Genomic DNA, 57,671 nt, shown 5'->3' on the forward strand with positions numbered 1-57,671 from the left:
GGGTGACCGCGTTCATCCTCCTGGTTTCGCTGACCCAGCGGCGCGCCAGGGTGGTTGCCCAGACGGCCTGATGTTTCTGCTTTAATGTGGGGGCGTTGCGCGCCCCCCATATCAATAAGCACAGGAAGCGTATGAACGACCACCCCCTTTCCCTCCAGGCCCTCGCCGCACCCGACGGCACTTGCTACGGCTGCGGTTGCTCCCACCCCAGCGGCCTGCACCTGCAAAGCCACTGGGACACCGACGGCATCCACCTAGTGTGCCGGCACGCGCCTGACAGCACCTTCATCGGCTGGCCCGGCCTGGTCTACGGTGGGCTGCTGGCGATGCTGGTCGACTGTCACTCCAACTGGACGGCAATGGCTTACCACTACCGCAACGAAGGTCGCGAAGCGGGCAGCCTGCCGCGCATCGACTGTGTCACTGGCAGCCTTGGCCTGAACTACCTCAAGCCCACGCCCATGGGCGTCGAATTGTTGCTCAAGGCGCGTGTGGAAGGTGAGGTAGGGCGCAAGACCCGGGTGCTCTGCGAAGTTTGGGCCGACGATGTGCTGACAGTGACTGCCGACTCGGTGTTCGTTCGCGTCGATACCGAAAAGCTCAAGCTCAAGGCCCACGGCCAGGCCTGAGCCGCCGGTGCTGATGAGTGGTCGGTGATGGTCAGCGGCCGGGGATGTCTCTAAAGTGAGAGGTTCATTCCCCAGGCAAGGTTGATCATGACCGATCTCAGTGCTTTCCCCATTACCCGCAAGTGGCCCGCCAGACACCCCGAGCGCCTGCAGCTGTATTCGCTGCCGACGCCCAACGGCGTCAAGGTGTCGATCATGCTTGAAGAGATCGGCCTGGCCTATGAGCCGCACAAGGTCAGCTTCGACAACGATGACCAGCTGAGCCCCGAGTTCATCTCGCTCAGCGCCAACAACAAGATCCCCGCCATCCTCGACCCCAATGGCCCGGGCGGCCAGCCGCTGCCGCTGTTCGAGTCGGGAGCGATCCTGCAGTACCTGGCGGAGAAGAGCGGCCAGTTGCTCAGCCACGACCCGGCCCAGCGTTACCAGACCTTGCAGTGGCTGATGTTCCAGATGGGTGGCATCGGGCCGATGTTCGGCCAGGTCGGGTTCTTCCATTTCTTTGCTGGCAAGGAATACGAGGACAAGCGCCCGCGGGACCGTTATGTCAACGAGTCCAAGCGCCTGCTCGGTGTTCTGGACCGCCATCTGAAAGGCCGGGAATGGATGGTCGACGAGTACAGCATTGCCGATATCGCGATCTTCCCGTGGGTGCGTAACCTGGTTGAGCGTTACAACGCCCGAGATTTGGTTGGCTTCGATCAGTTCAAGGAAGTGCAGCGGGTGCTGGCGGCGTTCCTCGAGCGGCCGGCCGTGCAGCGGGGCCTGAAAATCCCAGGCTGATCAGGCAACACTGGCCTTATGTGCATGCACCGGCCATTGTAGGAGCGGCCTTGTGTCGCGAAAGGGCCGCAAGGCGGCCCCGGGATTTCAGCACTGATGCATAAATCGCTGGGGCTGCCTTGCAGCCCTTTCGCGACACAAGGCCGCTCCTACAAGGGGCGTATTCCAGCTTTTCAGAAAATGTGGTGCAGCAGCCAGTACAGGCTGCCGGCCAACAGCATCGCTGCCGGCAAGGTCAGCACCCAGGCCATCAGCAGGTTGACCAGCGTGCGCTTCTGTATCCCCGACCCGTTGGCCACCATGGTCCCGGCCACCCCGGAACTCAGCACGTGGGTGGTCGACACCGGCAGCCCGAACATGTCCGCCGCACCAATGGTGCACATTGCCACCACTTCGGCCGAAGCCCCTTGGGCATAGCTGAGGTGGGTCTTGCCGATCTTCTCGCCTACCGTCACCACGATGCGCCGCCAGCCGACCATGGTACCGAGCCCCAGTGCGATGGCCACGGCCACTTTCACCCACAGCGGGATGTAGCGGGTGGCATCGTCCAGCTGGGTCTTGAACAGCAGCACCTGGCTGCGGGTGCCTGCATCGAACACCACCAGCTGGTTCTTCTCGATCAGGCGGATGGCTTCGCTGGTCAGGTACATGTCGTTGCGCACGTTGGCCATGGCTTCGGCCGGTACCCGCTTGAGCGAGCCATAACCTTTGACCTCTTCGCCGATCATGCCGGCCAGTGCCGCCAGCGCCGGTATCAGTTGCGGGTTGGCCCTGGGCTCGGCAATGAACGTGGTCAGCACCTGGCGTGGGTCGGCCGGTGCTGCTTGCGGGGCGCCGCGCACCAGTGCCTGGCGGGTAACCTCGGCGACCGCGGAAAACTGCATGGCCTGCTCATTGGGCATGGTCTTGTTCAATGCGTAAGCCATCGGCAGGGTACCAACCAGAATCAGCATGATCAGGCCCATGCCTTTCTGGCCGTCGTTGGAGCCGTGGGCAAAGGACACCCCGGTGCAGGTCAGGATCAGTACGCCGCGAATCCACCACGGTGGTGGTGTCTGGCCTTCCGGTGCCTGGTACAGCGCCTTGCGCTTGACCAGCGCGCGCAGGGCCAGCAGCAACAGGGCGGCACAGGCAAAGCCGATCAGTGGCGAGAACAGCAGGGCATAACCGACCTTGCTGGCCTGGGCCCAGTCCACGCCGCTGGTACCGTCGCGCCCGTGCATCAGCGCATTGGCCACGCCCACGCCGATGATCGAACCGATCAGGGTGTGCGAGGATGAGGCCGGCAGGCCCAGCCACCAGGTGCCAAGGTTCCAGATGATCGCCGCCAGCAGCAGGGCGAAGACCATGGCGAAGCCGGCCGAGGAGCCGACCTGCAGAATCAGCTCCACCGGCAGCAGGGCGATGATGCCGAACGCCACCGCGCCGCTGGAAAGCAGCACGCCGAGGAAGTTGCACAGCCCGGACCAAACCACGGCGACGGGGGCCGGCAACGAGTGGGTGTAGATGACGGTGGCCACTGCGTTGGCGGTGTCATGGAAGCCATTGACGAACTCGAAGCCCAGGGCAATCAGCAACGCCAGGCCCAGCAGCAGGAATGGTGTGACCGTGGTGATTACCGTGCCGCTGGCCGTCACATCCTGCTTCAGGCTCCAGGCGGTGTAGGCGATGCCGGCCAGCAGCAGGCCGAAGAACAACACCAGGGTGGCACGCCCGGGCTTGTGGGCAAGTTGCGGGCGGGCATCGCGTTGGGCCAGTTGCGGCAGGCTGGCCAGTGAAGGGGTTGCCATGGCGGCTCCGGTTGGCGTGAGGCAAAGGTGCCGAAGGCCTTGAGCATAGAAACAATTCGTAACCCGGCCGTGACCTCGATCAATGATTTATCTAGGCTCAAGACGGACGGTAGTGGCAGGAGAAACCCATGATTCGCTGCAAGCGTGTCTACGATGCGGTTGAGCAAGACGACGGCCAGCGCGTGCTGGTCGATCGCCTTTGGCCGCGTAACAAGCGCAAGGAAGACCTGCACGGGCAGTGGTTGCGCGAAGTTGCACCCTCGGATGAGTTGCGCAAGGCGTTTCACCAGGGTGAAGTGGATTTCGCCGGCTTCAGCAAGCGTTACCAGCAAGAGCTGGCGGCCCACCCCGAGCACTGGTACCCGCTGCTGGACCTGGCCGGAAAGGGCACGCTGACATTGCTTTATGCGGGCAAGGATACCGAGCACAACAATGCCCGGGTGTTGGCTGAATGGCTGGAGGACGAACTGGATCGCCGTGGGCCCGGCAGTTCGCCCGTGTGCTACGCCCAATGAGCGATAATGATTTATCGGGACTGTGCTGACCCCTGTAGGAGCGGCCTTGTGTCGCGACAGGGCCGCAGAGCGGCCCCGGCAATAATGGCTCCATGCCGAAATCCCGGGGCTGCTGTGCAGCCCTGTCGCGACACAAGGCCGCTCCTACAAACGACAGTGCAAGAGCTGCCAGACCAGAGAACCCATGCCTCTAAAACTGACCCCCGCCAACGACTCCCACCGCACCTTCGCCCGCGACCTCACGCGCCGCGCCATGCTGCCGTACTACCGCGAATACGACCTGCTGTGGCTAGAGGAAGCCTTCGACGAAGCCTGGGGCTGGCGCGAGCAGTGGCTGGTGACCGAAGGCGACGCGGTGCTCGGCTTCTGCAGCCTCAGCCAGGACCGCCAGGCGTTGTTCATTCGCGAGTTGCACCTGCTACCCGAGCACCGTGGGCGTGGGGTCGGCAGCTGGGTGCTGGAGCAGTTGGCACTGTGGGCCCGCCAGCGGCACTTGCCGCTGCTGCGGCTGATGGTGTTTCGCAGCAACCCGGCGCGTGTGCTCTACCAGCGCCACGGCTTCGTCGAAATGGGTGAGGACGAATGCTTTGTGCGCATGCAGCGCACGATCGACTAATAGCTCAATGATGGCTTGTCGCGACTGGTGAGCATCGGCATAGTGACCTCAGGCGTTCACGGCCGCCTGCAGGTGGGTAGGCCGTACATGAGTGTGATCAGGGATAAGGAGCCCCCCATGAATGGAATCGGTCCGCGGCTGCGGGAAGAGCGTGAGCGTCTGGGGATGACCCAGCGCGTGTTTGGCGATATCGGCGGGGTCGAACCCAATGCCCAGGGCAAATACGAGAGTGGTGAACGCTCGCCGCGGGTCGATTACCTGGCGGCATTGGCAACCCGGGGCGTGGATGCACTCTATGTGCTCAGCGGTATCCGCACCCCGGCACCGCTCGAAGGGCTGAGCGCCGATGAGTCCGGTTTGCTGGGGGCTTTCCGGCAGTTGTCGTGCGACGATCAGGCGGCACTCTGGCACTTGTTGCGGCGTTTGACCAACAACGACAAATCCCGGCAGACAGTGAGGCCGCTCACGGTTGAACGTCAGGTGTTTCTGACAGAAGGAATGCGTTAGGTCCGCCGTGAAAAATTTTGTTAAGGTGGCGGGATCCAATCGCCCTGCTGACGAGGTGTGTGCTTGATTAGGGTCTTAGTGGTCGACGATCACGATCTGGTACGAACCGGTATTACACGCATGCTGGCCGACATCGATGGCCTGCAGGTGGTGGGTGAGGGCGATTCGGGCGAGTCGGCGCTCAGGCTGGCCCGTGAACTGAAGCCGGATGTGGTGCTGATGGACGTGAAAATGCCCGGCATCGGCGGCCTGGAGGCCACCCGCAAGCTGCTGCGCAGCCACCCGGACATCAAGGTGGTTGCCGTGACCGTGTGCGAGGAAGACCCGTTCCCCACGCGCCTGCTGCAGGCCGGCGCTGCTGGCTACCTGACCAAGGGCGCCGGCCTTGACGAAATGGTCCAGGCCATCCGCCTGGCCTTCGCCGGCCAGCGCTACATCAGCCCCCAGATTGCCCAGCAGATGGCGCTGAAGCCATTCCAGCCACAGGGCTCGCCGTTCGATGCCTTGTCGGAACGGGAAATCCAGATTGCCCTGATGATCGTCGGCTGCCAGAAAGTGCAGATCATCTCCGACAAGTTGTGCCTCTCGCCCAAGACCGTCAATACTTACCGTTATCGGATCTTTGAAAAACTCTCGGTCACCAGCGACGTCGAACTGACCTTGCTGGCCGTTCGCCACGGTATGGTCGACGCAAGCCTGTAAAACCTCATGTCCCAAGTTTTCGATGCCAGCGCATTCCTGGCTACCTGCAGTGGTCGCCCGGGCGTCTACCGGATGTTCGACGGCGAAGCCCGGCTGCTTTACGTGGGCAAGGCCAAGAACCTCAAGAAGCGCCTGGCCAGCTATTTCCGCAAGACCGGCCTGGCGCCCAAGACCGCCGCGCTGGTGGCCCGCATCGCCCAGGTCGAAACCACCATCACCGCCAACGAAACCGAGGCGCTGCTGCTGGAGCAGAACCTGATCAAGGAGTGGCGGCCGCCGTACAACATCCTGCTGCGCGATGACAAATCCTACCCCTACGTGTTCCTTTCCGACGGCGAGTTCCCGCGGCTGGGCATTCACCGTGGGGCGAAGAAGGCCAAGGGCCGCTACTTTGGCCCGTACCCCAGCGCCGGCGCCATTCGCGAAAGCCTCAGCCTGCTGCAAAAGGCCTTTTCGGTGCGCCAGTGCGAAGACAGCTACTACGCCAACCGCACCCGGCCATGCCTGCAGTACCAGATCAAACGCTGCAAAGGGCCCTGCACGGGCCTGGTGACCGCCGAGGAATATGCCGAGGACGTGCGCCACTCGGTGATGTTCCTCGAAGGGCGTAGCCAGCAACTGGGCAACGAGCTCAATGCCGAGATGGAGAAGGCCGCCATGGCCCTCAATTTCGAGAAGGCTGCCGAGTTGCGCGACCAGATCGCCTTGCTGCGCCGCGTCCAGGACCAGCAGTACATCGAAGGCGGCAGCGGCGACGTCGACGTTATCGCCGCCTTCGTCAACCCCGGTGGCGCCTGCGTGCACCTGATCAGCGTGCGCGGCGGGCGGGTGCTGGGCAGCAAGAATTTCTTCCCGCAGGTGGGCATCGAGGAGGAGGTGGCCGAAGTGATGGCCGCGTTCCTTTCCCAGTACTACCTGGGCAATGCCGAGCGTGAATTGCCGGGCGAACTGATCGTCAACGTGGTGCACGAAGACTTCGCAGCCATCAGCGAAGCCCTGCAGACCCTGCGCGGCCGCGAGTTGACCATCAGCCACCGGGTACGCGGTACCCGCGCCCGCTGGCAGCAGCTGGCGGTGACCAACGCCGAGCAGGCGCTCAATGCCCGCCTGGCCAACCGCCAGCACATGGCCGCACGTTTCGAGGCCCTGGCCGAGGTGCTGGGCCTGGACGAGGTGCCGCAGCGCCTGGAGTGCTACGACATCAGCCATTCCAGCGGCGAAGCCACCGTGGCCAGCTGCGTGGTGTTCGGCCCCGAAGGCCCGCTCAAGTCCGACTACCGCCGCTTCAACATCGAAGGCGTCACCGCTGGTGACGACTACGCCGCCATGCACCAGGCCCTGACCCGCCGATACGGGCGCATCAAGGATGGCGAGGGCAAGCTGCCCGACGTGCTGCTGGTGGACGGCGGCAAAGGCCAGCTGAACATGGCCCGTGACGTGATGCAGGAGCTTGGCTTCAGCGACCTGACCCTGCTTGGCGTGGCCAAGGGCGTGACGCGCAAGGCCGGTTTCGAAACCCTGTACCTGAACGACGTGCACCATGAGTTCACCCTCAAGGGCGACTCACCGGCCTTGCACCTGATTCAGCAGATCCGCGACGAGGCCCACCGTTTCGCCATCACCGGCCACCGCGCCCGCCGCGGCAAGGCCCGCCGGGTGTCCAGCCTGGAGGATGTGGCCGGGGTAGGGCCCAAGCGCCGGCGCGACCTGCTGAAACATTTCGGCGGCCTGCAGGAGCTCAACCGCGCCAGTGTCGATGAAATCGCCAAAGCACCCGGCATCAGTAAAAAGCTTGCCGAGTCGATTTATGCCAGCCTGCATAGCGAGTAGAATGCGGGCTCAACTTGCGGCCAGTCGTACCGATGAATATTCCAAACCTGCTCACCGTTCTACGCGTCCTGCTCATCCCGATTTTCATCCTGCTGTTCTATATGCCCTACCACTGGAGCTACATGGCCGCCAGCAGCGTGTTCGCCGTTGCCGCCGCCACCGACTGGCTGGACGGCTACCTGGCGCGCCGCCTGCAGCAGAGCACGCCGTTCGGTGCCTTCCTCGACCCTGTGGCCGACAAGCTGATGGTGGCGGTGGCCCTGGTGCTGCTGGTGCAGACCCACGCCAACTTCTGGCTGACCCTGCCGGCCGCGGTGATCATCGGCCGCGAGATCGTGGTTTCGGCGCTGCGCGAGTGGATGGCCGAACTGGGCGCGCGGGCGCATGTGGCGGTGTCCAACCTTGGCAAGTGGAAAACCGCGGCACAGATGCTGGCGCTGGTGATCCTGCTGGGCAACCCGCCGGCGGTGACCTTCTGGGTAATCCTCGGTTACGCGCTGCTGCTTGTGGCGGCGGGGCTGACCCTGTGGTCGATGGTGCACTACCTGCTGGCCGCCTGGCCGCACCTGCGCGAAGGCTCGGAGCAGAAATAAAAGTTTTTTTGAATCAAGGGGTTGACGCTGTTTTAGAAATCGCTAGAATGGCACCCATCACGACGCGGGAATAGCTCAGTTGGTAGAGCACGACCTTGCCAAGGTCGGGGTCGCGAGTTCGAGTCTCGTTTCCCGCTCCAAATATAGATTTACAGGGTTTCATGAAAGTCTGTAGATCATTGAAAAAAGACGCTTCGGCGTCTTTTTTCGTTTCAGTCAGATCCATCAGGATCCATGGGCATTCGGGCCTTTCCAGGCTTTGTACGAAATCCCAAGTAACCCAATCACCGCCCCTCGAACGCTGAAACTGCAGAGTCCGCCCGCATCGACGGAAAGGCATTCTGTGATGGCAAAGCGTTACGAACTCTAGGATGAGGCTTGGACTGTGGTCGCCGATCTCATCACTGAAAGCCATGGCCGCGGGCAGCCCGCCTGAGCGACCGCCTGATGCTCGCTGGCGTGCTCTGGATACTCTGTTCGGGCGCAGCGTGGCGACATATGCCGGAACGCTTGCACCTGAGATTGAATGAGCGAGGCTTGATCGATTTGCAAACCTGGATGATCGGCTCACCTGCTGTACGAGCAACCCGAGCCTCTTCTGGCGCCGGGAAGAAAGGGGGGCTGACGAGCCTGCCGATCACGCTCTAGGCCGCAGTCGCGGTGGCCTGACAACCGAACACATGCTCTGCGATGCCAATGGGATACCGTTGCGCTTCCTTCTCTCTGGCGGTCAGGCCAGTGACATCAGCTACACACAACCACTGCTGGACGAAGTCAGCATTCCATCAAGCCAACGTGGCCTCACCCGGCTTCAGGCAGGGGGAGGGTGTCCTGATAGCGCCAATGCTCACCGCCAAGGGCTTCAAAGAGTACTTCGAGCCACGTAGCCAGCGGTTTGCAGAGATGGCGATGATCGACCAGTGGGCACTGGGCGAGCGCGACCAGCTCGATTACTCGGATGCCGACCGGGAGGCGCTGGGCGAGCGGCTACGTAACCTGTACAGCGCCGATTTCATTGACAGTTGGCGGCGTGCCTTGAACGCCTTCTCGGTGGCCGACTTCCGCGACCTGGATCATGGTGTCGCAATCCTGCAGCAGTTGACCGGGTCAGCAGCGCCCCTGCATCGGTTGCTGGACACAGTGAGGGACAACACTTCGCTTTCATCAGCCGTTGTCGCTGAGGCAGCCGGGGAGGTCGAAGCGTTGCAGCCGACAAGTGGCAGGCCTGATCAACAACAGGCCTGGGCCATTCAGCGGGCCTTTGCCGGGCTGAGTGCCATGCTGCAGGCAACCGGTGAGAAACCCAGCTACTACGACGAGACTCTTGCTGCCATCGCGGCCGTGCACGACTACGCCAAGGCGGTGCAGGACAGCCCCGACCGAGGCAAGGCCGCGCTGCAGGCCGTGCATCAGCGATTCTCGATGACAGGGCAAGACCCCATCGGCACCCTGCAGCGGGTGGCCACCGGCTTACCGGAACCGATCAACCACCAGGTCAGAAAAATGGCCGATCAAACAGCACAAGTGCTGAATGTCGAAGCCCTGCGCGAATTGGAGCGACGCTGGGACGCCGAGGTGTACAGCTTCTTCCAGCAGCGCCTGGCAGGGCGCTACCCCTTCGTCGTGAAAGCTCCCGACGCTTCGCTGGACGACTTTGAAGCCTTCTTCGGGCCGAAGGGGCGGCTGCAGCAGTTCCATGATCAATACCTGAAGGTCTTCCTGAGGGATAACCTCGAAGCCCTGCAGGCCGGCCAGCAGGGGCAGTCGCTGATCCGCAGTGATGTGCTCGAACAGCTGGAGCGGGCAGATCGTATCCGTGAGACCTTCTTCGATCAGCGCGGCAACCTCAGTGTGCAGTTCAGCATCGAGCCGTTGGGCCTGAGTGCCAACCAGCGTACAAGCTTGCTGGACCTGGACGGTCAATTGATTCCCTACACCCATGGCCCGAGCCAGATCACCGGTATCGTCTGGCCCAATACCTTGGGGCAGCAGGTGCGCAGTAACCTGACCTTGCTCCGGCAGAACGGGAACAGCAGCAGCCTTGAGTACCGTGGCCCCTGGTCGATGTTCCGCTTGCTCAGCCGTGGCTCGCTCAATGGGCGCACGGCGACCAGCGTGGACCTGAGCTTCAGGGCCGGCGATGGTGTGATGCGCTACAGGCTTAACGCGCAGAAAGCCTTCAACCCTATCACGCAAGAGCCTTTCAAAGGTTTCCAGTTGCCACGAGGGTTGCTGCAGAAGTCGCCCAAGCTGGGGCCGACCACGCAGGCCGGCTTGTGAGGTTGGCGTCTCGTTTTCTGCTCTGAAGAAGCAGCGCAGTAGTTTACCCCCGTGCTCCAGGCATGACGCCTATCAGAACTGCCAGTTGTTGCGTAAGCAAATTCTCGGCGTAATAGGCTTTACCGTTTTGAGAACACCAACGGAGAAGAACATGGATTATTCAACCTCCGAACTCCTCGCATGGCTGGGCAAGGAAACACGCTTGCTGGGATGGGATATGCTCTGCTTTATTGATGGAGACAAGATCAACCTTGTCTTGAAGGAAGAATCCATCAGGCGCTCCAGAACGGCGGAAAAATGGCCGTCCATTTCCGGTTATATCCGCAATGGGGCGGCCCATCGCTTTGCCTTGTCCAAGTGTAGCCTGAATTTGCCAAGATTGGTGTTTGATGCCGACCTTGCCCAGAACAAGGCTCACCTGCAAATGGCAATTGCAGAAGCGAATGCGTACTCAATGGTGAACAAAGGCGGTCAATGGCGTTTGCTCCAACTGAATGTGATAGCGCCTGTGCAAGCTGCTGTACTGAACCTGGATATTGCTTTGGCGGCGTCAGGCGGTACGGTGGACTCCGATTGCATGATAAAACTTGACCTCAGCAACAGTGAAGAATTTTCCATGCCGTACTATAACGGTGAAAGTCGACTGTTGACCGAGTTTTTCAGGCAGAAGTTTTCTGCATGGGGTGATGCTCAACGTCAGCTTCCTCTCGGCAAGTTGGCAGGAAGTGCGATCGAGCTGCACCGCCCGGCCTCGTTTGCCCTGCGTACTCGGGCCAGGGCAAGGTCGTCGTCCGATGCGGCAGGTGGAGTTATGGTTCTTGTCGACATGCAGGATGGGGCAGGCGGGAATTACCCCGGTGCGGATTACAGGTATGCGATACCCAATGACGGTGATTATTCCGCTAGCATATTGTTTGATACAGAACGCCTGATGCTGGCCCAAGTGGCAGAGCAACTGAAGAAAGTGATCGAAGGGGCTGAGTTCACAATGCGTCAAGCCCTTGATCAACGGCAATTCCTTTCCTGTACGGCGGGACATATCCATTTGCCGACACAGCGGGTGAAAGAGACGTTCGATATTACAACGCCTTCCAGGGTTTGGAAGGTCAACGCGGAACTTGAACTGAAAGAAGCCAGTCTGGACATGCGCGGTGAGGTGGTTATCTCCAAGACCGCTGACAAGGTTACGCTTAGTCTGTCTCCGCATGGCTCCGTGTTCGCCGAGATCCTGGCCTTCGATGATACCACTGGCGACCTCCAGCGGATGTTGGATGAGTTCAAGTTTGATCAAAGTGATTTTCTGAAACCTGCCGAAGGCAGATTTCATTATCATATGCTGTTCGAATATCATCTGGATGGTCGTGCCGAGATGCGCCTGGTACATGATTCCTATGCATTTAGCGAATCGATCGCTTATCAGCCTGCTTTCGCTAAAATCAAGCCGCCTGCAGGTTGGGGGGTAGACCCTATAACAAACTTGCTGTTGTGGCCTATTATCAGTCAGTTGACAAGCGGACTCAGAGACCTTTTCAAAGGGCTTGCTTCTCCGAAGTTGACCAGTATTCAGGACATCCTGTTAGCGAAGTTGAAACACGACATGTCTGTGTTACCTACCACACAGGCACTGGCAAACGACATTGTGCGGCTCAATTTTGATAACGCCATCAAGGGCACAAACCTGCAGACACCAAGCGACACAGTCTATTTCGGCCAGGTTAACCCTGCAGCAGCCAGTTTCACTATCAGCCCGATGGAGAAAACCCTGCTTGCAACTGCTAGGCAGTCATTCGTGACCGAGCCTGCCTCAAGCAATGTGGAGTGGTCCGCCGAAGCAGTGTCTGGTTTGGCGGATAATGTGCGGATTTCCATTGACCCCAAGGGTGTTCTGACCGCACCAGCGGCCAGCGACATGACAAAGTCGTTTGCCCAGGTGCTGGTGACGGCGACCGACAAGGCGAACCGCGCCATTCAACGTTGCGCCTTGATAACGGTGGTGAGCCAGACACTGCACGCCAACCCTTCGATCGTGGTTGCACCGCCCAACAGCAAAGTGGACTTCAATGCCTGGGTGCTCGGTGACCCCCTTGCATTGCAATGGCAATATCAAGGCAAGCCCCTGGGCAAGGGGCAGGCCATGTCGGTCACCAGCCCTGCGGACACTGGCACAGCTGCCTTTGTCGTTGAAGAGGTCCAGGTGCAGGACCCCGTGAGCAAACAAATTTGCGAATGTGTGCTGGTCACCGAAATGGGGAGTAAAACCCCGATAGTGATCAGTGCCAAAGTTGACCCGACGGGCCGGGAGGCGGTCCTGGAGGCAAGGATCAATGGCAACCTCCAGGAGCCGAATCAAATCGATTGGCAATTGCGCTACGGCCCCGGTAGCGCCGAGGCGGGCGTCTACACCCCAGGCAGTGACCAGAAGGCGCGCTTCGCCTTGATCAGCGCTACCTACGACAGCGGTGCTTACGGTGTTTTCGAAGGGTACATCGTGCTGGCCCTGCCACTCGCAGAACACAGGGATTTGACCCTCAACTGACCAGTCTCGGAGTCCAGCCCCTCCCAGCCAGCAACGTCCAGCTGGGAGTGGCTGCCATCATTGCGCTTGCGCCCCCAAAGCTGCGCCGACAGCAGTTGAAGGCGTTCGGCCAGCTTGGCGACGTGGGCGGCAGTGGTGCGACTCTGGTTGCTGGCAAGCACGCTTTTCTGGGTGGTTTGACTGATACCGGCCAGGTTGCACTGGATGCTGTCACCCACCGCGCTCTGCTCCTCTACGGCGGCAGCGATCTGCACACTCATGCCGCTTATCTCATCGACACGCTGGGTGATCCCGTCCAGCGCCCGGGCGGCCAGCAGTGCCTGCTCGACGCTGACGCCGGCCTTGCTGTGGCTGCGCTGCATCGCAAGTACGGCATCCCCGGTGGAGCGTCGCAAGGTATCGATGGTGCCCTGGATGTGCGCGGTAGATTGCTGGGTCCGCGAAGCCAGCCCGCGCACCTCGTCGGCGACCACTGCAAAACCGCGGCCGGCCTCGCCGGCGCGGGCAGCCTCGATGGCGGCATTGAGGGCAAGCAGGTTGGTCTGTTCGGCGATGCTTTGAATCACCTCGAGTACGCGGTCAATTTCATTGCCATGCTGTTCCAGTTGATGAATCACCATGCTGGTCTGTTGTACCTCGCTGGCGAGGCTATCAATGTGCTGGCGGGTCTGCTCGACCAGTTGGTGGCCGCGGTCGGATTCCTGGTTGGCCAGGTTCGCGGCGCTGGCGGTGAGCTGAGCGTTGCGCGCCACTTCCTGCACACTGCTGGCCATCTGGGTTATTGCGCTGGCTACCTGGGCAGTTTCCCCCTGCTGGCGGAGGGTCGCGCAATTGTTGTTGTCCACTGCAGACACGAGCTCTTCGGCTTCCTTGCTCAACTGGCGGGACGAATCGGCAATGCGTCCGACTATTGCCCGGGTCTCGGCTTCGAGCATCTGCAGAGTGAAATCGATCTGGCCAAATTGGTCGCGGCGGCCACTGTAAAGTATCTGGCTCAGAGGGTTGTCGGCGATATTCCTGGCTTTTCGGGCAAGGGCGTCGAGGGGGCGCAGGCTGAAGCGTAACAGGCCGCCGAGCAGCAAGCTCGATAGCAGCATGGAGAGGGCGGCATGGCTCCAGGACAACGCGCCCAGTAATCCCAAGGCCGCAAAGAACAGCAAGTTCACGCCAGTGCTGACAAGTGCCAGGCGCATGCCGACGGACAGCCGTGACATACGCAGGCAGTTGGTCTTTCTACCACTACGCAACTGTGCATAGAGATGTTCAGCAGCATCCACCAGCGCTTTGGCCGGTAGCGTGCGAACCGATTGGTATTCCACTGTTTCGCCATTGCGCTGCATCGGCGTGACGTAGGCGCTGACCCAGTAGTGGTCACCGTTCTTGCAGCGATTCTTTACCAGCCCCATCCACGAGCGCCCATCCTTGAGTGTCTGCCACATATGCGCAAAAGCTTCTGGCGGCATGTCCGGGTGGCGCACGATGTTGTGATTGACGCCGAGCAATTCGGCTTCACTGAACCCGCTGATGTTGATGAAGTCGGGATTGACGTAGGTGATGGCGCCCTTGGGGTTGGTTGTTGAAAGAATGTTCGCGTTTGCGCTGAATTCGACGGCACGACCACTGACCGGAAGATTGGTTTTCATTGTTTTTCTCCTGAACTGATGGGTACCCGCCGGGTAACTGCGCTCCCCTCGAAACGGTCTTCTGTGCTGAGCAGATGTTGTATCTGGGCGGCAGGTTGTGGCCGACTGAACCAGTAGCCTTGGGCGTAATGGCAGCCTTCACCCACCACGAATTCGAGTTGTGCCGAACTCTCGATGCCTTCGGCCACTACTTCCAGACCAAGGCTACGGCCGAGAACGATGATCGCCTGGCTGATCGCGCTCTGTTTGTTCTCGTAAGGAACGCCGGTGATGAAGCTCTTGTCGAGCTTGAGGATGTGCAGCGGAAAGCGTGTGAGGTAACCAAGCGAGGAGTAACCCGTGCCGAAGTCGTCAAGCGCCAGCAGAACACCAAGGCTGGTCAACTCATGCAGGCAGGCCAATGTGTCCATGTCGTCATGCATCAGTTGGCTTTCGGTGATCTCCAGGATCAGGCTGGCGGGAGGCAGGCCGCTTTCTTGCAGGATATCGATCAGCCGGAGGGTGAAGTCGGCTTGTTGCAATTGGGTGCTGGAAATGTTCACCGAACAGCGCAGGCGCTCATGCCCGGCCAGTTGCCAGGCTCGGGTCTGCTGGCAAGCCTGGCGCAGTACCCATTCGCCGACGCGGATGATCTCTCCCGACTCCTCCAGCGCAGGGATGAACTCCAGTGGCGAGATCAAGCGTTCGCCATGGCGCCACCGCAGCAGCGCTTCGACCCCGGTCACCAGCGGTGTCCCTTGGTCCAGGCGATAGATCGGTTGGTAGTACAGTTCGAATTCATTCTGTTGCAGTGCCTGGCCTAGCGCGGACTCCAGTTCCAGATGCTGCTGTGCGGTGTCCTGCAATGTTTCGTCGTAGTGGGCGAAGCGCGCCTTGCCGGCAGACTTGGCTCGGTAGAGGGCAAGGTCGGCAGCCTGCAGCACATCCAGGGCTTTGCCATTGTCGTGCAATGGCGCGATACCGATGCTGGCGCTGACCACCAGGGTACGACCGTCCATGTGCAGCGGTTGGTGCAGGTTGTCGAGGATGCGCTGGGATATCTGCTCGGCGTCGCGGTCGCAGGTGAGGTCGTGAAGCAGGACGATGAATTCGTCGCCGCCGAAGCGGAACAGTTGGTCAGTGGGGCGCAGGGATTCTTTCAAGCGCACAGCCACTTCCACCAGCACGCGATCACCGACGTTGTGGCCGAGGCTATCGTTGATCAGCTTGAAGCGGTCCAGATCGATGAACAGCAACGCCTCGTAGTCACCGCCCTTGCGCTGCTTCCTGAAGGTCTTCTGCATCTGCTCGTCAAGCCGGATGCGGTTGGCCAGGCCGGTCAACGGGTCGTGCTGGGCGGTATGTTGGAGGCGCTGCTCGGCATCCTTGCGTGCACTGATATCGGACTGCGAGCCAGCCATGCGTAGCTCGCCAGGGGTGGTCATTTCGGCGACCCCTCGCACGAGGACCCAGATGTAGTCACCGTTGTGCTTGCGGATACGGTACTCATGGTGAACGGACGATGTCTGCCCTTGTAGATGGGCATCGATGGCATGGCGAAAATCCGGCAGGTCATCCGGGTGCACGCGGCCGAACCAACTGGAACTGCTCTCGCCGATGCTATCGCGGCTGAGGCCGAGCATGCTGGCCCAGCGCTCCGAGACGTAAAGCCGATCCTGGTCGACGTGCCAGTCCCATAGCCCGTCGTTGGCACCGCGTAGCGCGCGGGCGAAGCGAGCCTCGCTATCTTCCAGCGCCTTGTGCTGGGCCGCACTGTAGGTATCGATGGCCAGCGTCATGTCGAAGAACACCGCCTTCAACAGGCTTGAATAGAGCGTGGCATCCGGGCTGTTGCCAAACACGCTTTCCAGCATGTCGTCGAGGTACAGCCGATAGCTGCCGAGGTACCACTTCAGTTCCAGGCCGATCTGCTGGTGGATCACGCCGATACGCAGGCGGCCGTTGACGTAGGTTTCATCGTAGGGGCCGCCCCACAGGCACTGGTAGTACTCGGCCTGGCTCTGCTTCAAACGGGCGGTGACCTCCGGTGTGCGAAGCAATGCAGAGGGCGTGGAGAATTCCGCCAGGTGACGGTACAGATGGTCGACGAAAGCCTGCTGGGACGGGGCCATGTACTGAGCTGCCGCACCTAGGCGCCTGGCGTCTTCGGCGCTCCAGTCGAGAAAGCGAAAGCGTTCGGCAATCTCTGCGTGATCGAGACGGATACGCTTGAGCAATTCCTCGAGGTCTTTTGTCACCTTCATTCGCATCCCCTGGTGTTGGTGAAGATTCCTTTCCGCTGAACCAAAAAAAAGCGCCGTGGCAACAAGTTCTGTTCAAGAACTTGTTGCCACGGCGCTTCGTCTTTCAGGCCTATTATCCTGCTCGGCAAAGCCGGTTCCCGCAGGGCGGAACCTGGTGATGGCACATTCACATCACTGGGGATCTTCCGACAATTTATCCAGCAATGCAACCAAGCGTCGCCGCAGTAGCCCCAGTTCGCGGGATTTGAAGGCGTGTCGGGTCTGTTCGAGAACCTCGGTGGCATCCAGCAAAGCGGCCTGTACCTGCCCAGCCGAGCCCAACTTTGCTTCCCCGAGCCAGCGGCAAAGTGGTACGGCGCTGCAATTGCCAGGCGTACTCAGCACTTCGCAATCGGGTGCTATGGGCGCCAACAGCTGGCGCAATTGATCGGCCAGTTCAAGATTGTTGCAGATAATTCTGGTTGCCGGGTTGGACTCGCTCATCAAACTGCATTCCCATATGTTTGGTGTGCTGTTTACAACACCGCCTATGGCGTTTGATTGATTCAGGTCAATGCTGAAACCTTCCACTTGCACCGTGAAGCCCTTCGGTGCGAATAGCGCTCCTGGAAACCGAGCGCCGTGGGGCGGCGCTCGATTTCGAATGCGTAATGGACGCGCTATCAACCACGTTGCTGCGTGGTCAGTACCTGAACTCGACCCCCACGTACGCGCCAATCCCATCCCCGGGCCAGAACGACGCAGTATCCTGCCCGCGCGCGTTGTACACCGGCGTCACCGCCGTCACGTACGCCTTGTTTGCCAGGTTCTTCAGGTCCAGCGACACCTTCCAGTTGCCCTTCGGTGCCTCATACCCCAGGTTCGCCCCCCAGATGGTGTACGACGGCGCATACAGGGTATTGGCATAGTCCACTGCCGTGCGCGAGGCCGACTGCACGTTGATTCCGGTGTACCAGCCGCTGTGGTCCTGATACTGCAGCTCGCCCTGGTAGATGTGCTTGGGCACGCCCGGCAACTGGTTGTCGCCGAAGGTGTCGTCATGCCGGTAGTAGAAGTCGTTGTAGGTGTACACCTGGCGCCAGCGTACCAGGTCGCCCTGCGGGTTTTCCCAGAGACGGGTGTTGAGGCCGGCCTCGACACCCTGGTGGATGGTCGGTGAGGCGTTGAAGGCACCGGTGACCGCTGCCGACGATGATGTGGCGGGGATGATCTGCACATTCAGCAGCTCGTCGTGGATCCACGAGCGGTACAGTGCCAGGCTGCCATCGAAGATGCCGTGCGAGCCCTTGATACCGACCTCGAAGGTGTTGGCCTTCTGCTCCACCAGCGGGCGGATGTAAGGCAGGGTCGGCCCGGAGCCCGAATATTCCCAGGAAGCAGGCGGGTCGATGCTGCGGCTGAAGTTGGTGAATACCTGCAGGTTCGGGCTGAACTCGTAGCGCAGGCCGATGCGCGGGGCGACGCTCCAGTTGTCGTAGTCCACATGCTGCGGGAAGTTGGTGGTGTTGGGGTTCACCGCGTGGTCGATGTTGATCTTGCGCCGCACGTTGATGAACGACACGCCGCTGGTGAGCCAGAGGTTGTCGACCAGGTTGATATCGTTGCCCAGGGCGATCACCCGGTCGAACGAATCCTTGTAGTTGACCTGCTTGAGCGACAGCTTGTCGTCGTTGGCCGAGTTCACCCCGCCACGCAGGTGCTGGGTGGAGGTGAAGGCGATGCTGCTGCGGCTTTCGTGGCCGAACAGGTAGTCGACCCGGTCGTAGCCCAGCAGCAGGCCGAGGTCGTGCCAGTCCCAGTAACTGGGATTGCTCGGGCTGCGCGGGCTGTTGGTGTGGCGATAGTCGTGATACGACAGGCCGAAGGTCAGCCGTGCATCGTCGTCAAAGGTATAAGTGGTCTTGCTGCCCACCCAGATGCTGCCCGGGCGGCGTGCACCGGCACCGCTGGTCTCGGCGGTGGCGCTGGCGCGGCGCGGGTGGTGCAGCGCGGCGTCGAGGGTGGTGGCGCTGGGGTCGTTGTGGGTTTCGTCGCGGTAGCGCAGCAGCAGGCGGGTTTCCAGCTTGGGGCTGAAGCGGTAGCCGGCATTGGCGACGATGCCCGAGCTCTTCGACAGGCTGTAGTCGCGGAAACCCTCGTTGCGGTAGTTGTCGGCCTGCAGGTAGTAGTCCAGGTCGCCCTCGACCCCACCGTAGCTGATGCTCTGCTTCTGGTAGTGGTAGCTGCCGGCTTCGGCGCGCACGCGCAGGCCGGGGGCGCTGTAGCCGCTGTGGTTGACGAAGTTGACCGCGCCGCCGAGGGTCAGCGCGCCATATTGAAAGGCGTTGGCGCCGCGCAGGATTTCGGTGTAGTTCACGCCGCTGGCGTTGAGGAATTCATAGGGTGTGCCGCCAGGGCCGGTCAGCGGCAGGCCGTCGAACAGGAACTTGATGCCCTCACGGAAATAGCCGGGCGAGGTATTGGCACCGGAGCCGCGGATCGAGATCTTCGCCGCGTCGTTGCCGCCGGTGGACTGCACGAATACCCCGGGCTGGTAGCCGAGGGTGTCCTGCAGTGTGGCAGTGCGGCCTTTGGCGACCTCTTCGCTGTCGACCACGCTGGTGCCGCCGGGCACCTCGGCCAGGGCGCTGGCGGCCTGTTGTACTTCGGATTGCTTGGCGGCCTGCACGGTCACCGTGCCCAGGGTTTGCTCAGCGGCCAGTACCGTGATCGGGGCCAGCAGGGCCGTGGCCGCGGTGGCCAGGGCGGCGTGGCGGATGGCCAGGCGCAGTGGTTGGGGTTGAATCGCACGCATCGTTCAATTCCTTGCAAGTCATCGTAGGTCCTCGGCGTTCTATGGGAATAGTCAGGCCTGTCGAAATGTGTAAGAGCAGTTTCTGTGCCAGCTGGCGAAAGGCCGGAAGTTTGGGGGTGTGGCCAAAGTTTTAGTGTGAAGTGCTGAATAAAACAGCAAATTTTGTTGCGCTCCTGTTGTTTGCGGAACAGTGCAGGTTATATCCAAATATCCGAATGCTATGGTGCAACCTGTGGGAGCGGCTTTAGCCGCGAACACCGGCGCAGCCGGTGCCATGCACCGCGTTGGATTATTCGCGGCTGAAGCCGCTCCCACAGGGGATGCGGATTGCTTGCAATTTCAGTTATCTACGCGACAGCGCAGCCCAAAGGGTTGGATGTTGTCAGCGCAACAGGGATGAAACAGTTTGTATGGTTAATGCGTCAGGCGGTTTGAACTAGCCTCAATGAATGCGCAGTGTTAACGCTGGCACGACAACTGCAATAGCCCTTTATGTAGCCGTCTATACAAAGGGCCCGCTGTGCAGCCGAATTCCCGATTATTCAATACATGCCTGGTGGCCAGTGCGCTGTTGGTTGCCGTCTGCTCACCCGCCACGTCCGCGCAGAGCCAGGCGCTGCTCAAGGGCGAAGCGCTCAGCGAAGTGAACGGCGTGATGCGCTACCCGGCCAGCGACTTCGTCGAGCAGCAGCCCGGCAAGCGCGGTGGCATCCTGCGCGTGTCGGCGGCGAGCGACGCTGGCAGCTTCGATATACACGCGCTGTCCAATGGCAACATGCAGTGGATGGGCCGCATCCTGTTCGACTGCCTGGTGTACCAGGCCGAGGACGGCACCCTCACGCCGTGGCTGGCGAAAAGCTGGGACATCAGCGCCGACGGCCTGACCTACACCTTCCACCTGCGTGACGACGTCACTTTCAGCGATGGCGAGCGCTTCAACGCCGAGGCGGTGCGGGTCAACCTCGAACACATGCGTGACCCCGTGACCAAGTCGCCACTGGCCGCCGCCTATATCGCGCCGTACCTGAAGGGGCGGGTGGTGGACGAGTACACATTCGAGGCGACCCTGCGTGCGCCCTATGCGCCGTTTCTCGATGTGCTGTCGCAGGCCTGGCTGGGGATGATCTCGCCACGGCAGATCCTCGAGGCGCCGAAGACCATCGCCAGCCAGCCCATCGGCACCGGGCCTTTCGTGCTGACCGGCTGGGTGCGCGACCAGCGTGCCAGCTTTGTCCGCCGCCCGGGGTACAACTGGGCACCGCCGGCAATCAACCACCAGGGCGAGGCCTACCTGGACGGCATCGAGCTCAGCTACGTGCCCGAAGCGATGATCCGCTACACCTCCCTGGAGGCTGCCGACAGCGACATGGCCCTGGACGCACCGGCGCAGAATGCCGCGGCGATCCGCGCCAACCCGAAGCTGACCCTGCGCAACCGCATTCGCAAGGGCAACCCGTCGCGCAGCATCACCTTCAATGTCGACCGTGCGCCGTTCGATGACGTGCGGGTGCGCCAGGCCGTGGCCAAGGCCATCGACCGTGATGGCCTGGCATGGATCTCCGGCTTCGGCGAGTACCTGGCCAAGGGGGACTTCCTCGCCGTGAATACCCCCGGCTATGACCCGGTGGCCCGCGATGCCCTGGCCTTCGACCCGGTCGAAGCAGGGCGCTTGCTCGACGCCGCCGGCTGGACCGGGCGTGACGGCGAAGGCTATCGCAGCCGTGATGGCCGGCGCCTCGGGGCGACCTTGCTGACCTATGACAACCCGGCGTTCCCGGCCAATGTTCCGGTGGCTGCCCAGGCAGACCTGCGCAAGGTCGGCTTCGACCTGCGCATCGAGCTGCTGCCGCTCAGCAAGGTCATGGAGCTGCGTTACCTCGGCAACTTCGACGCCATCGGCGGTGGCTACTGGCACACCAACACGGCCGATGGCCTGTACATCCTCTACCACAGCCAATCCATCCCCAGCGCACGAATGATCGGCCAGAACGTCGGCCACTTCCGTGACGCCACCCTCGACCAGTTGCTCGGTGCCGCCCGGCGCAGCACCGACCCGACGCAGCGCCGCGAGCTGTATCGCCGGGCCCAGCAACGCCTGGGCGAGACCGTGCCGGCCGTGCCCTCGGTGGAAAGCCAGATGCTGCTGGCGTACCGCAACGCAGTCGGCGGCGTGCTGTTCGATGGTTCGCACAACGTTCCCCTGTTTACCAGCGTGTGGCTGGCAAAGGAGCAACCATGAAACTGCTGATCATCTTGCTGCGCCGCCTGCGTGACGGTGTGATCGTGCTATGGGCGGCGGCCAGCCTGACCTTCCTTGGCATGCAACACAGCGGTGGCGACACCGCCCTGGCGATCCTCGGCGGCCCGGATGCCATGCCGAGCGAGGCGCTGCTGGCCCAGGTGCGCGCCGAATACGGCCTCGATCAACCGCTGTGGGTGCAATACGGCCACTACCTGGCGCGCCTGGCCAAGGGCGACCTGGGCGAGTCGTACCGGTTGCGCATACCGGTTGGCCAGGCGATTGGCGAGCAGGCCGCCGCGACCTTGGCGCTGGCCAGCAGCGCGGCTGTGCTGGCGGTGCTGCTGGCAGTGGCCTCGGCGCTGCTCACCGCCAACCGCGGGCGGCGTTTACGCGCGGTGGTGTCGGGCATCGAGCTGTTGCTGTCCTCGGCCCCCAACTTCGTGATCGGCACGGTGCTGCTGCTGGCCTTCGCGTTTCACTTCCATTGGCTACCGCCGTCCGGGTCCAGCGGTTGGCGCTCGCTGGTGCTCCCGAGCCTGGCCCTGGCGCTGCCGATCGCGGCGGTGCTTGCACAAGTGTTGCGCCAGTCGCTGGAGCAGGTACTGGAACAACCCTTCATCACCCAGGCCCGTGCACGTGGCATGGGGGATATCGCTGTGCGTCTGCGCCACGCCCTGCGCCATGCCCTGGTGCCGCTGGTGACCCTGGCCGGCTACGTGTTCGCCAGCCTGCTCGGCGGCGCCGTGGTGCTGGAGCTGCTGTTCGGCCGCCAAGGCATTGGCCGTTTGATGCTCGACGCTACCGCCAGCAAGGACGTGCCACTGGTGCTCGGCGTAACCCTGCTGGCGGCAGCGATCTACGTGCTGGTCAACCTGCTGGTGGACCTGGCGACCCAGGCCATCGACCCGCGCACCGCACGCGTCTGAATTCACGAGAAAGGAACCATCATGAGCCAAACCACGATTACCGATGCCGAACTGGATGCGCGTTTTGCGCCGATCTATGCGCGTATTGCCGAAGGCGCGGTGGCCCGCGAGCAGCAGCGCACCCTGGCCCATGAGCCGGTGGCCTGGTTGCGCGAGGCCCGCTTCGGTGCCCTGCGCGTGCCACGCAGCCACGGCGGCTCAGGCGCAACCTTGCCGCAGTTGCTGCGCCAGCTGGTGCGCCTGGGGCAGGCCGATTCCAACCTGCCGCAAATCTTCCGCGCCCACTTCGGCTTCGTCGAAGGGCGGCTGTCGTCCGGCGACGCCGCCTCCCAGGACTACTGGTTAGCCCGCGTGGTCGCCGGTGAACTATGGGGCGCGGCCATGGCCGAGCGCACCGACAGTACCGGCAATAGCGTGCAGTTGAGCGAAGACGAAGGCGGTTACCGCCTGGACGGCGAAAAGTACTACTGCACCGGCACGTTGTACGCCGATTGGGTGGCGGCAGTGGCCAACCATGGCGACGACTTTGTCAGCCTCGTGGTGCCGACCCGTGCGCCGGGCGTGGAGCGGGTCGACGATTGGGACGGCTTCGGCCAGCGGCTGACTGGCAGTGGCACCACCCGTTTCACCCGGGTCAGCGTGCAGCCGCAGCATTTGCTGCGCCGTTTCGCCAAGGGCGAGTTGCGTGCCGAGTCGTACCTCACCGCGTTCTACCAGGCGGTGCATCTGGCCACCCTGGCGGGTATCGGCCAGGCGGTACTGGCCGATGCCGTAGCGTTCGTCCAGGGCCGCACCCGCGCCTTCGGTGTGCCGGGGCAGTCGCAGCCGGCCGCAGACCCGCGGGTGCAGGCGGTGATCGGTCGCCTGTCGAGCCTGGCCTTCGCCGCCAATGCGCAAGTCACCGCCGTGGGCCAGAGCCTGCAGGCGGTGTACGAAGCCGGCCAGCACGGGGAGGTAGCCGAGCAGCTTTACACCGACGCCGAGATCCATGCCTTTCAGGCGCAGCAGATCGTCCTGCCGCAAGTGCTGGAAGCGAGCACCTTGTTGTTCGAAGTCGGCGGCGCATCGGCCACCAGCAATGCCCGGCGCCTCGACCGCCACTGGCGCAATGCCCGCACCCTGGCTTCGCACAACCCGGCGATCTACCGCGAGCAGGCGTTGGGCAACTACTACCTCAATGGCATCAGCCCGGCCCAGGCCTGGCGTGCCCTTCATGCCAGCGCCAGCGAAGGGCAGGGCAGCGGCGACGAAGCCAGCGCAGTCTGATCAGGAGAACCGGCATGACCATGAAACAGATGAGCCTGGGCATGAACATCCTCGGCTTCGGCTCGCATTCCGGCGCCTGGCGCCAGGGTGAGGCGGCAATCGACGCCTATATCGACGTCAACTATTACCGCGATATCGCGCGTATTTCCGAGCGCGGTTGCCTGGATGCGATCTTCCTTGCCGATGGCCCGGCGTTGCCGCCGGATGTGTCCGCCCAGCCCGGCGGGCGCCTGGAGCCGACCGTGCTGCTTACCGCAGTGGCGGCCGCCACCGAGCGCATCGGGGTGATCGCGACCTGCTCCAGCACTTACAACGAACCTTTCAACCTGGCCCGGCGAATTGCCTCGCTGGACCACATTAGCGGCGGCCGCGCAGCCTGGAATGTGGTGACCAATGCCGGTGACGCGGCAGCACACAACTTCGGCCTGGCTGGCGCACCGTTGCATGTGGACCGCTACGGACGGGCCGAGGAGTTCGTCGACGTGACCCTGAAGCTTTGGGACAGCTGGGAGGACGACGCGATCATCGGTGACCGCAGCGCCGGCCGTTTCGCCGACCCGGGCAAGGTCCACACCCTGGATTTCAAGGGCAAGCACTTTCAGGTCAAGGGGCCGCTGAACCTGCCGCGCTCGCCGCAGGGCAGGCCGGTACTGGTGCAGGCTGGCTCTTCCGAAGGTGGCAAGGCACTGGGTTCGCGCTATGCCGATGCGATCTTCACCACCCAGACCACCCTGGCCGACGGGCAGGCGTTCTATCGGGAGATGAAGGCACGGGCCAAAGCCTGGGGCCGTGACCCGCAGCACCTGAAGATCATGCCCGGCCTGTCGACCGTGATCGGCAGCACCGAGGCCGAGGCCCATGCACGCTTCGACGAACTCAATGCCTGGCATGGCGAGCACGGCCTGTTGCAGCAGGTGGCGGGGCGTATCGGCATCGATGCCAGCGAGCTGGATCCGGATGCGCCATTGCCTTGGGCGCGAATTGGCGCGGTGGCAGATTTCGAGCGGGGGTCGCATGGTTTTCTGGAGGCCCAGTTGAACCTGGCGCGCAGCGAGAACCTGACCATTCGCCAGCTGTCGCGGCGGATTCTGGTCGGGCACCGGTTGGCCGTCGGTACCCCGGAACAGGTTGCCGATACCCTGGCCGAGTGGTTCCTGGCGGGGGCGGGGGATGGTTTCAACATCATGCCCGACATGTTCCCGTCGGGTGCTCGGGTGTTCGTCGAAGAGGTGGTGCCGCTGCTGCAGAAACGTGGGTTGTTCCGCACCGAATACACCGGCACCACCCTGCGTGAGCACCTGGGGTTGCCCAAGGCACACAACCAGTTCGCTGCTTAGGGGGCGCTTTGCGCCCCAATCGCGGGCAAGCCAGCTCCCACAGGTGCCGGGCAAACCCAAAACCTGTGGTGATCCTGTGGGAGCTTGCTTGCCGCGATGGGCTGCAAGGCAGCCCCAGGATTTGAAACCCGACACACATTCAAAAGGATGCACCCATGCGCTACCGCCCACTCGGCCACACCAACCTGCAAGTCAGCCTGCTCAGCCTCGGCACCATGACCTGGGGGCACCAGAACAGCGAACAGGATGCTCACCAGCAACTGGACGCTGCCCTTGCTGCAGGCATCAACTTCATCGACACCGCCGAGATGTACCCCACACCTACCCGCGCTGAAACCTGGACCACCACCGAGCGCTACATCGGCACCTGGCTCGCGGCCCGCGGCAACCGCGACAAGGTCCTGTTGGCCAGCAAGATCGCCGGCCCGGCCCGTGACCCAGGCGGCCAGGTGCACATCCGCGATGGCCTGTCGCACCACGACCGCAAGAACATCGTCGCGGCCCTGGAGGGCAGCCTGCGCCGCCTGCACACCGACTACCTGGACCTCTACCAACTGCACTGGCCCGACCGCACCAGCAACTTCTTTGGCATCCGTGAATACCCCTACGTCGACGACCATCCGCAGACGGCAGCCATCGAAGAAACCCTTGCGGTGCTGGACGAACAGGTAAAGGCCGGCAAGGTGCGCCATATCGGTGTCTCCAACGAAACACCGTGGGGTGTGGCGCAGTTTCTGCGGCACAGCGAGGACAAGGGCCTGGCGCGCATTGCCAGCATCCAGAACCCGTACAGCCTGCTCAATCGCTTGTACGAGAATGGCCTGTCGGAGTTCAGCCATCGCGAAGGGATCAGCCTGTTGGCCTATTCGCCGCTGGCGTTCGGGGCGTTGACCGGCAAGTACCTGAACGGGGCAAGGCCGGAGGGTTCGCGATTGTCGTCGGTGTATCGCACGTTCAATCGCTACGGCAGCGAGGAGGCCAACGACGCGATTGCCAGCTACGTGCGGATTGCGCGGGAGCATGGGCTGACACCGGCGCAACTGGCCCTGGCTTTCGTCATACGCCAGCCGTTCGTGGCCAGTGCCATTACCGGGCAGACCACCTTGCTGCAGCTGCAGGAAAACCTGAGTGCACTGGATGTGCAACTGAGCGATGAAGTACTGGCCGAGATCCAGGCCCTGCACCGCCGTATTCCCAACCCGGCACCGTAGCCCACATGGCAAGGGCTTCGCCCTTGTTCGCGGCTGAAGCCGCTCCCACAGGGACCGCACGGATTCAGCCGTTGCGGTGATCCTGTGGGAGCGGGTTTACCCGCGAAGAGGCCAGTACAGGCGACACAAGAAGGACAGACATGAACGCGATCGTATCCATACCAAACACAGTGCCCAGTAGCTGGAAGGTTCGCCCTAGCCTCCCACAGGGACCGCACGGATTCAGCTTTTTCGGTGGTCCTGTGGGAGCGGGTTTACCCGCGAAGAGGCCAGTACAGGCGACACAAGAAGGACAGACATGAACGCGATCGTATCCATACCAAACACAGTGACCAGCAGCTGGCAGGTTCGCCCTGGCCTGGCGCTGGCCTGGATCACATTGGGCCTGATACTGCTCGCAGTAACCTTCCCCGACTGGCTCTCGCCAACCGACCCGTTGGCCGCCGACGCCCGCCTGGCTTACCACCCGCCAAGCCCCGCCTTCTGGCTGGGGAGTGACGAGAACGGCCGTGACGTCCTCAGCCGCCTGATCCATGGCGCCCGCCCATCGCTCTTCATCGGCCTGGCCGCCACCCTGGTCGGGCTTGGCCTGGGCACGCTGCTCGGCTTGCTCGCCGGCCTGGCTCCAGCCTGGCTGGACAACCTGCTGATGCGCGCCGTCGATGTGCTGCTGGCCTTCCCGGACCTGCTACTGGCGCTGGTCATCATCACCCTGTTCGGCCAAGGCACCAGCAACCTGATCCTTGCCGTCGGCATCGCCTCGGTGCCGCGCTATGCGCGCCTGGTACGCGCCCAGACCCTGACCATCCGGCGTGCCAGCTTCGTCGAAGCAGCCGTCACGCTGGGCCGCAGGCCCTTGGCGGTGGTGTTCTGGCATGTGCTGCCCAACGCAGTCCAACCCGTGCTGATCCTGGCCTGCATCGGCCTGGGTGGCGCCATCACCGCCGCCGCTGCGCTGAGCTTCCTCGGCTTCGGCGCACCGCCGCCCGCGCCGGAGTGGGGCGCGATGATGGCAGTGGCGCGCAACTTCATGGCCAACGCGCCCTGGCTGATGGCCTGGCCTGCGCTGGCGATCACCCTGACCGTCATTTCCATCACCGTCATCGGCCGAGACTGGCTGCGCCGTAGCGAGGGCAGACGCGCATGAACATCTTCGAGAAGAACCAGGCACCGCTGGTGGACATCTGCGGCCTGCACGTGAGCTTCAATGGTGTGCCAGTGGTGCACGGCGTCGACCTGCAGTTGCGCGCAGGGCAGTGCCTGGCACTGGTGGGCGAATCGGGCTCGGGCAAGAGCGTCACGGCGCGTACCCTGGTCGGCCTGACCGGGGCCGGTGCCCATGTGCAGGCGCAGCGCCTGGCCTTTGCCGGGCAGGACCTGCGCCAGTTCGATGAGCGCGCGTGGCAGCGCTTGCGTGGCGAGCACATCGGCTTTGTCATGCAGGATGCGCTGGGTTCGCTCGACCCACTGCGACGCGTGGGTGCAGAGATCGAAGAGCCATTGCTGTTGCACACCGACCTGGCCGCGGAGCAGCGCCGTCTGCGGGTACTTGAGCTGTTGCGCCAGGTCGGGGTGCCTGAACCCGAAGTCCGTGCCCGGCAATACCCGTGGCAGCTTTCCGGTGGCCTCAGGCAGCGCGCCCTGATCGCCTCGGCCATCGCCTGTCAGCCACGCCTGTTGATCGCTGACGAGCCCACCACCGCGCTGGACGCCACGGTGCAGGCACAGATTCTCGACCTGCTGGAACACCTGCGCGAGCGCGACAACAGCCTGTTGATGGTCAGCCATGACCTGGCCGTGGTCGCGCGCCTGGCCGACTGGGTGGCGGTGATGCGCCATGGGGTGGTAGTGGAGCAGGGCAGTGTCGAACAGATCCTGCAGGACCCGCAGGACCCCTACACCCAGCGCCTGCTGAGCGCGGCTCGGGCGGTACATTTCAAACGTCCGGCGGCGCCGGCCCTGGCGCTGGTGGAGGATGGCGTGGACGAACAACCCGTGGTGCTGGAGGCGCGCGGCCTGAGCAAGGCCTTTGTCGGGCCGGACGGCCGGCTGCGTCAGGTGCTGGACGATGTGTCGCTGCAGTTGCGCGCCGGGCAAACCCTTGGCGTGGTGGGCGAGTCCGGTTCCGGCAAGAGCACGCTGGGGCGCATCCTGCTGGGGCTGGAGCGGCCGGAGCAAGGCAGCCTGCAACTGGCCGGGCAGGATTGGCTTGCGTTGTCTGCCGCGCAGCAGCGCCAGGCACGGCAGGGGATCCAGGTGGTGTTCCAGGACCCGCAGGCCTCGTTCGACCCACGCTACACCGTGCTGCGGGTATTGGCCGAGGCGCTGGCGCATGCGGGTGTACCGCGTGCGTTGCAGCGCACCGAGGCGGCGGCGTTGCTGGAGCGGGTGCAGTTGCCGGTGGGGTTGCTCGACCGCCGCCCGCTGGAGTTGTCGGGCGGGCAGCGGCAGCGCATCGCGATTGCCCGGGCGCTGGCCATGAAGCCAAGGGTGCTGGTGCTGGACGAACCGGTCTCGGCGCTGGATGTGTCGGTGCAGGCGCGAATCCTGGCATTGCTGGCCGAACTCAAGGCGGAGCTGAACCTGGCTTGCCTGTTCATCTCCCACGACCTTGGGGTGGTGGAGCAGGTCAGTGACCACGTGTTGGTGATGCAAGGGGGAAGGGTGGTGGAGCAAGGGGCGGCAGCCCAGGTGCTCGGCCAGCCGCGTCAGGCCTATACCCGCGCCTTGCTCGACGCCGTGCCTCATCTTCCGGCGGCGCGGCCAAGCTGGTTCAGTCGCATCGCCGTGTAGGCAAGACACAAGGAGAACACTGTGACATCTACCCGCCGCCTGCCCGATGGTTGGGACATCCGTCACCTGCCAGACACCCCGCAGGCCTTCCTTCGCGCATTCATCCTGCGCCACCCGGTGGCCTACTCCGGCATGCTCGCCTTGCAGACCTTCGCCATGGTCTGCGCCGTGCTGGTCCCTTGGCAACTTGGCCAGATCACCCGTCTGGTCAGCCAGGGCCTGGACGCGAGCCAGGTCGTCACGGCATTGCGCTGGCCGCTGGCGGGTTTTGCCTTGATGCTGGTGCTCGAGATGGTCAGCACGCGTGCCGCCAGTGGCTTGCATATCTACACCGTGCCCCGTCAGCGGCGCGCGGTGACCCAGGCCTTGTTCGCCTACCTGCAACGCCATTCGCATCGCTACATCACCAGCGAGTTCGCCGGGGCATTGGCGCACCGTATCAGCGAGGTCTCGATCGGCACTACGCAGACCCTGGCGATCCTGATCTTCGATCTCATCCCGCTGCTTGTGACCCTGGCCCTGGCAGTCATCCTGCTGGCCACCGCAAACGCTTGGCTGGCGGCATTCATGGGCCTGTGGGCGGTCGGTTTTCTCATCCTGTGCTGGTTCCTGGCCAGGCGCAGCCACCCGCTGGCCCGCGACTTTGCCGCAGCGCGCAGCGTCAGCACCGGCAAGGTGGTGGACGCGGTGACCAACCTCACCAATATCCGGCTGTTCGCCCGCCACCCCTACGAGCATGGTTACCTGGGCAAGTTCCTCGACCACGAGGTGGTAGCGGCAGACCGCTCGCTCGGTTACATGGAGAAGATTCGCTGGCTGCAGAACAGCTGCGGGGTGCTGCTCAAGCTTGGCATCCTGCTGCTGGCGCTGTGGTTGTGGCAGCGCGGCAGCATCGATATCGCCACCTTCGTTACCGCTACCAGCCTGTCGCTGATGATCATCACGGATGTGGCCGGGCTGTCGCGGCGCTTGCTGGAGTTCTTCGAGGCCATGGGCAATATCGCCAATGGCGTGCGCACCCTGGTGCGGCCACACGAGGTACGCGACACGGCCGGCGCAACGTCGTTGAAAGTGGAGCGGGGCGAGGTGCATTTTGCCGACGTGACCTTTGGCTATCACCCCGGGCGGCCGATCTTTCAGCACCTGAACCTGCATATTCCGGCGGGCCAACGGGTCGGCCTGGTGGGGGCGTCCGGCTCGGGCAAATCGACCTTGCTCGGGTTGTTGCTACGGTTGTACGACGTGGATGAGGGCCAGGTGCTGATCGACGGGCAGGACGTGCGCACGGTGACCCAGCATTCGCTGCACCAGCAGGTCGGGCTGATTCCGCAGGAGCCGGGGCTGTTCCACCGCAGCATTCGCGAGAACATCCACTATGGCTGCCTGGAAGCTGGCGACGATGCGTTGGCCGCTGCCATCGACCGGGCCGGTGCCCGGGATTTCATCGAAGCCATGGAGCAGGGCTTCGAATCGCTGGTGGGCGAGCGTGGTGTGAAGCTGTCCGGCGGGCAGCGTCAGCGTATCGCCATCGCCCGGGTGCTGTTGAAGAACGCGCCGATCCTGGTGATGGACGAAGCCACGTCAAGCCTCGACTCGATCACCGAGCGCTATATCCAGGACAAGCTCGACGAGATCATGGACGACAAGACGGTGATCGTGGTGGCACACCGGCTGTCGACCGTGGCGCACCTTGACCGGATCGTGGTGTTCGAGGACGGGCGCATTGTCGAGGATGGCAGCCATGCGCAGCTGCTGGCGCGGCGGGGGTATTACCATCGGCTGTGGAGCCGGCAAGGGGAGGCGGCCTGAGCCCCGCAACGGGCCCTCGAGCGCGGCCTGTCGCCAGCTGGCTGGCGACAGGCCGGAACAGCACTGTTGCCATTCGAACAGCCCTCACACACTTTGCCCCCGCAACAGCACCTCACCCTCGGCAAACCCCAACAAAATCAACCTCTTGAACCCGGCACAACTCCTGCAACAGGCCTATCGAAGCCCAGTCACCGCAGGAGCGCCCTTGAACACACCCATCCTCCCCCTGATTCCGCTCTGCACCGCACTGGCCTTGCTCGGCTGCAAGCCGAACGAGCAGCACACGGCGCAAAGTACCCAGCCGCAGCAGGGCGGCACTTTGGTCTATGCCACCGACCGCGAGCCCACCTGCCTGGACCCGCATGTGGCCGGCGACATGCCGCAGGTTTTCATTGCCCAGCAGTACCTCGATTCGCTGGTGTCGATGGACAGCATCGGCCAGATCGGCCCCTGGCTGGCGACAAGCTGGGAGGTTTCGCCAGATGGCCTGCGCTACACCTTCCACCTGCGCCGCGACGTGCAATTTACCGACGGCACACCGTTCAATGCCGAAGCGGTCAAGGCCAACCTCGACCATATGGCCAACCCCAAGACCCAATCCAGTACCGCCGGTGGCTACATCCGCCAGTACCGCGGCACCAAGGTGCTCGACACCTACACGGCCGAAGTCACTCTGGCGACGCCCTATGCGGCTTTCCTCGAAGTGTTGGCCCAGGGCTTTCTCGGCATCCAGTCGCCCACCGCATTGCAACGCAGCCGTGACCAGAACTGCGAAAGCCCGGTTGGCAGCGGGCCGTTCAAGGTGGTGCGCTGGGACCGGCAGAATCAGGTGGAGCTGGTGCGCAACCCGGCCTACAACTGGGCGCCACCTACCGCACGCCACCAAGGCCCGGCGTACCTGGAACGCATCGTCTGGAAGTTCATCCAGGAACCGTCGGTGCGCTTCGCCTCGCTGCAGGCCGGTGAGGTCGATGTGATCGAAGCATTGCCACCAGAGTCGCACGAAGCAGCACGGCGCAACCCGGACGTGGAACTGATCATCGCCCAGCGCCCGGGCAACCCCACCAATGGCACCTTCAACCTGCGCCGCGCACCGTTCGACGACATCCGTGTACGCGAGGCCTTCGTTCGCAGCGCCGATGTCGAGGGTGCACTGAAAAGTGTGTACTTCGGCGAGTTCCCCCGCGCCGGTGGGCCGCTGAGCTTGGCCACGCCGTTCTACAGCGGTGACTTCGAGCGCAGCCAGGACTATGACCCGGCCCGCGCCGCCAGGCTGCTCGACGAGGCTGGCTGGACCGGCCGCGACAGCGAAGGCTACCGCACCAGGAACGGCCAGCGGCTGCGCGCCGTCGTGCTGATCGGTGCGCGCACGCCGCCGTCGGAACTGACCCTGTGGGAGCAGGTACAGGCCACTACCCGGCAGGCCGGCCTGGAGCTGGTGCTGGACCAGATGAGCGATGCCCAGGTCACCGCCCGCCAGGCCGCCTGGGACTATGACATCCGCACCGGCTACTGGAACACCAACACCCCTGACGTGCTGCGCATCATCTTCACCACCGCGTTCGTGCAGCCAGCCGGGGTTGGCGGCTATCACCAGAACTCCTCCGGCTACGCCGACCCGGGCTACGACGCACTGCTCGACAGTGCCCTGGCCACCCAGGACGCGGACCTGCGCCGCCAGCGCTACTTCCAGGCACAGCAACAGGCCGCCGCGCAGTACCTGCAACTCACCACGTACCCACAAAGCACGCGCCTGGGTATCTACAAGACCGCCCATGGCGTGCGACTGGAACCTTCGCTGGCGGTGACCTACCTCTACGACGCATGGGTGAACAAATGACTACGACGACACTCGCAGTGACCGACCCGCGTCGCGAACGCCTTGCCGCCCTGGGCCGGCGCGCCGCCATCCGCCTGGCCGGTGGCGTGCTGGTGCTGTGGGCGGTGGCGACCCTGACCTTCTTCGCACTGCGGCTGATGCCGGGTGACCCGGTGCTGGCGATTCTCGGTGGCCCCAGTGGCAACCCGACGCCGGAAGCGATTGAAGCCGCGCGCGTGGAGTACGGCCTCGACAAGCCGTTGGCCGTGCAGTACGTGTTCTACCTCGGGCGCCTGCTGCAAGGTGACTTGGGGGTGTCCTACTCGCAGCACCTGCCGGTCACCCGTGTGCTGGCGGAGCAGGGCGGGGCGACCTTGGAGCTGACCATCGCCGCCCTGCTGCTGGCCTGGTTGCTGGTGCTGCTGCTGACAGTGGTCACTGCCGGGCGCGGCAGGCTGGTCGGCGGTATCGCCTCGCTGGCGGAAACCCTCAGCGCGGCGCTGCCGCACTTCTGGCTCGGCGTGGTGCTGCTGGCGGTATTCGCCTTCGGCCTGCGCTGGTTCCCGCCGGCCGGTAGCGACAGCTTTGCCAGCCTGATACTTCCGGCGTTTTCCCTGGCGATTCCGTTGGCCGGTTTCATTGCCCAGGTCACCCGGGAGTCGCTGGAACTGACCCTCGATCAACCCTTCGTGCTCACCGCCCGCACACGTGGCCTCAGTGACCTGGCCGTGCGCTTTCGGCACGCCTTGCGCCATGCCTTGCTGCCAGGTGTGTCGCTGTCGGGCTGGGCCATCGGCGCGCTGATCAGTGGTGCGGTGGTGTGCGAGGTGATTTTTTCCCGCAAGGGGGTGGGCCGCCAGCTGTACCAGGCGGTGCAGGCCCAGGACCTGCCGCTGGTGATCGGCATCAGCCTGGTAGTGGCGGCTGGCTATGTGCTGGCGAACATTCTGGTCGACCTGCTGTACCAGTGGATCGACCCTCGGCAGCAGGAGGCTGCAGCATGACAGACCTGACCCATGGCCAAGTGCTCGCGCCATTGCGCCGGCAGCGCCAAGTGAAACTGCCGCCGCTGGGCGCAAGCCTGGCGATCCTGTTCCTGTTCGCATTGCTTCTGGCCGCGTTGGCGCCGGGGCTGTTCACCCGCATTGATCCACTGGCCATCGTGCCGCGAGAGGCTTTCCAGCCACCCAGCTGGGCGCACTGGCTGGGCACCGACCAGTCGGGCCGCGACATCTTCGCGCGGATCATCCACGGCGCCCGCCAGAGCCTGCTGATCGGCCTTGCGGCTACGGCCATTTCCATGGTCATCGCCATCGCCCTCGGCCTGCTCGGTGGCCTTGGCGGCGCACGCGTGGACCGTGCGGTGGGCTGGTTGCTGGAAGTGCTGTTCGCCTTCCCCAGCCTGGTACTGGCGCTGCTGTTCGTGGCGGTGTTCGGCAGCGGCGTCGGCCCGTTGATCGTCGCCACCGGGCTGGGCGGTGCGCCGGGGTACGCGCGCATGGTCCGTGGCCAGGTGCTGGCGGTACGCAACGCCGGCTACATCGAAGCGGCGCGGGCGTTGGGGCACCCGACTTCGCGCATCGTGCTGCGCCAATTGCTGCCCAACGCCATGCGCCCATTGGTGGTGACGCTGACCATGGGCGTTGGCCAGGCCATCGTCTGGGCCTCGGCGCTGAGCTTCCTCGGCCTGGGCGCGCGGCCGCCGGCGCCGGAGTGGGGGACCATGTTGTCCATGGGGCGTGACTTCATCGCCAATGCCTGGTGGCTCACCTTCTTCCCTGGCCTGTTCATCGTCCTCACCACCCTGGCGACCACCGTGACGGGCCGCTACATCCAACAACGCCTGGAGGGGCGCCTGCCATGAGCGACAAGACCTTGATCGTCGAAGGGCTGAACGTGGCCTTTGATGGCGCCAGCGTGGTCCGTGATCTGTCCTTCACCTTGCCGCCTGGCCGTTGCCTGGCCTTGGTCGGCGAGTCTGGCTCGGGCAAGAGCGTCAGTGCCCGCTGCCTGGTCGGGCTGGCCGGAGGGCGAGCGCAGGTGAGTGCCCGTCGCTTGAGTTTCGGCGGCCACGACCTGCTCGACCTCAGCGAGCGCCAGTGGCGCGCCGTGCGTGGCAAGGATATCGGCTTCGTGCTGCAGGATGCGCTGGTGTCGCTGGACCCACTGCGGCCGGTGGGCAAGGAAATTCTCGAAGTGCTGCAGACCCACGGATACGGTGACCGCCACACCCGTACTGCGCGCGTGCATGAGTTGCTCGAGCGGGTAGGCGTGCCGGATGTCGAGCTGCGTGCTCGCCAGCGGCCCGGGCAGTTGTCCGGTGGCCTGCGCCAGCGTGCACTGATTGCCAGTGCCCTGGCCATGGACCCCGCGCTGGTCATCGCCGACGAGCCGACCACCGCGCTGGACGCCACCGTGCAGGCGCAGATTCTTGAAGTGTTCCAGCAGATCAAGGCCCGTGGCGCCTCGCTGCTGATCATCAGCCACGACCTGGCAGTGGTCGCCCAACTGGCCGATGAGGTGGTGGTGCTGCGCCATGGCGAGGTGGTGGAGCAGGGGCCGATGCAGCAGGTGCTGCGCCAGCCGCGTCACGCCTACACCCAGGCCTTGCTGGCGGCAGTACCCGCCGAGCACCCGCGCGGCAGCCGGCTGTCACCCGAGCGGGTTGGCGTGCGCAGTGAGCCGCGGGCACGCTCGCACAGCGACGTTTTGCTCGAAGGCCGTGGCCTGGGCAAGCGCTACCTCGGCCCGGACGGGCTGGTGCGGCAGGTGGTGCAGGGCGTCGACTTCACCCTGCGTGCCGGGCGTACCCTGGGCATTGTCGGCGAGTCCGGCTCGGGCAAGACCACCGTGGCACGCATCACCCTCGGCCTGCTGCAGCCCGATGAGGGCGAAGTGCTTTATCGCGGGCAACCCTGGAACCGCCCGGCCAACGCCGTGAGCGAGGCAGTGCGCAGGCCTTTGCGGCGCGACATCAGCGTGATCTACCAGGACCCGCTGGGCTCGTTCGACCCGCGCTGGAGCGTGGCGCAGATTCTTGATGACGCCTTGCAGGTAGCCGGTATCGAGGCACCAGCCAGGCCCGCACGTATCGCTGTGCTGCTCAACCAGGTGCGTTTGCCGGCAGATCTCGGCCAGCGCAGGCCGTTGCAACTGTCGGGCGGCCAGCGCCAGCGGGTGGCAATCGCCCGGGCGATCGCCAGCGAACCCAAGGTGATCATCTGCGACGAGCCGGTGTCCGCCCTGGACGTGTCGGTGCAGGCCCAGGTGCTCGACCTGCTGGCCGACCTGCAGGACGAACTGGGCCTGGCCTACCTGTTCATCTCCCACGACCTGGGGGTGATCCGCCATGTCAGCGACGACGTGCTGGTGATGCGCCACGGTCAGGTGGTGGAGCAGGCACCGGTCGAGCAGTTGTTCGATAACCCGGCCCACGAATACACCCAGCGCTTGCTCGGCGCGGTGCCGCGCCTGCCCGGCAGCGGCGCCGAACTGGTGGTGCCGCCGCTGGACCTGGAACACGAAGCCTTCGACCTGTTCGACGAAACCCGCCTGTGGAAGATCGCCATTTGAACTGAGACGCCAAGCCCTGCACCGAACTTGTGGGAGCGGGCGTGTCGAGGCGTCGAACCGCCGCGAACACCGGCGGAGCCGGTGCCAGGCACCGTGTTGGATTCTTCGCGGGCACGCCCGCTCCCACACGCGGATCGCTTGCGCACTGAGTTCTCTGCGCGACAGCGCAGTCCAAAGGGCTGGGTAATCTCCCACAGGGATAGCGCCAGCTTCAGGAAATTGGCAAGAGCGCTGCTCCCACAGGGCTCGGGTCGCCTAAACGAAAGATGTACTTAAAGGACTGAACCATGACCACATTTCAACGTTTCCCAACCCAGGCTCCGGCCACCAGCGTCGCGGAGCTGAAAGCCCGCATCGCAGCCCTGCTGCCCGCCATCGGCGCAGGCGCCGCGCAGCGCGAACGCGAACGCCTGTTGCCCCATGAGGCCATTGCCCAGCTTGCGGCAGCCGGGCTGTACACCGTGCGTATCCCCGGTCAGTACGGCGGCCCCGGCGGCACGGTCAGCGATGTGATCGAACTGCTGCTGCAAATCGCCTCGGTCGACTCCAACGTGGCCCAGGCCCTGCGCCCGGGTTTTGCATTTGTCGAAGGCCTGCTGGCTTCACAGGCCGAAGGCGCCGAGCAGGAGCGCGAGCGTTGGTTCGCGCGCTATCTGCAGGGTGCGGTAATCGGCAATGCCGGCTGGGAACTGGGCGGTGCCAACGGCGCCATCGCCGCGCGCCTGGTGCGCGAGGGCGAGCATTTTCGCGCCAATGGCAGCAAGTTCTACAGCACGGGTGCGCTGTTCGCCGATTACGTCAGCGCCGTAGCCCTGGACGAGGACGAGCAGCCGGTTTCGTTCATCCTGCCGCGCGACCGCGAGGGCCTGGAGCTGGTCGACGACTTTGACGCCATGGGCCAGCGCCTGACCGCCAGCGGCACCACTCACTTGCGCAATGTGCGCGTCGAGCCCAGCGATATCCGCACGCGTACCGTGGAGGAGGGCAAGCGCACCATCGTCACGCCGTTCCTGCAGCTGTTCCTTGCCACGGTGTTGGCCGGTATCGCCCGCAATGCGCTGGACGATGCCACCCGCTTCGCCCGCGAGCATGCCCGCCCGATCAAGCACAGCACGGCCAGCCGCTCGGTGGACGACCCCTATGTAGAACTGTCGGTAGGCGATATCGCCGCCCGTGCCTATGGCGCTGAGGCCATGGTCCTCAAGGCCGCTGCAACCATCGACAAGGCCTGGGCCACGCAACTGGATGAAGCCGCCGTGGAGCAGGCTGCGATCGAGGTGGCGCAGACCCAGTACCTGGTCGCCGAGCTGGCACTCAAGGCTGCGCAAACGCTGTTCGACGTTGGCGGTGCCTCCACCACCGGCCGCCAGCACAACCTCGACCGCCACTGGCGCAACGCTCGCACCGTGGCCAATCATAACCCGCGCCAATGGAAGGCGGCGGTGGTCGGTGCCTGGCAGCTCAAGGGCACTCGCCCACCTGTCTCGGGGCTGTTTTGACTGCCCAGCCGGCCTTGCTGGCCGGCCATGTGCAAAGCCCCAAGGTCCCGGTGATCATCGGTGCCGCCTTGTTCATGGAGCTGCTCGACAGCACAGCGGTGATGACCGCCTTGCCGCAGATGGCCGCCGATTTCGGCGAGCCGGGGCTGCGCATGAATCTGGTGGTGTCGCTGTACATGCTTGCCCTGGCCCTGTGCGTGCCGGTCAGCGGTTGGGCTGCCGAGCGCTTTCGCCCGCGCCAGGTCATGTTGTCGGCGATGGGCTTGTTCACCTGCGCGTCGCTGGCCTGCGCCCTGGCCGATACGCTCTGGCAACTGTGCCTGGGGCGCATGCTGCAGGGGGCGGCCGGGGCATTGATGACACCGGTGGGGCAGGTGATCATCCTGCGTTGGTCGAGCCGCGAGCAGCTGCTGCAGGCCATGTCGTGGCTGGCCCTGCCGGCGCTGGTGGGGCCGCTGGTGGGGCCGTTGCTCGGCGGTTTGCTGGTGACGGTGCTGTCGTGGCACTGGATCTTCCTGATCAACCTGCCAATCTGCCTGCTCGGTTGCTGGTTGATCCTGCGCCATGTGCCGGATTATCCGGCACGGCCGGTGCCACCGTTGGACGTGCGTGGCTTGCTGCTCAGCGGCGGGGCCCTGGCCATGCTGGTGTTCGGCCTGGAAGCACTGGGGCTGGGGCAGTTGCCGCAGGCCTGGGCCATGGTGCTGGTGGCCGGTGGAGCAGCCTGTGCGTTGGGGTATCTGCTGCACGCGCGGCGACACCCCAGTCCGTTGGTGGACCTGTCGCTGCTGCGCCTGCGCAGCTTTGGCGTGGCCCAGGCGGGTGGCGGGCTGTTCCGCCTGGGTTCGGCAGCCCAGCCGTTCCTGATCGTGCTGCTGCTGCAGAACTGCCTGGGCTTGAGCCCGTTGGCGGCGGGGGGGCTGGTGGTCAGTGGTGGCGTCGGCGCACTGCTGATGAAGCTGCTGGCAGTGCCATTGGTACGGCGCTACGGCTATCGACGGGTGCTCAGTTGCAATGCCGTGCTCAGTGGTGTGGGGATTGCCCTGTGCGCCAGTTTTGATCGTGATACCGCTGTGTGGCTGATGGCTGCGGTGCTGTTCGCCGCAGGCCTGGTGCGTTCACTGCAGTTCTCGACGTTGGGGGCTGCCAGTTATCAGGACGTGCCCGGTGAGCGTTCGGCGGCGGCCAGTTCGTTGTCGGCGATGTCCGTGCAGTTGACCATGGCCATGTCGGTGAGCCTGGCAGGGGGGCTGTTGGGGATGCTGGCCGGGATGGATGGGCGTAGCGAAACCTCGGTGGCAGATATCGCCACGGTGATGTTGCTGTGCGCTGTCATGTGTGGAATTTCCGGTTTGGTGTTCCGGCGTTTGGCGGACTAGTCATTGGGCGGGGCATGCATCAGTCCATTCCGGGGGTTGTTGGGTGTTGCATAAAAGGTCTCAAGTCGTTCGAAATATGACTTGGACGGTCTTGGTGGGTGGGGCATAGGATTGCAGCCACTGGAGTTCACAACCAACTCCCCCATCAGGAAAACGCACATGAACCTCAAATCCCTTATCGCCAATCCACTGGGCCACGGTGCCGCACCGCTGGGCAACATGTTCCGCAATGTTCCCGAGGCTGAAGTCCAGGCCACCATCGACGCCGCCTGGGCCAACGGTGTGCGCTACTACGATACCGCCCCGTTCTACGGCGCCGGCCTGTCCGAAACTCGCCTGGGCAATGCCCTGGTCGGCCGCCCACGTGACGAGTACGTGCTCAGCACCAAGGTTGGCCGCATCATCCTCGACGAACTGGAAGACCCGGCAGCCCGTGAACTGGGCGAAAAAAGCGGCCTGTTCGAGCACGGCAACCGCAACCGCATCGTCAACGACTACAGCGCCGACGCCACCCTGCGCTCCATCGAGGATAGCCTGCGCCGCCTGAAGACCGACCGCCTGGACATCGTCTGGATTCACGACATCGCCCAGGACTTCTACGGTGACGAATGGCTGAGCCAGTTCGAAACCGCCCGTACCGGTGCCTTCCGCGTACTGACCCGTCTGCGTGAAGAGGGTGTGATCAAGGCCTGGGGCCTGGGTGTGAACCGCGTCGAGCCGATCGAGCTGACCCTCGACCTCGAAGAAGCCCGTCCGGATGGCTTCCTGCTCGCCGGCCGCTACTCGCTGCTGGACCATGACCGCGCACTGCAACGCGTCATGCCGCAAGCGGTGGAGCAGGGGGTAGGCATCGTCGTGGGTGGCCCGTACAGCTCGGGTGTCACCGCCGGTGGCGAGCACTTCGAATACCAGAAGGCCAACGCGACCGTGCTGGCCAAGCTGGAGCGCATCCGCGCCGTGGCCCGTGCTCATGGTGTGGATGTGAAGGCGGCCGCCCTGCAGTTCGCCCTGGCCCACCCGGCCGTGGTCTCGGTGATCCCGGGCTCCACCCGTCCGGCACACGCCAACGAAGACCTCGCCGCCCTGAGCAAGGTGATCCCGATGGCCTTCTGGAATGACCTGCGCCAGCAAGGGCTGATCAACGCCCAGGCCCCGGTACCTGCTATTTAAACCGATCTTGAAGGGCCGCTGCGCGGCCCTGCCTACCCGAATCAATGGGGCCGCGCCCCAGGAGAATCATCATGGCAACTGCACAAGCTTCCATCACCCTGGCAACCGATGCCAACCGCGTTTGGCAACTGATTGGCGGTTTCGACGCGCTGCCCGACTGGCTGCCGTTCATTCCCGAAAGCGCCCTGAGCGAAGGCGGCCGCGTCCGCACCCTGAAGAGCGTGGCTGGCGACACCATCATCGAGCGCCTGCTGGACTTCAACGAAGCCGGCCGCAGCTACAGCTACACCATCCTCACGGGCCCGGCGCCGGTGCGTGACTACCAGTCGACCCTGCGCGTGGTGGCTGAAGGTAGCGGCTCTCGTGTGGAATGGTCCGGTTCGTTCGTGCCGGTGGGTGTCAGCGATGCTGAGGCAACTGCGTTGTTCGCTGGCATCTATGAAGATGGCCTGGCGGCGCTGAAGAAAGGGCTGGAAGGCTAATACCTGTCAGCTAAGTAATTGGGGGCCGCTTTGCGGCCCATCGCCGGCAAGCCAGCTCCCACAGGTACTGCGCAGAACTCAGGAGTAGAGCGATCTCTGTGGGAGCTGGCTTGCCGGCGATGGGCTGCGTAGCAGCCCCGTTAACGCTATCTTCGTTGCTTCAGAAAATGCTACCCATAACTGCGGTTAAAGCCACGCCTTGATTTGCCTGGACACAGCGTCAGTGGAGATCCCGTAACGGTCATGCAAGGTCGGAAGTGCACCCGCATCGAGAAATGCATCCGGTAGCGCGATCTGGCGGAAGGTTGGAGTGACCCCATTGCGCAACAGCACGCCCGCCACGGCCTCTCCCAGGCCGCCTATGATCGAGTGGTTTTCCGCAGTGACCACCAGGCGACCAGGCTTGCGTGCCTCGGCGAGGATGGTCTGCTCATCGAGCGGTTTGATGGTGGGTACATGCAGCACCGATACATCCACACCGTCCTTTTGCAGCTGCTCGGCAGCCTCCAGCGCACGCATGGTCATGAGGCCGCTGGCAATCAACAGCACATCCCGACCACCGCGCAGCACCTGTGCCTTGCCCAGCTGGAACTGGTAATCGTAGCGATCGAGCACCAAGGGTACGTTGCCGCGCAGCAGCCTCATGTAGACCGGCCCTTGATGGGCAGCGATCGCTGGCACAGCCTGTTCGATCTCAAGCGCATCGCAGGGGTCGACGATCATCAGGTTGGGCATCGCCCGGAAGATGGCCAGGTCATCCGTGGCCTGGTGGCTAGGACCATAACCGGTGGTCAGGCCGGGCAGCCCGCAGACGATCTTGACGTTGAGGTTCTCTTCTGCGATTGCCATGCAGATGAAGTCATAGGCCCGACGGGAAGCGAATACCGCATAGGTGGTGGCAAAGGGGGTCATGCCTTCCCGTGCCATGCCAGCAGCGGCGCTCATCAGCAATTGTTCGGCCATGCCCATTTGATAGAAGCGCTCGGGGTGGGCTTTGGCGAAGATGTGCAGGTCGGTGTACTTGGACAGGTCGGCACTTAGCCCAACTATATCCTGACGTTGCTCGGCAAGGCTTGCCAGGGCATGGCCAAACGGGGCAGGGCGGGTCGGCTGGCCGTCGGCGGCAATCGAAGCGATCATGGCCGATGTGGTCAGGCGTTTCTTGGGTGAGTTCACAGTGCTCATGCTTGGCTCCCGGCGTCCAGCGCCTTGAGGGCGAGGTCCCATTCGTTTTCATCGACGCGAATGAAGTGCGTCTTGTCGCGGTTTTCGAGGAAAGGCACGCCTTTGCCCATGCGGGTATCGCATATGATCACGCGCGGTTGCGCCCCGGTGTGGGCGCGGGCCTGGTCGAAGGCGCCGACCAGCGCATCCAGGTCATTGCCGTCCACGCGTTGAACGAACCAGCCAAAGGCTTGCCAACGGTCGACGATTGGCTCGAAGGCCAGTACCTCGCTGGAATGGCCATCTGCCTGCTGGTTATTCACATCGATGATGGCGATCAGGTTGTCCAGGCGCCAATGGCTGGCCGACATGGCGGCCTCCCAGGTCGAGCCCTCGTTGAGCTCGCCATCGGACAGCAGGTTGTAGACCCAGCTGTCCGAACCCTTGCGTTTGAGCCCGAGGCAAGCGCCGACGGCGATGCCCAAGCCGTGGCCGAGCGAGCCACCGGTGATCTCCATGCCTGGGGTATAGGCAGCCATACCAGACATGGGCAAGCGGCTGTCGTCGCTACCGTAGGTTTCAAGCTCCTCCTCGGGGATTACGCCGGCCTCGATCAGTGCGGCATAGAGGGCGATCGCGTAGTGCCCGATGGACAGATAGAAGCGGTCGCGCTGCTCCCATTCGGGGTTGCCGGGGTCGAGGCGCAGCGCATGGAAATACGCGACCGCCAGCAGGTCGGCGGCGCCCAGCGCCTGGCCGACATAGCCCTGGCCCTGGACTTGCCCCATGCGCAATGCGTGGCGGCGAATATTGCGAGCGCGCACAGCCAGCGGCAGCGCCTCGGTGTAGGTAGGCACAGCAGTCATTGAAGTGACTCCTTTATCGAATCAACGATTGACCAGATGAGCCGGTACTCGCGACACCAGGAAGGCGCCAAACATGAGTACGGCCGTGATGAGATACATGCCGATGGCATTGCTGCCCAAGGTGGTAGTGACCCAGCCGATCAGGTACGGCGAGCAGAAGCCGGCAAGGTTGGCGAAACTGTTCACCGCCGCGATGCCTGCCGCCGCCGATACACCTCCCAGCAGCGTGGTGGGCAGCATCCAGAACAGTGAAGAGGCGGATAGCACTCCAGCTGCTGCGAGGCACAGGCTGAGGATCGACAGCGTCAGGCTGCTTCCCAGTGCTGCGGCGAGGCTCAGGCCCAGTGCGCCGATCAGCATGGGGATCGCCAGATGCCAGCGGCGTTCACGGTGACGGTCGCCGCTGCGCCCGGCCCACAGCATCGCGACGATGGCACACAGGTACGGCAGGCTGGTCAGCAGGCCGATGTGCAAAGGTTCGCTGACGCCGGCATTACGTACCAGTGTGGGTAGCCAGAACGTGATTGCGTACTGGCCCATCACTACGCAGAAGTAGATGCCCGCCAGCAACCAGAGCCGACGGTCGCGGATGAAGTCGGCCACCGAGCCGTGGTTTACCTTGTGTTGCTCGTCTTCAGCCAGTTCCTTGCGCACCAGGCCTTTTTCTTCGTCGCTCAACCAGTGAGCCTGATCGACGCCATCCTTCAGGTAGCTCAGCACCAGAACGCCCACCAGTACCGTTGGGATGGCTTCGAGCAGGAACATCCACTGCCAGCCCGCCCAGCCGTGAACGCCGGCAAAGCGCTCCATGATCCAACCCGACAAGGGGCCACCGACCATGCCCGAGAGCGGAATCGCGATGAACCACAGCGCGGTCATCTTTGCCCGGCGGTAAGACGGGAACCAATAGGTCAGGTACAGCAGAAGCCCTGGTGCCAGGCCTGCTTCGGCGATCCCCAGCAAAAACCGCAGGGTATAGAATTGCCAGGCTGTCTCCACCAGGGCGAACATCGCCGAGATGATGCCCCAGGTGATCATGATGCGAGCGATCCAGCGTCGAGCGCCCACTTTGTGCAGAATGATGTTGCTGGGCACCTCGCAGAGAAAATAGCCAATGAAGAACATGCCGGCGCCCAGTCCGTAGACCGCTTCGGAAAGGGCCAGGTCGTCCATCATCTGCAGCTTCGCAAAGCCGACATTGACCCTGTCCAGATAGGCGCACAGGTAGCAGAGCATGAGAAAAGGCATCAGTCGCCAGGCCGTTTTACGGTAGGCACTGCTGCGCGCGGCGGATACCGCATCGAGCGCTAATGTGGTCATTCGTTCTGATCTCTTGTTGTTATCGAACGCGTGGCCTGCGCCGGGCTCGGGTGCAGGTCACGATGCACCGGGTGCTCAGTGGATCAGCATCCCGCCGTTGACATCCAGGGTAATGCCCGTCATGTAGCTGGACAGGTCACTGGCCAGGAACAAAGCTGCATTGGCGACATCGCGCGCCTCACCCAGGCGGCCCAGCGGGATGCCTTCGATGATGGCGTGACGGCGCTCATCCTGCATGAGGCCACCGGTGATGTCAGTGTGAATCAGGCCTGGTGTGATCGAGTTGACGCGAATATTGTCCGGTCCCAGTTCACGGGCCATCGCCTTGCCCAATCCAAGCACGCCAGCCTTCGCCGCGCTGTAGTGAGGGCCACCGAAGATGCCGCCACCACGCTGGGCAGACACAGAAGACATGCAGATGATGCTGCCAGCGCGTTGCGCCCGCATGGTTGGGATCACCGCCTGGGACATCAGCAAGGTGCCACGAAGGTTCACGTTGAGAATCCGGTCATAGTCAGCCCCTGTGATTTCCAGGGTTTTCACCGGTTGAGTGATGCCGGCGTTGTTTACCAGCACGTCGATCCGGCCGAATTGCGCGAGCACTTGAGCGATGGCATCACGCACTTGTGCTTCATCGGCAACGTTGGCAGCCACGCCGAGGTGGCCTTCGCCCAGTGAAGCGGCAGCCTCGGTTGCGGCAGAGGCGTCCAGGTCCAGGATCGCGACTTTGGCGCCCTGAGCGGCAAACGCCTGGGCTGTTGCGCGGCCGATGCCGCGGGCAGAGGCCGCGCCAGTGATCACGGCAAATTTTCCTGTTAACAGCATCGAAGGTGCTCCAGATGGTTGTTGTTGTGAGCGGCGGTTCCGGCAGAACCGATAGGCACAGCTTCGTCCGGGACAGCACCCCGAGCAACGCTGCCTCTTTCACCCGGTGCTGAAAAAAATTCAGCCCTCGACTTGTGCCTGGGGCTTACAGGAAGGTAAAAGCCTTGGTATCGCTTCGAATCTGTCAGGAAATGGTCATGAGCCTGGACATCCTCAGAAAATCGCCTCAGATCCCTTCCCTGAAAGCAATTCAGGCCTTCGAGCAAGTCGCTCGCTTCGGCAACGTTGCACGGGCCGCAGAGCAGTTGAACCTCACGCCCTCTGCGGTGAGCCACCAGATCGCTAATCTGGAAGCCTTGATCGGTCGTCCATTGTTCATTCGCGAGGCGCGCGGTGTTGCATTGACCCCGGCCGGAGAGCAGTACCTGCGCGAGGTGTCAGGCATATTGCAAAGCCTGGCTACGGCCACCGAGCGCGCCGGCAACTCGGTGGGCTTCGATTGCTTGCGGCTTCATTCCGCGCCTAGCTTTGGCCTGCTCTGGTTGCTGCCGCGCCTGGACCATTTTCGGAACAGTCATCCGCAGATCCAGATCAACCTGTCGTGCTCCTACGAGTCGCTGCACTTCGGCCGCCATCAGATCGATCTGGATATCCGCCATGGCTACCCCAACTGGCCCAGCCTGGAAGTGCGCACCATCCGGCATGAGCGTGCAACTGTGCTGGCCTCGCCACAGCTTCTCGAGCGTACGCCTATCAAGCAGCCGGGCGATTTGCTGGGGCAGAACCTGATCCTGTCGGAAGCCGCATTGGTGCAATGGCCCCAATGGTTCGCCCAGCAAGGCGTGGCGTTGCCACAAACCCCCTACGCCCTGAGCTTCGATCGCTCCTACATGAGCCTGGAGGCCGCCAGCCATGGGTATGGGTTGGCCTTGGAGAGTTCCCTGCTGGCGCAGGACTATATCGCCCGGGGCGAGTTGGTACCGGTATTTGCGGAAGACTTGGCGACGCCCGTCAGTGCCCACCACCTGGTATTTCCGCGAGGCCATGCTGAAACCCCCAGGGTTCGACAATTCCTTGAATGGGTGCAGGGCCAGCTCGGTCATGATTTCAACTACTGAGAGCAGTTTGCACAACAGATGAACTGCGGTAGGGGCCGGCTATCAAGTCAGCAGAAGGCTGGATAGCACCAGAACTCAACGGTAATAAGTGACAAGGGAAAAGCCCTACAACTCTATCGGAAGTAACAAACGAGCCATCCGCGGTGAAAACGATAACGGTGTAGCGCAGGTGTTGATCAGGCCCAGAAACCAAACAGCACCAACGCCGCCACGCCAAGCCCGACCGCAACCGAACAGCCGCCCAACGACAGTGCCGCCCGACCTTGCCGGTACCAACCATCCTGGCCCAGCTGCCGTGCCGGTGCCAGCAGGCTGCGCCAGTGCAGTTCCGTGTCATGAAACGCCTGCAAGTTCGCCATGTCCGCATCCAGCCAACGGCGAAAATCGATCCGCTCGCACGCCGTCACCTGTGGGCTCTGCAAGCGCACATACCATTGCCCGGCAACACTCGCCAGCACATCCCGGCGCGAGCGACCGGCCTGCAGTGCCTGGTCCATGTGCCGCTCGATGCTCGCCAATGGCAGGTCGAGGCGGGCGGCGATGCTGGCGAAGTCCAGTTGGTCGAGGCGGTTGAGCAGGAATACTTGTTGCACACGCCGTGGCAGGCGTTTCAGGGCGTGCAGCAAGGCGTCGTCGGCATGATGTTCGGCAGCAGGGGTTGGGTGCTCAAGGGGCAGCAGCAGACGGGTCATGGACAGCTCCTTGCTCTATGGAGGGGGAGGGATGGGGGCATCTTCCGTGATGCGTGATCAGCGTAGGTGAAACGAGATTGATTCTCAAGTGCTGATTCCGCAAAGTTTTGTAATGAGCGTTCACGCCCTGAAACACCTTTGCTATCATGCGCGCCATCACGATCTTCATTAGCCTGAAGAGCCAAAAAAAAGACCCAGCAAAAAGCTGGGTCAAAAACCGTGATTAGCCTGATGAGGAGATAATCTGAGAGCGACCTAAGCTCCAGGTTATCCAGCAGATCTCGCGATCAGCTGAGTGCAATAATAATCGTTATCATTTGCCAGTCAAATGAATTTTCGCTAATCCGGTAAAAAGTTTACCGGTGCGCTTCCTTGTCCCGGCAATCGGGGCCTTCGCCGTTACCCGGCCATCACGTTCTCTCCCTTCTTTCTTGTTTACAAACCCGATTCCACGGTGCGTTTGTGCTCGAGCAGTGCGCGCGCCATGTCCATCATGTGCATCAGGGCAAAGGTCAGTTCGCGCTGGCTGCCGTGCTGGTGGGTGGCGGTTTCCTGCGCGGTGGCGGCGGCGCAGCGCAGCAGGGCGATGGCGTGTTCCTGGGCCTGGTCGCCGGTTACACCCTCGTGCAGGGTCCAGATCCTGTTGTCCAGGGTGGGGCGCGGCGGGTTGGGGTTGAGGTAGTAGTCGAGGGCGCGGCGGGCGGCTTCGCTGTCGAGATCTGTTTCGTCGTTTTTCGGTGGTTTCATCCTGATACCTGCTAACACCAGTAGGGAAAGGGTTCAGGTCGATACTAATACCTAAAGTATTTTTGTGCTTTCCGATAAATAATACTGAATGTTTATTGAGCGCTAGAAGGCAGTCCGTATCGTGCCAGCGATGAATATGGATAAATGGATTGCCCTCGTCCGTGACCGGATGGAGGAGCTAGGGCTTACTCAAGAGCAGCTTGCCGAGCGCGTTGGCGTGTCTCAAGGCAGCGTGGGGCATTGGGTGAACAAGCGGCGTCAGCCGAAGATCGAGTCGATGAATCGCACATTCGTCGAGATTGGCATGCCCCATTACAACGTCAGCCTACAGTTGCGCATTGTTGGTCAGGTTGGCGAGGAGCGTGGCATTTACGAGGTCGATGACTCCGATGATGACCTGGACCTCATGCAATACATCGTGTGCTTCCGCTACCCGGTGCTGGGCTGGGATGAGCTAGGTATCGCAGATGGGGCGGAGCCAGGTGTGTTCGAGCAGACGGACTATCTGGCCCAAGGCAAGGCGTTCTGGCTGACTGTCGAGAATGATGCGATGAGTGCCGCCAGTGGCCGCAGTGTGCCGCAGGGCATGCGGATGTTGGTGGACCCTGGGGTAGATGCCGAGCCAGGGCGTCTGGTTATCGCTCGTCAGCCGGGCAAACCGGCGATTTTCCGTGAGCTGGCGGAGGAAGGTGGGCAACGGTACCTGAAGGCACTCAACAGCAACTACCCGGCGCTGCTGTGTGAGGATGGTTGCGAGTTTCTGGGGGTGGTCGTGCGAGTGCATGGCTCCTTCTAGATTGCCGGGGCTGCTGCGCAGCCCTTTCGCGACACAAGGCCGCTCCTACAGGGATGGCGCAAGTCTTGGAGCCGCAGTATCCGCTCATGGAAAACTGGATCGCATTTCTCAAGCGCTACAAGCGTGAACACAACCTCAGCCAGCTCAAGCTGGCCGAACGCCTGGGGATGACACCGGGCGGCGTAGGGCATTGGTTGCGCGGTACACGGCGGCCGACACTGGAGACCATCAACGAAAAGCTCGAGAAGCTTGGGTTGGTGTCTCTTGAGGCCCAAGTCATGGTGGTCGAGCGTGGCATTGCGTCTGAAGCCTCAGGGGGTAGTGCGAGCTATCGTTTCCCCGTGCTGAGCTGGGCCGATTTGCAGGGGCCTTTGCCTGAGGCGAGCAAATCCCATGAACAGACGGACTATATGCCCGCCGGCAATGCCTTCTGGCTGATGGTGGAAAACGACTCGATGAATGCCGCCAATGGCAGGAGCGTGCCTGTGGGTATGCGTGTGCTGGTGGATACTGGCCTTCCGGCAGAGCCCGGTCGGTTGGTGATTGCGCGGCAGCCCGGGCGGCCGGCAGTGTTGCGGCAGTTGGTCGAGGAGGGCGGAGACAGGATGCTCAATCCGCTGAATACGCGCTATCCGACAGTCCTGTGTGAGGAAGGCTGCGAGTTTTTGGGTGTGGTCGTGCGAGTGCATGGCTCCTTCTAGATTGCCGGGGCTGCTGCGCAGCCCTTTCGCGACACAAGGCCGCTCCCACAAGTACCGCACCAACCTCAGGGCATGCACCGTACCTGTAGGAGCGGCCTTGTGTCGCGAAAGGGCCGCAAAGCGGCCCCCCAGGAGTCTTACTCCGCCAGTTCGACCAGCACCGTCCCTTCGCTGACCATATCCCCTTCCTGGCAGAACAACGCCTTCACCGTGCCGCCATGCGGCGCGCGAATGCTGTGCTCCATCTTCATGGCCTCCAGCACTACCAGCGCCGTACCTGCTTCCACCACCTGCCCAGGCTCCACCAGCACCCGCACGATGCTGCCGTTCATGGGCGCGCCCAGGCCGCCCTGGTGGCTGTGGCTGGCCTCGGCCTCGGCAATCGGGTCGAAGGCTTCGATGGCATGCATCTCGCCATCCCACTGCAAGTACAACGTGCCACCGCGGCGAATCGCCAGATGCTGGCGTCGCACGCCAGCCTGGTCATGCACCAATTGCTCGCCCAGCAACTGCCAGGTAGACGCAGCGCTGCGTTCCAGGGCAACCGCCTGGTCCTGCCCACCACTCGCCAGGTGCAGGCTGCTGCGCGCCGGCAGGCCCAGGCGCAGGCCGTTGCGCTCGGCCCACGGCGAACTGCGGTCGTCCTCTCGCTGGTGTACGGCCTGGCCCTGCAACCAGGCCTCGGCCGCGGCTTCCCAGAAGCCTGCCGGCAGCGCTCGAGGCGCGGGCAGCAAAACCTCCTGGTGACGCGGAATGAAGCCAGTATCCAACTCCGCTGCAGCAAACGCCGGGTGGGCGAGAATGCGCCGCAGGAAGGCGATGTTGGTCTTCAACCCGCCAATGGCAAACTCGTCGAGCATGGCCAGCAAGCGCAGGCGCGCCTGCTCGCGGTCTTCGCCCCAGGCGATCAGCTTGCCCAGCATCGGGTCGTAGAACGGCGACACCACATCACCTTCGCTGACCCCGCTGTCCACCCGTCGCCCTTCGCCGGCTGCCGACTCGCGGTACAGCGCCAGCTTGCCGGTCGCGGGCAGGAATTCGTTGGCCGGGTCCTCGGCATACAGGCGCACTTCGATGGCATGGCCGATCAGCGGCACCTGTTCCTGGGTGATCGGCAGGGCCTCGCCGCAGGCCACGCGAATCTGCCAGGCCACCAGGTCGAGCCCGGTAATTGCCTCGGTGACCGGGTGCTCCACCTGCAGGCGGGTGTTCATCTCCATGAAGAAGAACTCGCCACGGGCATCTAGCAGGAACTCCACGGTGCCGGCGCCCACGTAGCCGATGGCCTGGGCCGCGCGTACCGCCGCTTCACCCATGGCCCGGCGCAATTCGGCCGACAGGCCTGGCGCAGGGGCTTCTTCCACCACCTTCTGGTGGCGGCGCTGGATCGAACAGTCACGCTCGTTGAGGTACAGGCAGTTGCCGTGCTGGTCGGCGAATACCTGGATTTCCACATGGCGCGGCTTGAGCACGTACTTTTCCACCAGCATGCGCGCATCGCCGAACGACGACTGTGCCTCACGCTGGGCCGAGGCCAGGGCGTCGGCCAGCTGGCTTTCTTCCTCGACCACTTTCATGCCCTTGCCACCGCCGCCGGCGCTGGCCTTGAGCAGCACCGGGTAGCCGATGCGTTCGGCGGCGGCGCGGAAGGTGTCCAGGTCCTGGGCTTCGCCGTGGTAGCCCGGCACCAGTGGCACGCCAGCGGCTTCCATCAGTGCCTTGGCCGCCGACTTGCTGCCCATGGCGTCGATGGCGCTGGCCGGTGGGCCGAGGAAGATCAACCCGGCCTCTTCGATGGCACGGGCAAAGCCTGCGTTTTCGGACAGGAAGCCATAGCCCGGGTGGATGGCCTGGGCGCCGCTGGCCTTGGCTGCGGCCAGCAGCTTGTCGACCAGCAGGTAGCTTTCGGCAGCCTTGGTGCCGCCGAGGTCGACGCGGATATCGGCTTCGCGGCTGTGCCGGGCATCACGGTCGGTGGCGCTGTGCACGGCCACGGTAGTCAGGCCCATGGCCTTGGCGGTGCGCATCACCCGGCAGGCGATTTCGCCGCGGTTGGCGACCAGCAGGGTGGTCAAAGCGGGGCGGCTCATGGGCGCGGCTCCTTCTTGTCGTCGGTTTGCCAGGCGGGGCGGCGTTTTTCCAGGAAGGCGCGCAGGCCCTCCTGGCCTTCGGCGCTGACGCGGATGCGGGCGATGGTGTTTTCGCAGTAGCGGCGCAGGGCCGGGCTGAGTTCACCGTCGTCCACTTCACGCAGCAGGTCCTTGGTGGCGCGCAGTGCTTGCGGGCTGTTTTGCAGCAGGTTGCTCACCCAGGCTTCGACCTGGGCGTCCAGTTCGCTGGCCGGGTAGACCTCGGCCAGCAGGCCCAGCTCGCGGGCCCGCACGCCGCTGAAACGCTCGGCGGTGAGGGCATAGCGGCGCGCGGCACGCTCGCCGATGGCCTTGACCACGAACGGGCTGATCACTGCCGGGGCCAGGCCGATGCGTACTTCCGACAGGCACAGCTGGGCGTCTTCGGCGCCGATGGCCATGTCGCAGCAGCTGATCAGGCCCAGCGCGCCACCAAAGGCCGCGCCTTGCACCACGGCCAGGGTCGGCGCCTTGAGGCGGTGCAGGGCGTACATCAGCTCGCCCAGCTCGCGGGCATCATCCAGGTTGGTGTTGAAGTCCAGCTGCGCCGACTGCTGCATCCAGGCCAGGTCGGCGCCGGCGCTGAAGTGCCGGCCGCGGCCGCGCAGCAGCACGAAGCGCAGGCTGGCGTCCTCCGCCAACTGGTCGAGGGCTATGATCAGTTCGCGGATCATCAAGGCGTTGAACGCGTTGTTCTTGTCCTCGCGGCTCAGCCACAGGGTGGCGAAGCCGCGCGGGTCGCGGATCACTTCGAGGGTGCTGAAATCGCTCATGGGTCACATCCGGAAAATGCCGAAGCGGCTCTGTTCGATCGGTGCGTTCAGCGCGGCGGACAACGCCAGGCCGAGCACGTCGCGGGTCTGTGCCGGGTCGATGACACCGTCGTCCCACAGGCGGGCGCTGGAGTAGTAGGGGTGGCCCTGGTGCTCGTACTGGTCGAGGATCGGCTGCTTGAGCCGGGCTTCGTCTTCGGCGCTGAACGGGTGGCCACTGCGCTCGCTCTGTTCGCGCTTGACCTGGGCCAGCACGCCGGCGGCCTGTTCGGCCCCCATCACGCCAATCCGCGCGTTGGGCCACATCCACAGGAAGCGCGGGTCGTAGGCACGGCCGCACATGCCGTAGTTGCCGGCGCCGAAGCTGCCGCCGATGATCACCGTGAACTTTGGCACCTGGGCGCAGGCCACGGCAGTGACCAGCTTGGCGCCGTGCTTGGCGATGCCGCCTTCTTCGTACTTCTTGCCGACCATGAAGCCGGTGATGTTCTGCAGGAACAGCAGCGGGATGCCGCGCTGGCAGGCCAGTTCGATGAAGTGCGCGCCTTTTTGCGCGGCCTCGGCGAACAGGATGCCGTTGTTGGCGAGGATCGCCACCGGGTAGCCGTGCAGGTGGGCGAAGCCGCACACCAGGGTGGTACCGAACAGCGCCTTGAACTCGTCGAACACCGAGCCGTCGACCAGGCGCGCGATCACCTCGCGCACGTCGAACGGTTGCTTGGCATCGGCCGGCACCACGCCATACAGCTCATCGGCGGCATACAGCGGTGCCACCGGGGCCAGGCGCTGCAGCTTGCCCAGCTTGTGCCAGTTGAGGTTGGCCACGCTGCGTCGGGCCAGGGCCAGGGCGTGTTCGTCGTTGTCGGCATAGTGGTCGGCCACGCCGCTGGTGCGGCAGTGCACATCGGCGCCGCCGAGGTCTTCGGCGCTCACCACTTCACCGGTGGCGGCCTTTACCAGCGGGGGGCCGGCGAGGAAGATGGTCGCTTGCTGGCGCACCATGATCGCTTCGTCGGCCATCGCGGGCACGTAGGCACCGCCGGCAGTGCACGAGCCCATCACCACGGCAATCTGCGGAATGCCCAGTGCGCTCATGTTGGCCTGGTTGAAGAAGATCCGCCCGAAGTGTTCGCGGTCGGGGAACACTTCGTCCTGGCGTGGCAGGTTGGCGCCGCCGGAGTCCACCAGGTAGATGCACGGCAGGCGGTTCTGCAGGGCGATGGTCTGCGCACGCAGGTGCTTCTTCACCGTCAGCGGGTAGTAGGAACCGCCTTTGACCGTGGCGTCGTTGGCCACGATCATGCATTCCACGCCTTCGACGCGGCCGATGCCGGCGATCACGCCCGCAGCGGGCACGTCTTCGCCATATACCTCATGGGCAGCCAGTTGGCCGATTTCGAGGAACGGCGAGCCCGGGTCCAGCAGGCGGTCGATACGCTCGCGCGGCAGCAGCTTGCCACGCGAAGTGTGCCGCTCCTGAGCCTTGGGCCCACCGCCCTGGGCCACTTGGGCGAGCAGGCCGCGCAGGGCCTGGACCTGTTCGAGCATGGCCGCGCTGTTGCCGGCGAACTCCGCCGAACGCGGGTTGATCTGGGTGTGCAAGGTAGCCATGTGCGCCCGTCCCTTGTGCTCAGCGGGTTTCGTTGAACAGTTCGCGGCCGATCAGCATCCGGCGGATTTCGCTGGTGCCGGCACCGATCTCGTACAGCTTGGCGTCGCGCAGCAGGCGGCCTGCCGGGAATTCGTTGATATAGCCGTTGCCGCCGAGAATCTGGATCGCCTCCAGGGCCATTTGCGTGGCGCGCTCGGCGGTGTACAGGATCACCCCGGCGGCGTCCTTGCGGGTGGTCTCGCCACGGTCGCAGGCCTGGGCCACGGCATACAGGTAGGCGCGGCTGGCGTTGAGCTGGGTGTACATGTCGGCGATCTTGCCCTGGATCAGCTGGAACTCGCCGATGCTCTGGCCGAACTGCTTGCGGTCGTGAATGTAGGGCACCACCAGGTCCATGCAGCTTTGCATGATGCCGGTCGGGCCGCCGGACAGTACCACCCGCTCGTAGTCCAGGCCGCTCATCAGCACCCGCACGCCACCATTGAGCTGGCCGAGGATGTTTTCTTCCGGTACTTCGACGCCGTCGAAGAACAGCTCGCAGGTGTTGGAACCACGCATGCCCAGCTTGTCGAACTTGTTGCTGCGGCTGAAGCCTTTCCAGTCACGCTCGACGATGAACGCGGTGATGCCGTGCGCGCCCTTTTCCAGGTCGGTCTTGGCGTAGATCACGTAGGTGTTGGCGTCCGGGCCGTTGGTGATCCAGGTCTTGCTGCCGTTGAGCACGTAGTGGTCGCCGCGCTTTTCCGCGCGCAGCTTCATCGACACCACGTCGGAACCGGCGTTGGGCTCGCTCATGGCCAGGGCGCCGATGTGCTCGCCGCTGATCAGCTTGGGCAGGTACTTGAGCTTCTGCTCGTGGCTGCCGTTGCGGTTGATCTGGTTGACGCAGAGGTTGGAGTGGGCACCGTAGGACAGGGCCACCGAGGCCGAGCCACGGCTGATTTCTTCCATCGACACCACGTGGGCCAGGTAGCCCAGGCCGGCACCGCCGTATTCTTCCGGCACGGTGATGCCCAGCAGGCCCATGTCGCCGAACTTGCGCCACATGTCGGCCGGGAACAGGTTGTCGTGGTCGATTTGCGCGGCGCGCGGGGCCAGTTCGGCGGCGACGAAGGTGCGCACCTGGTCGCGGAGCATGTCGATGGTTTCGCCCAGGGCGAAGTTCAGGGTGGGGTAATGCATGCTGGGGGCACCTTCTTGTTCTTGAAATTGGGTAACACCGTAGCTCAAGGGCTATCCACCCGCTCCCACAGGGTCGGTGGTGCGCCGACAAACCCGATGTCGTTTTCACCTTTACGTTAACGTAAACCTGCATGCGCTTACTGTCAATCGACTCATCACCTTTACGTAAACGTAAATCTGCGCCAGAGTATTCCCGCTTGCTTCAGTCGTGCCCAGAACAACCACAAGAAGGGACACCCATGAGTCAACCAAGCTATACCCGCGGTCGCCAGGACCAAGCCTTGCTGACCCAGACCATCGGCCAGGCCTTCGACGCCACCGTGGCCCGTTGTGCCGACGGCGAGGCCCTGGTGTCGCACCATCAGGGCCTGCGCTACAGCTGGCGGCAGTTGGCCGAGCAGGTCGAGGTGCATGCTCGTGCCCTGATGACCCTGGGCGTGAACACCGGCGATCGGGTCGGCATCTGGTCGCCCAACTGCGCCCAGTGGTGCATCCTGCAGTTGGCCAGCGCCAAGGTCGGCGCGATTCTGGTCAACATCAACCCGGCCTACCGCGTGGGCGAGCTGGAATACGTGCTGCGCCAGTCCGGTTGCCGCTGGCTGGTGTGTGCCGATGCCTTCAAGACGTCTGACTACCACGCCATGGTCCAGGAGCTGGCGCCGGAGCTGGCCAGCGCCACCCCCGGTGAAATGGCCAGTGAACGCCTGCCCGACCTGCGCGGTGTGGTCAGCCTGGCCGCCAACCCGCCGGCAGGCTTCCTGCCTTGGCAAGCGCTGGCCGCGCGGGCAGGGCAGACCTGCGTCGAGGCTTACGCGAAGCGCCAGCAAAGCCTGCAGTTCGACCAGCCGGTGAACATCCAGTACACCTCCGGCACCACCGGCGCACCGAAGGGCGCCACGCTCAGCCACTACAACATCCTCAACAACGGCTTCATGGTCGGCGAAAGCCTGGGCCTGACCGCACGCGACCGCATGGTGATCCCGGTGCCGCTGTACCACTGCTTCGGCATGGTCATGGCCAACCTCGGCTGCATCACCCACGGCAGCACCATGATCTACCCCAACGACGCCTTCGACGCCGAGCTCACCCTGCGCGCCGTGGCCGAAGAGCGCGCCAGCATTCTCTATGGCGTACCAACCATGTTCATCGCCATGCTCGACCACCCCGCGCGCGCGCAAATGGACCTGTCGACCCTGCGCAGCGGCATCATGGCCGGCGCCACCTGCCCGATCGAGGTGATGCGCCGGGTCATCGACCAGATGCACATGGCCGAAGTGCAGATCGCCTACGGCATGACCGAAACCAGCCCGGTGTCGCTGCAGACCGGCCCGGACGACGACCTGGAGCTGCGCGTGACCACCGTCGGCCGCACCCAGCCGCAGCTGGAGAACAAGCTGGTGGACGCAGACGGCTGCATCGTCCCGCGCGGCGAGATCGGCGAGCTGTGCACCCGCGGCTACAGCGTGATGCTCGGCTACTGGGACAACCCCCAGGCCACGGCAGATGCCATCGACCCAGCCGGCTGGATGCATTCGGGCGACCTGGCGGTGATGGACGAGCACGGCTACGTGCGCATTGTCGGGCGCAACAAGGACATGATCATTCGCGGCGGCGAGAACATCTACCCGCGTGAACTGGAAGAGTTCTTCTACACCCACCCGGCGGTAGCTGATGCGCAGGTGATCGGCATCCCGTGCAGCCGTTATGGCGAGGAGATCGTCGCCTGGATCAAGCTGCACCCGGGGCACAGTGCCACGGTCGAGGAACTGCAGGGCTGGTGCAAGGCGCGCATTGCCCACTTCAAGGTGCCGCGGCATATCCGCTTTGTCGACGAGTACCCGATGACGGTGACCGGCAAGGTGCAGAAGTTCCGCATGCGGGAGATCAGTGTGGCGGAGATATCGGCTTCAACTGCTGGTTGATGCATTGATGCTGCCGGCCCTTTCGCGGGTGAACCCGCTCCCACAGGGACCGCGCCGACCTCGAACGCGGCGCTGTACCTGTGGGAGCGGGTTCACCCGCGAAAGGGCCGGTCCTGCCTATGTCGATCCTGGTCTACCCTTAAGCCTTCACCGGTGGTTCCTGGCTCGGCGGGTCACCCACCGTCGGCGGCACGGTCGGCTTGATCGGCAGCTCGTCCGGGTCTTCCTCCGGCACGGGCGGCGGCAGGCTCGGGTCGTCGATGTTGGGATCGGGAGTCTCCGGTGGAATGGGAATGTTCATGGCCTGACCTCGCTTGGGTAATTGAAGAGGTGCTGCAGGCTTCGACCCCTGGCAGCTGCCGTTCGCTCAATTTTTTTGAACCCCACGCCTGTGCCCGGCTCTGAACCCTTACCGCCACCAGCCTGAGGGAGCAAGGTCCGATGTCACGAAACGAGCCCTTCGAAAGCGTGCCCATGGCCAACGATCACCCGGACCAGGCCATCAGCCTGTCCCAGGCGCTGCTGGCGCCGCGCATCGTGATCGAAGACACCCAACCCGTGCTCGAAGCCGGCACCTTCGCCGCCAAGGCCATCAGCGGCCAACCGGTGGCGGTCAGCAGCAAGGTCTACAGCGACGGCCACGACCGCCTGGCGGTGATGCTCAACTGGCGCCAGGCCCACAGCCGGCGCTGGCATTGCATACCCATGCACTCGCCGGGCAACGACCTGTGGCTGGCCGAGTTCACCCCCACCGAACTGGGCCCGCACCTGTTCAGCATCGAGGCCTGGATCGACCCGTTCGCTACCTATTGCCACGACCTGGAGAAGAAGTACCACGCCGGTGTCGAGGTCCGTCT

47 protein-coding genes, 1 tRNA gene and 2 pseudogenes (2 of these 50 cut by a window edge) are annotated in these 57,671 nt (G+C 63.6%); 34 read left to right on the top strand and 16 right to left on the bottom strand.

Annotation, left to right across the window (positions count from 1 at the left end; translation table 11 throughout):
- From CAG00_RS15075 to CAG00_RS15085, 3 genes are all read left to right on the top strand, one after another.
- Positions 1-71, top strand: the end of a protein-coding gene (locus tag CAG00_RS15075; RefSeq protein ID WP_025339914.1) for an amino acid permease. It extends 1,312 nt beyond the left edge of the window; only the last 71 of its 1,383 coding nucleotides appear in the window; the start codon falls outside the window, past its left edge; the stop codon is at positions 69-71.
- A 60-nt stretch (positions 72-131) separates the two neighbouring features.
- Complete coding sequence (locus CAG00_RS15080) at positions 132-629, top strand: PaaI family thioesterase (protein ID WP_085664621.1); 498 nt, start codon at positions 132-134, stop codon at positions 627-629.
- Between the two features lie 87 nt (positions 630-716).
- Positions 717-1,412, top strand: coding sequence for a glutathione S-transferase N-terminal domain-containing protein (locus CAG00_RS15085; RefSeq protein WP_085664622.1), 696 nt, complete (start codon positions 717-719; stop codon positions 1,410-1,412).
- A gap of 173 nt (positions 1,413-1,585) precedes the next feature.
- On the opposite strand, the gene CAG00_RS15090 is transcribed toward CAG00_RS15085, so the two are convergent.
- Complete coding sequence (locus CAG00_RS15090; protein WP_085664623.1) at positions 1,586-3,202, bottom strand: inorganic phosphate transporter; 1,617 nt, start codon at positions 3,200-3,202, stop codon at positions 1,586-1,588.
- 128 nt (positions 3,203-3,330) lie between these two features.
- Here CAG00_RS15090 and CAG00_RS15095 point away from each other — a divergent pair, with 128 nt between their 5' ends.
- From CAG00_RS15095 to CAG00_RS15140, 10 genes and pseudogenes are all read left to right on the top strand, one after another.
- On the top strand, positions 3,331-3,717 hold the full coding sequence (locus CAG00_RS15095) for a DUF488 domain-containing protein (protein ID WP_085664624.1): 387 nt from the start codon (positions 3,331-3,333) through the stop codon (positions 3,715-3,717).
- Positions 3,718-3,901: 184 nt separating this feature from the next.
- Positions 3,902-4,333 (top strand): GNAT family N-acetyltransferase, encoded by a 432-nt coding sequence (locus tag CAG00_RS15100; protein ID WP_085664625.1) that lies wholly within the window; start codon positions 3,902-3,904, stop codon positions 4,331-4,333.
- A 117-nt stretch (positions 4,334-4,450) separates the two neighbouring features.
- Positions 4,451-4,840: a helix-turn-helix domain-containing protein gene (locus CAG00_RS15105; protein WP_025339909.1), complete on the top strand. Its 390-nt coding sequence runs from the start codon at positions 4,451-4,453 to the stop codon at positions 4,838-4,840.
- 63 nt (positions 4,841-4,903) lie between these two features.
- Positions 4,904-5,542, top strand: a complete 639-nt coding sequence (uvrY, locus tag CAG00_RS15110) for a UvrY/SirA/GacA family response regulator transcription factor (RefSeq protein WP_015271036.1) — start codon at positions 4,904-4,906, stop codon at positions 5,540-5,542.
- Positions 5,543-5,548: 6 nt separating this feature from the next.
- Entirely contained in the window at positions 5,549-7,372 is a 1,824-nt protein-coding gene (gene uvrC, locus CAG00_RS15115) for an excinuclease ABC subunit UvrC (protein WP_013973365.1), read from the top strand.
- 32 nt (positions 7,373-7,404) lie between these two features.
- The gene (gene pgsA / locus CAG00_RS15120; RefSeq protein WP_039613116.1) at positions 7,405-7,965 is read left to right on the top strand and encodes a CDP-diacylglycerol--glycerol-3-phosphate 3-phosphatidyltransferase; all 561 of its coding nucleotides are present in this window, start codon (positions 7,405-7,407) and stop codon (positions 7,963-7,965) included.
- Between the two features lie 64 nt (positions 7,966-8,029).
- A tRNA-Gly gene (locus CAG00_RS15125) sits at positions 8,030-8,105 on the top strand.
- 245 nt (positions 8,106-8,350) lie between these two features.
- Positions 8,351-8,750: pseudogene (locus CAG00_RS15130) on the top strand (IS5/IS1182 family transposase); the annotation flags it as partial.
- A gap of 16 nt (positions 8,751-8,766) precedes the next feature.
- Positions 8,767-10,245 (top strand): annotated as a pseudogene (locus tag CAG00_RS15135) (ImcF-related family protein); the annotation flags it as partial.
- 151 nt (positions 10,246-10,396) lie between these two features.
- Positions 10,397-12,781, top strand: coding sequence for a hypothetical protein (locus CAG00_RS15140; protein WP_085664627.1), 2,385 nt, complete (start codon positions 10,397-10,399; stop codon positions 12,779-12,781).
- Here the strand turns inward: CAG00_RS15140 and CAG00_RS15145 are convergent.
- The 4 genes from CAG00_RS15145 to CAG00_RS15160 all read right to left on the bottom strand — a co-directional run bounded on the left by CAG00_RS15145 (position 12,709) and on the right by CAG00_RS15160 (position 19,461).
- Entirely contained in the window at positions 12,709-14,424 is a 1,716-nt protein-coding gene (locus tag CAG00_RS15145) for a PAS domain-containing methyl-accepting chemotaxis protein (RefSeq protein WP_256578996.1), read from the bottom strand. The genes CAG00_RS15140 and CAG00_RS15145 overlap by 73 nt on opposite strands.
- Positions 14,421-16,667: a bifunctional diguanylate cyclase/phosphodiesterase gene (locus CAG00_RS15150; protein ID WP_085664628.1), complete on the bottom strand. Its 2,247-nt coding sequence runs from the start codon at positions 16,665-16,667 to the stop codon at positions 14,421-14,423. Before CAG00_RS15150 ends, CAG00_RS15145 begins: the two co-directional genes overlap by 4 nt.
- 171 nt (positions 16,668-16,838) lie before the next feature.
- A complete protein-coding gene (locus CAG00_RS15155; protein WP_025339888.1) occupies positions 16,839-17,150 on the bottom strand; it encodes a hypothetical protein in 312 nt (103 codons plus the stop codon).
- 199 nt (positions 17,151-17,349) lie between these two features.
- Positions 17,350-19,461 (bottom strand): TonB-dependent receptor domain-containing protein, encoded by a 2,112-nt coding sequence (locus CAG00_RS15160; RefSeq protein WP_085664629.1) that lies wholly within the window; start codon positions 19,459-19,461, stop codon positions 17,350-17,352.
- Positions 19,462-20,116: 655 nt separating this feature from the next.
- Here CAG00_RS15160 and CAG00_RS15165 point away from each other — a divergent pair.
- From CAG00_RS15165 to CAG00_RS15240, 16 genes are all read left to right on the top strand, one after another.
- Positions 20,117-21,700 (top strand): ABC transporter substrate-binding protein, encoded by a 1,584-nt coding sequence (locus CAG00_RS15165; protein WP_139832785.1) that lies wholly within the window; start codon positions 20,117-20,119, stop codon positions 21,698-21,700.
- Complete coding sequence (locus CAG00_RS15170) at positions 21,697-22,629, top strand: ABC transporter permease (RefSeq protein WP_025339885.1); 933 nt, start codon at positions 21,697-21,699, stop codon at positions 22,627-22,629. Before CAG00_RS15165 ends, CAG00_RS15170 begins: the two co-directional genes overlap by 4 nt.
- Before the next feature lie 21 nt (positions 22,630-22,650).
- On the top strand, positions 22,651-23,895 hold the full coding sequence (locus CAG00_RS15175; RefSeq protein ID WP_085664631.1) for an acyl-CoA dehydrogenase family protein: 1,245 nt from the start codon (positions 22,651-22,653) through the stop codon (positions 23,893-23,895).
- A 14-nt stretch (positions 23,896-23,909) separates the two neighbouring features.
- Entirely contained in the window at positions 23,910-25,232 is a 1,323-nt protein-coding gene (locus CAG00_RS15180; RefSeq protein WP_085664632.1) for an LLM class flavin-dependent oxidoreductase, read from the top strand.
- A gap of 155 nt (positions 25,233-25,387) precedes the next feature.
- Positions 25,388-26,443: an NADP(H)-dependent aldo-keto reductase gene (locus CAG00_RS15185; RefSeq protein ID WP_085664633.1), complete on the top strand. Its 1,056-nt coding sequence runs from the start codon at positions 25,388-25,390 to the stop codon at positions 26,441-26,443.
- Between the two features lie 298 nt (positions 26,444-26,741).
- The gene (locus CAG00_RS15190) at positions 26,742-27,590 is read left to right on the top strand and encodes an ABC transporter permease (RefSeq protein ID WP_085664634.1); all 849 of its coding nucleotides are present in this window, start codon (positions 26,742-26,744) and stop codon (positions 27,588-27,590) included.
- Positions 27,587-29,236: an ABC transporter ATP-binding protein gene (locus CAG00_RS15195; protein ID WP_085664635.1), complete on the top strand. Its 1,650-nt coding sequence runs from the start codon at positions 27,587-27,589 to the stop codon at positions 29,234-29,236. Before CAG00_RS15190 ends, CAG00_RS15195 begins: the two co-directional genes overlap by 4 nt.
- Positions 29,237-29,257: 21 nt before the next feature.
- Positions 29,258-31,045 (top strand): ABC transporter ATP-binding protein, encoded by a 1,788-nt coding sequence (locus CAG00_RS15200; RefSeq protein ID WP_085664636.1) that lies wholly within the window; start codon positions 29,258-29,260, stop codon positions 31,043-31,045.
- A gap of 205 nt (positions 31,046-31,250) precedes the next feature.
- Complete coding sequence (locus CAG00_RS15205) at positions 31,251-32,885, top strand: ABC transporter substrate-binding protein (protein ID WP_085664637.1); 1,635 nt, start codon at positions 31,251-31,253, stop codon at positions 32,883-32,885.
- Entirely contained in the window at positions 32,882-33,868 is a 987-nt protein-coding gene (locus CAG00_RS15210) for an ABC transporter permease (protein ID WP_084785341.1), read from the top strand. The genes CAG00_RS15205 and CAG00_RS15210 overlap by 4 nt, the downstream gene beginning before the upstream one ends.
- On the top strand, positions 33,865-34,728 hold the full coding sequence (locus CAG00_RS15215) for an ABC transporter permease (protein WP_085614380.1): 864 nt from the start codon (positions 33,865-33,867) through the stop codon (positions 34,726-34,728). The genes CAG00_RS15210 and CAG00_RS15215 overlap by 4 nt, the downstream gene beginning before the upstream one ends.
- Entirely contained in the window at positions 34,725-36,437 is a 1,713-nt protein-coding gene (locus CAG00_RS15220) for an ABC transporter ATP-binding protein (protein ID WP_085664638.1), read from the top strand. Before CAG00_RS15215 ends, CAG00_RS15220 begins: the two co-directional genes overlap by 4 nt.
- 287 nt (positions 36,438-36,724) lie before the next feature.
- On the top strand, positions 36,725-37,936 hold the full coding sequence (locus tag CAG00_RS15225; protein ID WP_085664639.1) for an acyl-CoA dehydrogenase family protein: 1,212 nt from the start codon (positions 36,725-36,727) through the stop codon (positions 37,934-37,936).
- Complete coding sequence (locus CAG00_RS15230; RefSeq protein WP_085664640.1) at positions 37,933-39,315, top strand: MFS transporter; 1,383 nt, start codon at positions 37,933-37,935, stop codon at positions 39,313-39,315. The genes CAG00_RS15225 and CAG00_RS15230 overlap by 4 nt, the downstream gene beginning before the upstream one ends.
- Positions 39,316-39,474: 159 nt before the next feature.
- Positions 39,475-40,485 (top strand): aldo/keto reductase, encoded by a 1,011-nt coding sequence (locus tag CAG00_RS15235; protein ID WP_085664641.1) that lies wholly within the window; start codon positions 39,475-39,477, stop codon positions 40,483-40,485.
- A 71-nt stretch (positions 40,486-40,556) separates the two neighbouring features.
- Entirely contained in the window at positions 40,557-40,967 is a 411-nt protein-coding gene (locus CAG00_RS15240) for an SRPBCC family protein (protein ID WP_075045688.1), read from the top strand.
- 186 nt (positions 40,968-41,153) lie between these two features.
- Here CAG00_RS15240 and CAG00_RS15245 read toward each other — a convergent pair whose 3' ends face one another.
- The 4 genes from CAG00_RS15245 to CAG00_RS15260 all read right to left on the bottom strand — a co-directional run bounded on the left by CAG00_RS15245 (position 41,154) and on the right by CAG00_RS15260 (position 45,142).
- A complete protein-coding gene (locus tag CAG00_RS15245; protein WP_015271019.1) occupies positions 41,154-42,152 on the bottom strand; it encodes a transketolase family protein in 999 nt (332 codons plus the stop codon).
- Entirely contained in the window at positions 42,149-42,997 is an 849-nt protein-coding gene (locus CAG00_RS15250) for a transketolase (RefSeq protein ID WP_085664642.1), read from the bottom strand. The genes CAG00_RS15245 and CAG00_RS15250 overlap by 4 nt, the downstream gene beginning before the upstream one ends.
- 21 nt (positions 42,998-43,018) lie before the next feature.
- Entirely contained in the window at positions 43,019-44,317 is a 1,299-nt protein-coding gene (locus CAG00_RS15255; RefSeq protein WP_085664643.1) for an MFS transporter, read from the bottom strand.
- Between the two features lie 75 nt (positions 44,318-44,392).
- On the bottom strand, positions 44,393-45,142 hold the full coding sequence (locus CAG00_RS15260) for an SDR family NAD(P)-dependent oxidoreductase (protein WP_085664644.1): 750 nt from the start codon (positions 45,140-45,142) through the stop codon (positions 44,393-44,395).
- Between the two features lie 197 nt (positions 45,143-45,339).
- On the opposite strand from CAG00_RS15260, the gene CAG00_RS15265 reads away from it, so the two are divergent.
- A complete protein-coding gene (locus tag CAG00_RS15265) occupies positions 45,340-46,260 on the top strand; it encodes a LysR substrate-binding domain-containing protein (RefSeq protein WP_025339857.1) in 921 nt (306 codons plus the stop codon).
- A gap of 176 nt (positions 46,261-46,436) precedes the next feature.
- On the opposite strand, the gene CAG00_RS15270 is transcribed toward CAG00_RS15265, so the two are convergent.
- Together CAG00_RS15270 and CAG00_RS15275 are read right to left on the bottom strand one after the other, a co-directional pair.
- A complete protein-coding gene (locus tag CAG00_RS15270; protein WP_085664645.1) occupies positions 46,437-46,952 on the bottom strand; it encodes a DUF4880 domain-containing protein in 516 nt (171 codons plus the stop codon).
- 435 nt (positions 46,953-47,387) lie between these two features.
- Positions 47,388-47,699: a DUF6124 family protein gene (locus CAG00_RS15275; protein ID WP_025339827.1), complete on the bottom strand. Its 312-nt coding sequence runs from the start codon at positions 47,697-47,699 to the stop codon at positions 47,388-47,390.
- 130 nt (positions 47,700-47,829) lie between these two features.
- On the opposite strand from CAG00_RS15275, the gene CAG00_RS15280 reads away from it, so the two are divergent.
- Together CAG00_RS15280 and CAG00_RS15285 are read left to right on the top strand one after the other, a co-directional pair.
- A complete protein-coding gene (locus CAG00_RS15280; protein WP_054572480.1) occupies positions 47,830-48,495 on the top strand; it encodes a S24 family peptidase in 666 nt (221 codons plus the stop codon).
- Positions 48,496-48,581: 86 nt separating this feature from the next.
- Positions 48,582-49,196, top strand: coding sequence for a LexA family transcriptional regulator (locus CAG00_RS15285; protein ID WP_085664742.1), 615 nt, complete (start codon positions 48,582-48,584; stop codon positions 49,194-49,196).
- A gap of 137 nt (positions 49,197-49,333) precedes the next feature.
- Here the strand turns inward: CAG00_RS15285 and CAG00_RS15290 are convergent, their stop codons facing one another.
- Genes CAG00_RS15290 through CAG00_RS15305 form a run of 4 tightly spaced genes read right to left on the bottom strand, consistent with a single transcriptional unit; the run spans position 49,334 to position 54,892 of the window.
- The gene (locus CAG00_RS15290) at positions 49,334-51,286 is read right to left on the bottom strand and encodes an acetyl/propionyl/methylcrotonyl-CoA carboxylase subunit alpha (protein WP_085664646.1); all 1,953 of its coding nucleotides are present in this window, start codon (positions 51,284-51,286) and stop codon (positions 49,334-49,336) included.
- On the bottom strand, positions 51,283-52,098 hold the full coding sequence (locus tag CAG00_RS15295; protein WP_085664647.1) for a gamma-carboxygeranoyl-CoA hydratase: 816 nt from the start codon (positions 52,096-52,098) through the stop codon (positions 51,283-51,285). Before CAG00_RS15295 ends, CAG00_RS15290 begins: the two co-directional genes overlap by 4 nt.
- Before the next feature lie 3 nt (positions 52,099-52,101).
- Positions 52,102-53,709 (bottom strand): carboxyl transferase domain-containing protein, encoded by a 1,608-nt coding sequence (locus CAG00_RS15300; RefSeq protein ID WP_013973340.1) that lies wholly within the window; start codon positions 53,707-53,709, stop codon positions 52,102-52,104.
- Between the two features lie 19 nt (positions 53,710-53,728).
- Entirely contained in the window at positions 53,729-54,892 is a 1,164-nt protein-coding gene (locus tag CAG00_RS15305; protein ID WP_013973339.1) for an isovaleryl-CoA dehydrogenase, read from the bottom strand.
- Between the two features lie 239 nt (positions 54,893-55,131).
- On the opposite strand from CAG00_RS15305, the gene CAG00_RS15310 reads away from it, so the two are divergent.
- A complete protein-coding gene (locus tag CAG00_RS15310) occupies positions 55,132-56,814 on the top strand; it encodes an AMP-binding protein (RefSeq protein WP_085664648.1) in 1,683 nt (560 codons plus the stop codon).
- Positions 56,815-56,953: 139 nt separating this feature from the next.
- On the opposite strand, the gene CAG00_RS28805 is transcribed toward CAG00_RS15310, so the two are convergent.
- Positions 56,954-57,115: a hypothetical protein gene (locus CAG00_RS28805; protein WP_003251307.1), complete on the bottom strand. Its 162-nt coding sequence runs from the start codon at positions 57,113-57,115 to the stop codon at positions 56,954-56,956.
- A gap of 140 nt (positions 57,116-57,255) precedes the next feature.
- Between CAG00_RS28805 and CAG00_RS15315 the strand changes: the two genes are divergently transcribed.
- On the top strand, positions 57,256-57,671 hold the 5' portion of the coding sequence (locus tag CAG00_RS15315) for an alpha-1,4-glucan--maltose-1-phosphate maltosyltransferase (RefSeq protein ID WP_085664649.1). It continues 1,603 nt past the right edge of the window; the window shows 416 of its 2,019 coding nt (coding positions 1-416); its start codon is at positions 57,256-57,258; its stop codon lies beyond the right edge, outside the window.

The sequence above is a fragment of the Pseudomonas sp. B5(2017) genome (genome assembly GCF_002112825.1).
Taxonomy (GTDB): domain Bacteria; phylum Pseudomonadota; class Gammaproteobacteria; order Pseudomonadales; family Pseudomonadaceae; genus Aquipseudomonas; species Aquipseudomonas putida_Z.

Excerpts from the sequence above, each read along its gene's own strand:
- CAG00_RS15190 (WP_085664634.1), top strand. The coding sequence starts at position 26,742 with ATGAACGCGATCGTATCCATACCAAACACAGTGACCAGCAGCTGGCAG.
- CAG00_RS15300 (WP_013973340.1), bottom strand. The coding sequence starts at position 53,709 with ATGGCTACCTTGCACACCCAGATCAACCCGCGTTCGGCGGAGTTCGCC.
- CAG00_RS15140 (WP_085664627.1), top strand. The coding sequence starts at position 10,397 with ATGGATTATTCAACCTCCGAACTCCTCGCATGGCTGGGCAAGGAAACA.
- CAG00_RS15165 (WP_139832785.1), top strand. The coding sequence starts at position 20,117 with ATGCGCTACCCGGCCAGCGACTTCGTCGAGCAGCAGCCCGGCAAGCGC.
- CAG00_RS15240 (WP_075045688.1), top strand. The coding sequence starts at position 40,557 with ATGGCAACTGCACAAGCTTCCATCACCCTGGCAACCGATGCCAACCGC.
- CAG00_RS15180 (WP_085664632.1), top strand. The coding sequence starts at position 23,910 with ATGACCATGAAACAGATGAGCCTGGGCATGAACATCCTCGGCTTCGGC.
- CAG00_RS28805 (WP_003251307.1), bottom strand. The coding sequence starts at position 57,115 with ATGAACATTCCCATTCCACCGGAGACTCCCGATCCCAACATCGACGAC.
- CAG00_RS15265 (WP_025339857.1), top strand. The coding sequence starts at position 45,340 with ATGAGCCTGGACATCCTCAGAAAATCGCCTCAGATCCCTTCCCTGAAA.
- CAG00_RS15155 (WP_025339888.1), bottom strand. The coding sequence starts at position 17,150 with ATGAGCGAGTCCAACCCGGCAACCAGAATTATCTGCAACAATCTTGAA.
- CAG00_RS15150 (WP_085664628.1), bottom strand. The coding sequence starts at position 16,667 with ATGAAGGTGACAAAAGACCTCGAGGAATTGCTCAAGCGTATCCGTCTC.
- CAG00_RS15090 (WP_085664623.1), bottom strand. The coding sequence starts at position 3,202 with ATGGCAACCCCTTCACTGGCCAGCCTGCCGCAACTGGCCCAACGCGAT.
- CAG00_RS15085 (WP_085664622.1), top strand. The coding sequence starts at position 717 with ATGACCGATCTCAGTGCTTTCCCCATTACCCGCAAGTGGCCCGCCAGA.
- CAG00_RS15275 (WP_025339827.1), bottom strand. The coding sequence starts at position 47,699 with ATGAAACCACCGAAAAACGACGAAACAGATCTCGACAGCGAAGCCGCC.
- CAG00_RS15100 (WP_085664625.1), top strand. The coding sequence starts at position 3,902 with ATGCCTCTAAAACTGACCCCCGCCAACGACTCCCACCGCACCTTCGCC.
- CAG00_RS15195 (WP_085664635.1), top strand. The coding sequence starts at position 27,587 with ATGAACATCTTCGAGAAGAACCAGGCACCGCTGGTGGACATCTGCGGC.
- CAG00_RS15080 (WP_085664621.1), top strand. The coding sequence starts at position 132 with ATGAACGACCACCCCCTTTCCCTCCAGGCCCTCGCCGCACCCGACGGC.
- CAG00_RS15145 (WP_256578996.1), bottom strand. The coding sequence starts at position 14,424 with ATGAAAACCAATCTTCCGGTCAGTGGTCGTGCCGTCGAATTCAGCGCA.
- CAG00_RS15225 (WP_085664639.1), top strand. The coding sequence starts at position 36,725 with ATGACCACATTTCAACGTTTCCCAACCCAGGCTCCGGCCACCAGCGTC.
- CAG00_RS15305 (WP_013973339.1), bottom strand. The coding sequence starts at position 54,892 with ATGCATTACCCCACCCTGAACTTCGCCCTGGGCGAAACCATCGACATG.
- CAG00_RS15220 (WP_085664638.1), top strand. The coding sequence starts at position 34,725 with ATGAGCGACAAGACCTTGATCGTCGAAGGGCTGAACGTGGCCTTTGAT.
- uvrC (WP_013973365.1), top strand. The coding sequence starts at position 5,549 with ATGTCCCAAGTTTTCGATGCCAGCGCATTCCTGGCTACCTGCAGTGGT.
- CAG00_RS15245 (WP_015271019.1), bottom strand. The coding sequence starts at position 42,152 with ATGAGCACTGTGAACTCACCCAAGAAACGCCTGACCACATCGGCCATG.
- CAG00_RS15105 (WP_025339909.1), top strand. The coding sequence starts at position 4,451 with ATGAATGGAATCGGTCCGCGGCTGCGGGAAGAGCGTGAGCGTCTGGGG.
- CAG00_RS15160 (WP_085664629.1), bottom strand. The coding sequence starts at position 19,461 with ATGCGTGCGATTCAACCCCAACCACTGCGCCTGGCCATCCGCCACGCC.
- CAG00_RS15215 (WP_085614380.1), top strand. The coding sequence starts at position 33,865 with ATGACAGACCTGACCCATGGCCAAGTGCTCGCGCCATTGCGCCGGCAG.
- CAG00_RS15255 (WP_085664643.1), bottom strand. The coding sequence starts at position 44,317 with ATGACCACATTAGCGCTCGATGCGGTATCCGCCGCGCGCAGCAGTGCC.
- CAG00_RS15290 (WP_085664646.1), bottom strand. The coding sequence starts at position 51,286 with ATGAGCCGCCCCGCTTTGACCACCCTGCTGGTCGCCAACCGCGGCGAA.
- CAG00_RS15285 (WP_085664742.1), top strand. The coding sequence starts at position 48,582 with ATGGAAAACTGGATCGCATTTCTCAAGCGCTACAAGCGTGAACACAAC.
- CAG00_RS15280 (WP_054572480.1), top strand. The coding sequence starts at position 47,830 with ATGAATATGGATAAATGGATTGCCCTCGTCCGTGACCGGATGGAGGAG.
- CAG00_RS15310 (WP_085664648.1), top strand. The coding sequence starts at position 55,132 with ATGAGTCAACCAAGCTATACCCGCGGTCGCCAGGACCAAGCCTTGCTG.
- pgsA (WP_039613116.1), top strand. The coding sequence starts at position 7,405 with ATGAATATTCCAAACCTGCTCACCGTTCTACGCGTCCTGCTCATCCCG.
- CAG00_RS15170 (WP_025339885.1), top strand. The coding sequence starts at position 21,697 with ATGAAACTGCTGATCATCTTGCTGCGCCGCCTGCGTGACGGTGTGATC.
- CAG00_RS15260 (WP_085664644.1), bottom strand. The coding sequence starts at position 45,142 with ATGCTGTTAACAGGAAAATTTGCCGTGATCACTGGCGCGGCCTCTGCC.
- CAG00_RS15270 (WP_085664645.1), bottom strand. The coding sequence starts at position 46,952 with ATGACCCGTCTGCTGCTGCCCCTTGAGCACCCAACCCCTGCTGCCGAA.
- CAG00_RS15210 (WP_084785341.1), top strand. The coding sequence starts at position 32,882 with ATGACTACGACGACACTCGCAGTGACCGACCCGCGTCGCGAACGCCTT.
- CAG00_RS15185 (WP_085664633.1), top strand. The coding sequence starts at position 25,388 with ATGCGCTACCGCCCACTCGGCCACACCAACCTGCAAGTCAGCCTGCTC.
- CAG00_RS15295 (WP_085664647.1), bottom strand. The coding sequence starts at position 52,098 with ATGAGCGATTTCAGCACCCTCGAAGTGATCCGCGACCCGCGCGGCTTC.
- CAG00_RS15235 (WP_085664641.1), top strand. The coding sequence starts at position 39,475 with ATGAACCTCAAATCCCTTATCGCCAATCCACTGGGCCACGGTGCCGCA.
- CAG00_RS15250 (WP_085664642.1), bottom strand. The coding sequence starts at position 42,997 with ATGACTGCTGTGCCTACCTACACCGAGGCGCTGCCGCTGGCTGTGCGC.
- CAG00_RS15095 (WP_085664624.1), top strand. The coding sequence starts at position 3,331 with ATGATTCGCTGCAAGCGTGTCTACGATGCGGTTGAGCAAGACGACGGC.
- CAG00_RS15175 (WP_085664631.1), top strand. The coding sequence starts at position 22,651 with ATGAGCCAAACCACGATTACCGATGCCGAACTGGATGCGCGTTTTGCG.